Annotated in this window: 53 protein-coding genes (1 of these 53 cut by a window edge); 34 read left to right on the plus strand and 19 right to left on the minus strand. The window is 64.1% G+C overall.

What is annotated here, in order from left to right:
• Positions 1-140 precede the first annotated feature (140 nt).
• On the plus strand, positions 141-353 hold the full coding sequence (locus tag O4H53_RS10850; RefSeq protein ID WP_114276589.1) for a DUF1127 domain-containing protein: 213 nt from the start codon (positions 141-143) through the stop codon (positions 351-353).
• Between the two features lie 442 nt (positions 354-795).
• Here O4H53_RS10850 and O4H53_RS10855 read toward each other — a convergent pair whose 3' ends face one another.
• On the minus strand, positions 796-3,138 hold the full coding sequence (locus O4H53_RS10855) for an ATP-dependent helicase (RefSeq protein WP_269363715.1): 2,343 nt from the start codon (positions 3,136-3,138) through the stop codon (positions 796-798).
• A gap of 207 nt (positions 3,139-3,345) precedes the next feature.
• Here O4H53_RS10855 and O4H53_RS10860 point away from each other — a divergent pair, with 207 nt between their 5' ends.
• The 5 genes from O4H53_RS10860 to O4H53_RS10880 all read left to right on the plus strand — a co-directional run bounded on the left by O4H53_RS10860 (position 3,346) and on the right by O4H53_RS10880 (position 10,926).
• Positions 3,346-4,116 carry a hypothetical protein gene (locus tag O4H53_RS10860; RefSeq protein ID WP_269363716.1) on the plus strand — a complete coding sequence of 257 codons (771 nt, stop codon included), beginning with the start codon at positions 3,346-3,348 and terminating at the stop codon, positions 4,114-4,116.
• A 59-nt stretch (positions 4,117-4,175) separates the two neighbouring features.
• A complete protein-coding gene (locus O4H53_RS10865; RefSeq protein WP_269363717.1) occupies positions 4,176-5,315 on the plus strand; it encodes an alpha-hydroxy acid oxidase in 1,140 nt (379 codons plus the stop codon).
• Between the two features lie 127 nt (positions 5,316-5,442).
• Positions 5,443-8,883 (plus strand): pyruvate carboxylase, encoded by a 3,441-nt coding sequence (locus O4H53_RS10870; protein ID WP_269363718.1) that lies wholly within the window; start codon positions 5,443-5,445, stop codon positions 8,881-8,883.
• 198 nt (positions 8,884-9,081) lie between these two features.
• The gene (locus O4H53_RS10875; RefSeq protein ID WP_269363719.1) at positions 9,082-10,443 is read left to right on the plus strand and encodes a leishmanolysin-related zinc metalloendopeptidase; all 1,362 of its coding nucleotides are present in this window, start codon (positions 9,082-9,084) and stop codon (positions 10,441-10,443) included.
• A 90-nt stretch (positions 10,444-10,533) separates the two neighbouring features.
• The gene (locus tag O4H53_RS10880) at positions 10,534-10,926 is read left to right on the plus strand and encodes a VOC family protein (RefSeq protein ID WP_269363721.1); all 393 of its coding nucleotides are present in this window, start codon (positions 10,534-10,536) and stop codon (positions 10,924-10,926) included.
• A gap of 16 nt (positions 10,927-10,942) precedes the next feature.
• Here O4H53_RS10880 and O4H53_RS10885 read toward each other — a convergent pair whose 3' ends face one another.
• On the minus strand, positions 10,943-12,997 hold the full coding sequence (locus O4H53_RS10885) for a TonB-dependent receptor plug domain-containing protein (RefSeq protein ID WP_269363723.1): 2,055 nt from the start codon (positions 12,995-12,997) through the stop codon (positions 10,943-10,945).
• 196 nt (positions 12,998-13,193) lie between these two features.
• Here O4H53_RS10885 and O4H53_RS10890 point away from each other — a divergent pair, with 196 nt between their 5' ends.
• From O4H53_RS10890 to O4H53_RS10965, 16 genes are all read left to right on the plus strand, one after another.
• Positions 13,194-14,237, plus strand: a complete 1,044-nt coding sequence (locus O4H53_RS10890; RefSeq protein WP_269363725.1) for a hemin-degrading factor — start codon at positions 13,194-13,196, stop codon at positions 14,235-14,237.
• Positions 14,234-15,109: a heme/hemin ABC transporter substrate-binding protein gene (locus O4H53_RS10895; RefSeq protein ID WP_269363726.1), complete on the plus strand. Its 876-nt coding sequence runs from the start codon at positions 14,234-14,236 to the stop codon at positions 15,107-15,109. Before O4H53_RS10890 ends, O4H53_RS10895 begins: the two co-directional genes overlap by 4 nt.
• A gap of 3 nt (positions 15,110-15,112) precedes the next feature.
• Positions 15,113-16,180 carry a FecCD family ABC transporter permease gene (locus tag O4H53_RS10900; RefSeq protein ID WP_269363728.1) on the plus strand — a complete coding sequence of 356 codons (1,068 nt, stop codon included), beginning with the start codon at positions 15,113-15,115 and terminating at the stop codon, positions 16,178-16,180.
• Positions 16,177-16,959 carry a heme ABC transporter ATP-binding protein gene (locus tag O4H53_RS10905; protein WP_269363730.1) on the plus strand — a complete coding sequence of 261 codons (783 nt, stop codon included), beginning with the start codon at positions 16,177-16,179 and terminating at the stop codon, positions 16,957-16,959. The genes O4H53_RS10900 and O4H53_RS10905 overlap by 4 nt, the downstream gene beginning before the upstream one ends.
• A 120-nt stretch (positions 16,960-17,079) precedes the next feature.
• Positions 17,080-17,493: a glyoxalase superfamily protein gene (locus tag O4H53_RS10910; protein ID WP_269363732.1), complete on the plus strand. Its 414-nt coding sequence runs from the start codon at positions 17,080-17,082 to the stop codon at positions 17,491-17,493.
• 126 nt (positions 17,494-17,619) lie between these two features.
• Positions 17,620-17,781, plus strand: a complete 162-nt coding sequence (locus tag O4H53_RS10915; protein ID WP_269363733.1) for a hypothetical protein — start codon at positions 17,620-17,622, stop codon at positions 17,779-17,781.
• A gap of 5 nt (positions 17,782-17,786) precedes the next feature.
• On the plus strand, positions 17,787-17,951 hold the full coding sequence (gene hemP, locus O4H53_RS10920) for a hemin uptake protein HemP (protein WP_269363901.1): 165 nt from the start codon (positions 17,787-17,789) through the stop codon (positions 17,949-17,951).
• Entirely contained in the window at positions 17,948-18,430 is a 483-nt protein-coding gene (locus O4H53_RS10925; protein ID WP_269363734.1) for a hypothetical protein, read from the plus strand. Before hemP ends, O4H53_RS10925 begins: the two co-directional genes overlap by 4 nt.
• A 51-nt stretch (positions 18,431-18,481) precedes the next feature.
• Complete coding sequence (locus O4H53_RS10930; protein WP_269363736.1) at positions 18,482-18,742, plus strand: DUF1289 domain-containing protein; 261 nt, start codon at positions 18,482-18,484, stop codon at positions 18,740-18,742.
• 64 nt (positions 18,743-18,806) lie between these two features.
• On the plus strand, positions 18,807-19,229 hold the full coding sequence (locus O4H53_RS10935) for a hypothetical protein (protein ID WP_269363738.1): 423 nt from the start codon (positions 18,807-18,809) through the stop codon (positions 19,227-19,229).
• Between the two features lie 104 nt (positions 19,230-19,333).
• Positions 19,334-19,804 (plus strand): Dps family protein, encoded by a 471-nt coding sequence (locus tag O4H53_RS10940; RefSeq protein WP_269363740.1) that lies wholly within the window; start codon positions 19,334-19,336, stop codon positions 19,802-19,804.
• Between the two features lie 191 nt (positions 19,805-19,995).
• Positions 19,996-20,430, plus strand: coding sequence for a hypothetical protein (locus O4H53_RS10945; protein WP_269363741.1), 435 nt, complete (start codon positions 19,996-19,998; stop codon positions 20,428-20,430).
• Positions 20,427-21,077, plus strand: a complete 651-nt coding sequence (locus O4H53_RS10950; RefSeq protein ID WP_269363742.1) for a MotA/TolQ/ExbB proton channel family protein — start codon at positions 20,427-20,429, stop codon at positions 21,075-21,077. The genes O4H53_RS10945 and O4H53_RS10950 overlap by 4 nt, the downstream gene beginning before the upstream one ends.
• Positions 21,070-21,450: an ExbD/TolR family protein gene (locus O4H53_RS10955; RefSeq protein ID WP_269363743.1), complete on the plus strand. Its 381-nt coding sequence runs from the start codon at positions 21,070-21,072 to the stop codon at positions 21,448-21,450. Before O4H53_RS10950 ends, O4H53_RS10955 begins: the two co-directional genes overlap by 8 nt.
• Positions 21,447-21,833, plus strand: a complete 387-nt coding sequence (locus tag O4H53_RS10960; protein WP_269363744.1) for an ExbD/TolR family protein — start codon at positions 21,447-21,449, stop codon at positions 21,831-21,833. Before O4H53_RS10955 ends, O4H53_RS10960 begins: the two co-directional genes overlap by 4 nt.
• Positions 21,830-22,729, plus strand: coding sequence for an energy transducer TonB family protein (locus tag O4H53_RS10965; RefSeq protein ID WP_269363746.1), 900 nt, complete (start codon positions 21,830-21,832; stop codon positions 22,727-22,729). The genes O4H53_RS10960 and O4H53_RS10965 overlap by 4 nt, the downstream gene beginning before the upstream one ends.
• Before the next feature lie 852 nt (positions 22,730-23,581).
• Here O4H53_RS10965 and O4H53_RS10970 read toward each other — a convergent pair.
• A complete protein-coding gene (locus O4H53_RS10970) occupies positions 23,582-23,764 on the minus strand; it encodes a hypothetical protein (protein ID WP_269363748.1) in 183 nt (60 codons plus the stop codon).
• Positions 23,765-23,834: 70 nt separating this feature from the next.
• On the opposite strand from O4H53_RS10970, the gene O4H53_RS10975 reads away from it, so the two are divergent.
• From O4H53_RS10975 to O4H53_RS10985, 3 genes are all read left to right on the plus strand, one after another.
• Positions 23,835-24,743, plus strand: coding sequence for a LysR substrate-binding domain-containing protein (locus O4H53_RS10975; RefSeq protein ID WP_269363750.1), 909 nt, complete (start codon positions 23,835-23,837; stop codon positions 24,741-24,743).
• A 72-nt stretch (positions 24,744-24,815) separates the two neighbouring features.
• Complete coding sequence (locus O4H53_RS10980; RefSeq protein WP_269363752.1) at positions 24,816-25,298, plus strand: DUF2244 domain-containing protein; 483 nt, start codon at positions 24,816-24,818, stop codon at positions 25,296-25,298.
• Positions 25,299-25,360: 62 nt separating this feature from the next.
• Positions 25,361-26,479 carry an NADase-type glycan-binding domain-containing protein gene (locus O4H53_RS10985; protein WP_269363753.1) on the plus strand — a complete coding sequence of 373 codons (1,119 nt, stop codon included), beginning with the start codon at positions 25,361-25,363 and terminating at the stop codon, positions 26,477-26,479.
• Positions 26,480-26,544: 65 nt separating this feature from the next.
• Here O4H53_RS10985 and O4H53_RS10990 read toward each other — a convergent pair whose 3' ends face one another.
• Complete coding sequence (locus O4H53_RS10990; RefSeq protein WP_269363755.1) at positions 26,545-27,012, minus strand: GatB/YqeY domain-containing protein; 468 nt, start codon at positions 27,010-27,012, stop codon at positions 26,545-26,547.
• A 199-nt stretch (positions 27,013-27,211) separates the two neighbouring features.
• On the opposite strand from O4H53_RS10990, the gene carA reads away from it, so the two are divergent.
• Complete coding sequence (carA, locus tag O4H53_RS10995) at positions 27,212-28,387, plus strand: glutamine-hydrolyzing carbamoyl-phosphate synthase small subunit (protein WP_269363756.1); 1,176 nt, start codon at positions 27,212-27,214, stop codon at positions 28,385-28,387.
• 101 nt (positions 28,388-28,488) lie between these two features.
• Positions 28,489-30,393 (plus strand): glycosyltransferase family 2 protein, encoded by a 1,905-nt coding sequence (locus tag O4H53_RS11000; RefSeq protein WP_269363758.1) that lies wholly within the window; start codon positions 28,489-28,491, stop codon positions 30,391-30,393.
• On the opposite strand, the gene O4H53_RS11005 is transcribed toward O4H53_RS11000, so the two are convergent.
• Positions 30,356-31,009, minus strand: coding sequence for a GntR family transcriptional regulator (locus tag O4H53_RS11005; protein ID WP_269363759.1), 654 nt, complete (start codon positions 31,007-31,009; stop codon positions 30,356-30,358). The two genes, O4H53_RS11000 and O4H53_RS11005, sit on opposite strands and share 38 nt — an antisense overlap.
• Positions 31,010-31,099: 90 nt before the next feature.
• Here O4H53_RS11005 and O4H53_RS11010 point away from each other — a divergent pair, with 90 nt between their 5' ends.
• Together O4H53_RS11010 and O4H53_RS11015 are read left to right on the plus strand one after the other, a co-directional pair.
• On the plus strand, positions 31,100-31,747 hold the full coding sequence (locus O4H53_RS11010) for a pyrimidine 5'-nucleotidase (RefSeq protein WP_269363760.1): 648 nt from the start codon (positions 31,100-31,102) through the stop codon (positions 31,745-31,747).
• A 276-nt stretch (positions 31,748-32,023) separates the two neighbouring features.
• Complete coding sequence (locus O4H53_RS11015; RefSeq protein ID WP_269363762.1) at positions 32,024-33,220, plus strand: UbiH/UbiF family hydroxylase; 1,197 nt, start codon at positions 32,024-32,026, stop codon at positions 33,218-33,220.
• Positions 33,221-33,349: 129 nt separating this feature from the next.
• Here O4H53_RS11015 and O4H53_RS11020 read toward each other — a convergent pair whose 3' ends face one another.
• The 3 genes from O4H53_RS11020 to O4H53_RS11030 form a co-directional block, all read right to left on the minus strand.
• Positions 33,350-34,474 carry an aminotransferase class V-fold PLP-dependent enzyme gene (locus O4H53_RS11020; RefSeq protein ID WP_269363764.1) on the minus strand — a complete coding sequence of 375 codons (1,125 nt, stop codon included), beginning with the start codon at positions 34,472-34,474 and terminating at the stop codon, positions 33,350-33,352.
• 81 nt (positions 34,475-34,555) lie between these two features.
• On the minus strand, positions 34,556-35,011 hold the full coding sequence (locus O4H53_RS11025) for an Lrp/AsnC family transcriptional regulator (RefSeq protein WP_269363765.1): 456 nt from the start codon (positions 35,009-35,011) through the stop codon (positions 34,556-34,558).
• Entirely contained in the window at positions 35,008-35,463 is a 456-nt protein-coding gene (locus O4H53_RS11030) for an Lrp/AsnC family transcriptional regulator (RefSeq protein ID WP_269363767.1), read from the minus strand. The genes O4H53_RS11025 and O4H53_RS11030 overlap by 4 nt, the downstream gene beginning before the upstream one ends.
• Positions 35,464-35,597: 134 nt before the next feature.
• Here O4H53_RS11030 and ilvC point away from each other — a divergent pair, with 134 nt between their 5' ends.
• The 3 genes from ilvC (at position 35,598) to O4H53_RS11045 (ending at position 38,635) form a co-directional block, all read left to right on the plus strand.
• Positions 35,598-36,620 carry a ketol-acid reductoisomerase gene (gene ilvC, locus O4H53_RS11035; RefSeq protein ID WP_067287576.1) on the plus strand — a complete coding sequence of 341 codons (1,023 nt, stop codon included), beginning with the start codon at positions 35,598-35,600 and terminating at the stop codon, positions 36,618-36,620.
• Positions 36,621-36,813: 193 nt separating this feature from the next.
• Positions 36,814-37,731, plus strand: coding sequence for a DMT family transporter (locus tag O4H53_RS11040; protein WP_269363770.1), 918 nt, complete (start codon positions 36,814-36,816; stop codon positions 37,729-37,731).
• 355 nt (positions 37,732-38,086) lie between these two features.
• On the plus strand, positions 38,087-38,635 hold the full coding sequence (locus tag O4H53_RS11045) for a hypothetical protein (RefSeq protein WP_269363772.1): 549 nt from the start codon (positions 38,087-38,089) through the stop codon (positions 38,633-38,635).
• Positions 38,636-38,645: 10 nt separating this feature from the next.
• On the opposite strand, the gene glmM is transcribed toward O4H53_RS11045, so the two are convergent.
• From glmM to O4H53_RS11085, 8 genes are all read right to left on the minus strand, one after another.
• Entirely contained in the window at positions 38,646-40,004 is a 1,359-nt protein-coding gene (glmM, locus tag O4H53_RS11050) for a phosphoglucosamine mutase (RefSeq protein ID WP_269363774.1), read from the minus strand.
• Entirely contained in the window at positions 39,997-41,010 is a 1,014-nt protein-coding gene (gene folP / locus O4H53_RS11055) for a dihydropteroate synthase (RefSeq protein ID WP_269363776.1), read from the minus strand. Before folP ends, glmM begins: the two co-directional genes overlap by 8 nt.
• Positions 41,007-41,930, minus strand: coding sequence for a dihydroneopterin aldolase (locus tag O4H53_RS11060; protein WP_269363778.1), 924 nt, complete (start codon positions 41,928-41,930; stop codon positions 41,007-41,009). Before O4H53_RS11060 ends, folP begins: the two co-directional genes overlap by 4 nt.
• A 110-nt stretch (positions 41,931-42,040) precedes the next feature.
• Positions 42,041-42,682 (minus strand): cell wall hydrolase, encoded by a 642-nt coding sequence (locus O4H53_RS11065; protein WP_269363780.1) that lies wholly within the window; start codon positions 42,680-42,682, stop codon positions 42,041-42,043.
• A gap of 120 nt (positions 42,683-42,802) precedes the next feature.
• On the minus strand, positions 42,803-45,361 hold the full coding sequence (locus O4H53_RS11070; protein WP_269363782.1) for a putative PEP-binding protein: 2,559 nt from the start codon (positions 45,359-45,361) through the stop codon (positions 42,803-42,805).
• Positions 45,362-45,476: 115 nt separating this feature from the next.
• Positions 45,477-47,792, minus strand: coding sequence for a glycine--tRNA ligase subunit beta (gene glyS, locus O4H53_RS11075; RefSeq protein ID WP_269363784.1), 2,316 nt, complete (start codon positions 47,790-47,792; stop codon positions 45,477-45,479).
• 451 nt (positions 47,793-48,243) lie between these two features.
• A complete protein-coding gene (locus O4H53_RS11080; protein WP_269363786.1) occupies positions 48,244-48,768 on the minus strand; it encodes a DUF6446 family protein in 525 nt (174 codons plus the stop codon).
• Entirely contained in the window at positions 48,765-49,703 is a 939-nt protein-coding gene (locus O4H53_RS11085) for a glycine--tRNA ligase subunit alpha (RefSeq protein WP_269363788.1), read from the minus strand. The genes O4H53_RS11080 and O4H53_RS11085 overlap by 4 nt, the downstream gene beginning before the upstream one ends.
• A gap of 157 nt (positions 49,704-49,860) precedes the next feature.
• On the opposite strand from O4H53_RS11085, the gene O4H53_RS11090 reads away from it, so the two are divergent.
• The gene (locus tag O4H53_RS11090; RefSeq protein ID WP_269363790.1) at positions 49,861-51,654 is read left to right on the plus strand and encodes a serine protease; all 1,794 of its coding nucleotides are present in this window, start codon (positions 49,861-49,863) and stop codon (positions 51,652-51,654) included.
• 537 nt (positions 51,655-52,191) lie between these two features.
• Here O4H53_RS11090 and O4H53_RS11095 read toward each other — a convergent pair.
• The 3 genes from O4H53_RS11095 to O4H53_RS11105 form a co-directional block, all read right to left on the minus strand.
• Positions 52,192-53,790 (minus strand): 5-guanidino-2-oxopentanoate decarboxylase, encoded by a 1,599-nt coding sequence (locus O4H53_RS11095; protein WP_269363793.1) that lies wholly within the window; start codon positions 53,788-53,790, stop codon positions 52,192-52,194.
• The gene (locus tag O4H53_RS11100; RefSeq protein WP_269363795.1) at positions 53,790-55,238 is read right to left on the minus strand and encodes a TrkH family potassium uptake protein; all 1,449 of its coding nucleotides are present in this window, start codon (positions 55,236-55,238) and stop codon (positions 53,790-53,792) included. The genes O4H53_RS11095 and O4H53_RS11100 overlap by 1 nt, the downstream gene beginning before the upstream one ends.
• Before the next feature lie 233 nt (positions 55,239-55,471).
• Complete coding sequence (locus tag O4H53_RS11105) at positions 55,472-55,711, minus strand: hypothetical protein (RefSeq protein ID WP_269363796.1); 240 nt, start codon at positions 55,709-55,711, stop codon at positions 55,472-55,474.
• 394 nt (positions 55,712-56,105) lie between these two features.
• Here O4H53_RS11105 and O4H53_RS11110 point away from each other — a divergent pair, with 394 nt between their 5' ends.
• A protein-coding gene (locus tag O4H53_RS11110; RefSeq protein WP_269363798.1) for an alpha/beta hydrolase family protein crosses the window boundary here: on the plus strand, positions 56,106-56,733 show its 5' portion. It continues 344 nt past the right edge of the window; the window shows 628 of its 972 coding nt (coding positions 1-628); it begins with the start codon at positions 56,106-56,108; the stop codon falls past the right edge of the window.

Raw genomic sequence — 56,733 nt, forward strand, 5'->3', positions numbered from 1 at the left:
CAGAACAATGGCTTGCCGAAAATGCAGCCCATGCGCGCGCCGCATAACGGCAATGCAGCGATGGACGTTGTTCAGGATTTTTTGAGGCGTATATGCCTCTCATCCGAAACGACGATGATATGAAAACAAGAGGCGCCAAAATGGCATATTCGACACTGACAACCGCACCGACATCTTCCTTGCTCAGCCGCATCGGCTCCGCCTTTGATGCGCTGGCAACCCGCTACAAACAGCACCGCATGTACCGTGAAACATTCGACGGTCTCAGCGCATTGAGCAACCGCGACCTGGCCGACCTCGGCCTGAGCCGCAGCGACATCAAGCGCATTGCGATGGAAGCCGCCCGCGGCTGAGATACCTGAATCGGTCGTCCGCCTCCTCCCGGCTGGACGACTGGTACCCGGGGCCGCTGCACTTTCCTCCTCCCTGATGCAGCAGCGCCCCGACAAGACCCGAAGCCGATCCTCCCTTGACGCTTCGGGCCGACAAAGAGCAGCGGTGCCGTCCTCCCACGGCACCGCTGTTTCTTTATCCGCCCCCAAACATCTCTGGTCTGGCGCCGCCCTTGCTTGAACCTGGCAGGGCGCGCGACGGGCGGACACACCAGCCAAATCGCCGAGGGCCCCCGAAGGGGATACGGCTATTTTGCTTGTGGGGCCGCACGACGGGTGCCAGGACGGGATCAATCAAGGGTGGTGCCAGACCCTCTGGGATGGTGGGCCCGCAGCGAAAATCAAGCATGTCTTGCGCGCGCAGCGCGCTCCGCAGGATCACGCCTGCGTCTGGGCAGCCGTCTCAGAACGGCACGTCATCGCAGCCGGACAGGAATCGCGAGACCACCTTTTTCACCCCGGCCTTCTCGAAATCCACTTCCAGCTTGTCGCCTTCGATCCCGATGATCGCGCCATAGCCGAACTTCTGGTGAAACACCCGTTCCCCCATGACAAAACTGCTGACAGCCTGCATGTCGATGGTCACATTGCGCTGCTCGCGCGGCTGGCTGATGCCACGTTCGCCCGCCCGCGCCTGCAGCCGCCGCCAGCCGGGCGAATTATAGACATTCGCCTCCGCCGCCGCTTCATGCAGGGTGCTTTTCGGCATCGCCGCCCCGAAACTGCCGCCATAAAGGCCGGGCGGGGTCAGCACTTCCACGTGGTCCTCGGGCAATTCGTCGATGAACCGCGAGGGCATGGCGCTTTGCCATTGGCCGAACACCATGCGGTTCCCGGCGAATGAGATCGTGCATAATTCCTCGGCCCGGGTGATTCCGACATAGGCCAGACGGCGCTCTTCCTCCAGCCCCTTGATCCCGCTCTCATCCATGGAGCGCTGCGAGGGAAACAGCCCGTCCTCCCAGCCCGGCAGGAAGACGGCCGGAAATTCCAGCCCCTTGGCCGCATGCAGGGTCATGATGCTGACCTTCTCGCCGCCATCGTCGCTTTCATTGTCCATGATCAGGCTGACATGTTCCAGGAAACCCTGCAGGTTCTCGAATTGCTCCAGCGCCTTGACCAGTTCCTTGAGGTTGTCGAGCCGCCCCGGCGCCTCCGGCGTCTTGTCGTTCTGCCACATGCCGGTATAGCCGGATTCGTCCAGGATGATCTCTGCCAGTTCCACATGGCTGCTGCCGTCATCCGCCGCCCTGCGCCCCCAGCGGTCGATCCCCTCGATCAGCTGCCGCAGCTGCGCCGCGCCCTTGCCGCCGATGCCGTCATGCGCCAGCAGGATGCGTGCGCCTTCCACCAGGTTCACGCCATGTTCGCGGGCGGTGGTCTGGATCTTCTGCTGCGCCACATTGCCCAGCCCCCGCTTGGGCGTGTTCACGATCCGCTCGAAGGCCAGATCGTCATCGGGCGAGGTCACCACCCGGAAATAGGCCATCGCGTCCCGGATCTCCAACCGCTCGTAGAAACGCGGCCCGCCGATCACCCGGTAGGGCAGACCGATGGTCAGGAACCGGTCCTCGAAGGCACGCATCTGGTGGCTGGCGCGCACCAGGATCGCCATGGAATCGAGCCCCATCGCATCCATCCCACGGGTGCCGCGCTGCATCGCCTCGATTTCCTCGCCGATCCAGCGCGCCTCTTCCTCACCGTCCCAATGGCCGATCAGGCGCACCTTCTCGCCCTCCTCGGCCTCGGTCCACAGCGTCTTGCCCAGCCGCCCCTCGTTGCCCGCGATCACGCCGGAAGCGGCGGCAAGGATATGCGGGGTTGAGCGGTAGTTCTGCTCCAGCTTGACCACATGCGCGCCGGGAAAGTCGGTCTCGAAGCGCAGGATGTTGCCCACTTCGGCGCCGCGCCAGCCATAGATCGACTGGTCGTCGTCGCCCACGCAGCAGATGTTGCGGTGCCCCTGCGCCAGCAGCCGCAGCCAGAGGTACTGGGCCACGTTGGTATCCTGGTATTCATCCACCAGAATATACCTGAACCAGCGCTGATATTGCTCCAGCACATCCGGGTGCCTTTGAAAGATCGTGACCATATGCAGCAGCAGATCGCCGAAATCGCAGGCGTTCAGCTCTTTCAGCCGCCGCTGGTACTGATCGTAGATCTCGGTGCCGCGATTGTTATATAGCCCCGCATCGGCAGCAGGCACCTTTTCAGGCGTCAGCGCGCGGTTTTTCCAACTGTCGATGATTCCGGACAGCATCCGGGCGGGCCAGCGCTTGTCGTCGATGTTCTCTGCCGCAACCAATTGCTTGAGCAGGCGCAGCTGATCATCCGTGTCCAGAATGGTGAAGTTCGACTTCAGCCCCACCAGTTCGGCGTGACGGCGCAGAAGTTTCACGCAGATGGCGTGGAACGTGCCCAGCCAGGGCATCCCCTCGACCTGCTGACCCAGCATCTGGCCCACGCGATTCTTCATCTCGCGCGCCGCCTTGTTGGTGAAGGTCACCGCCAGCACTTCATTGGGCCGCGCACGGCCCGTCACCATCAGATGCACGATCCGCGTGGTCAGCGCCTTGGTCTTGCCGGTGCCCGCCCCCGCCAGCATCAGCACGGGGCCGTCCAGTTGTTCGACCGCGGCACGTTGCGCGGGGTTCAGACCATCCAGGTAGGGCTGCGGCCGCGCTGCCATTGCGCGGGCGGACAGCGACGCGCCTTCGAAGGCGTCCATTTCATCAAAGCTGCTCATGCCGCGAAACATAGCGAGTCGCGGGCCTGATGGAAAGCCAGGTTCTCATTATGTTCACGGCTCGTAAATCAACCCTAACAGAGCCTGAAAGTATCAGTCTAACCATATGCTTTAGAAGAATTTTAAACGGCTTTAACTGTTTACTGTTCTCTAACCAAATGGCGCTTAGTTTGTTTGGAGTTGGGCAACAAGAACAAGGAAGAAGCAATGTTCACCACAGCAGATGTCCGGGGCCTGCGGCGGCAGATCGACAGGTTCAATGTGCCCATGTTCATCGCCCAGCGCTACCGCGACACCGACACTTTTGAAATTCTTGCCCTGAACCGCCGGCACGAAATCGAAAGCGGCATGTCGATGAAGGGCGTGATGGGCAAACCCCTGAGCGATCTGTTGCCACCGAAACAGGCCGCCGCCGTCGCGGCGAAATATGAAAAATGCCTGACGGAAAAAACCCCCCAGCGCTACCGGGAGGTCCTGAACCTGCCAAGCGGGGCGATGATCTGGGATACGACCCTGCAATATGCGCATATCGCCGGACAGCCGGACCGGATCATCGGCAGCGCCATCGTGCTGGAGCGGATCGAACATGACGACCATGACGAGCTTGCCTTTCAGGACATGCGGTATCTTGCCGCCGCATCGGGCTGTGAGCTGGGCAAGGTATCCGCGCTGCTTGAAGCCGTGGAACAGGGACATTTCGATTCCGAACGTCTGGCAGGCTCGGCCGGGATGCTGGCCGGCCTGTGCCGCACGATTGATTCCAAGCTGAACGAAATCCGCACCGCCGCGGAAAAGCGTATCAATGACCGTGCCGCCCGCGCCCTGGCCCCTGCCCGGATCCACCTGATCGAAACGCCCAAGTCGCAGACCCACAACACGGATGAGGTTGACGCCGCGATCACGGCGCTGGTGGCGCTGATCGGTGCAATGCCGGATCACGACGCCCTGTCATCGCATCGGGCTTCCGCAAGCAACTGATGATCTGGCGCCGTCACCGGGCATCTGGACATTGCCATCTGACCCGGCACAAATGGCGCATGGACCTTCACAACAGATACCCCGCCATCGCCGACCTGCGCGCCCGCGCGCAACGGCGCATTCCGCCCTTTGTCTGGGAATACCTCGACAGTGGCACCGGCACCGAGGCCGCCAAGTCCCGTAACCGCACGGCGCTGGACCGGATCGGCATGATGCCATCGGTCCTGCATGGCGAGATCACGCCGGATCTGACCACGGAGTTTCTGGGCCAGACCTTCCCGGTCCCCTTCGGCATCGCACCGATTGGCATGTCGGGGCTGATCTGGCCCGGGGCCGAGGGCCACCTGGCCCGCGCCGCGGCCCGCCACGAGATCCCCTATGCGATCTCGACCGTCGCCACCCAGGGCCCCGAAGACATCGCCCCCGACCTGGGCAAACACGCCTGGTTCCAGCTTTACCCGCCCCGTGACCCCGAGATTCGCGCCGACATGCTGGCGCGCGCCCGCACCGCCGGTTTCGGCACGCTGGTCCTGACCGTGGATGTGCCCGCCTCCTCCCGGCGCGAACGTCAGGTACGCTCGGGGCTGACCAATCCGCCCCGGCTGACCCCACGGCTGCTGGCACAGGTGGCAACGCGGCCGACCTGGGCCTGGCAGACGGCGAAACGCGGCATGCCGCATATGCGCGGTCTGGACAAATACGTCACCGACGCCACCGCAAACCTGCCGCCGACCGCACATATGGGCTACCTGCTGCGCACCGCCCCCGACTGGGAGTATGTCGCCTGGCTGCGCGACGCTTGGGAGGGGCCCTTCATCGTCAAGGGCGTGCTGCGCCCCGACGACGCGGTGCGGCTGGCACAGATGGGCATCGACGCGGTCTGGGTCTCCAACCACGCGGGCCGCCAGTTCGACGGCGCCCCCGCCAGCATCGAGGCGCTGCCGGACATCCGCGCCGCCACCTCCCTGCCCCTGATCTTCGACAGCGGCATCGAAGGCGGGCTCGACATCCTGCGCGCGCTGGCGCTCGGGGCGGATTTCGTGATGCTGGGGCGGGCCTTCCATTTTGCCCTGGGCGCCCTTGGCCCGCGCGGCGCCGATCATCTGATCGACCTGCTGGCAAAGGACATGATCGCCAACATGGGCCAGCTGGGCCTGGCAGACCTCGCCACCCTGCCCGACCCGATCTTCCTGTCCTGAGGTCGCAATGCCGCTGCAAGACGCCGCAGCAAACCTTGCAAAATTGTTACAATCATGACCTTCTGGCTGTTGCGCCGCACCGCAGCATCCCTAGTATGCGCGAAACCTGTCCAGAGGAAGACAAGCCATGCCTGACTTTTCGAAGATCCTGATTGCCAACCGTGGTGAGATTGCCATTCGCATCATGCGTGCGGCCAACGAGATGGGGAAGAAGACCGTCGCCGTCTTTGCGGAGGAGGACAAGCTGGGGCTGCACCGGTTCAAGGCGGACGAGGCCTATCGCATTGGCGAGGGGCTGGGGCCGGTTGCGGCCTATCTGAGCATTGACGAGATCATTCGCGTGGCCAAGGCCTCGGGTGCGGATGCGATCCATCCGGGTTACGGGCTGCTGTCGGAGAACCCCGATCTGGTGGATGCCTGCGTGCAGAACGGCATCACCTTCATCGGCCCGCGCGCCGAGACCATGCGCGCGCTTGGCGACAAGGCCAGCGCGCGGCGGGTTGCCATCGAGGCCGGGGTGCCGGTGATCCCGGCCTCCGAAGTGCTGGGCGACGACATGGATGCGATCCGCGCCGAGGCGCGCGAGATCGGCTATCCCTTCATGCTCAAGGCCTCCTGGGGGGGCGGCGGACGCGGCATGCGCCCGATCTACAAGGAAGAAGAGCTGGAGGAGAAGATCCTGGAAGGCCGCCGCGAGGCGGAAGCGGCCTTTGGCAATGGCGAGGGCTATCTGGAAAAGATGATCCTAAAGGCGCGCCACGTCGAGGTGCAGATCCTGGGCGACAAACAGGGCGAGATCTATCACCTCTATGAGCGCGACTGCTCGGTCCAGCGCCGCAACCAGAAGGTTGTCGAACGCGCCCCCGCCCCCTATCTGACCGAGGCACAGCGCGCTGAGATCTGCGAGCTGGGCCGCAAGATCTGCGCCCATGTGGGCTATGAATGCGCGGGCACCGTCGAGTTCCTGATGGATATGGCGGATGAGAAGTTCTACTTCATCGAGGTGAACCCGCGGGTGCAGGTGGAACATACCGTCACCGAGGAAGTCACCGGCATCGACATCGTGCGCGCCCAGATCCTGATCGCCGAGGGCAAGAGCATCGCCGAGGCCACCGGCAAGGCCAGCCAGGATGACGTGCATCTGACCGGCCATGCGCTGCAGACCCGGATCACCACCGAGGATCCGCAGAACAACTTCATCCCCGACTATGGCCGCCTGACCGCCTATCGCTCTGCCACCGGCATGGGCATTCGCCTGGATGGCGGCACCGCCTATGCGGGCGGGGTGATCACCCGCTATTACGACAGCCTGCTGACCAAGATCACCGCCAAGGCGCCGACGCCGGAGATGGCCATCGCCCGCATGGACCGCGCCCTGCGCGAGTTCCGCATCCGCGGCGTCAGCACCAACATCGCCTTTGTCGAGAACCTGCTGAAGCACCCGACCTTCCTGAACAACACCTACCACACGAAGTTCATCGACGAGACGCCGGAGCTGTTCCAGTTCTCCTCGCGCCGCGACCGGGGCACCAAGGTGCTGACCTATATCGCGGATATCACCGTGAACGGCCATCCGGAGACCAAGGGCCATGCCCGCCCCGGCGCGCATCTGCGTGACCCCAGGCCGCCCGCCAGCCGGGCCGAGCCGATGATGGGCACCCGCAACCTGCTGGAGCAGAAGGGCCCCCAGGCGGTCGCCGACTGGATGAGCCAGCAGCGCCAGTTGCTGATCACCGACACCACCATGCGCGACGGGCACCAGTCGCTGCTGGCCACGCGGATGCGCAGCCATGACATGATCAAGGTCGCCCCCGCCTATGCCGCCAACCTGCCGCAGCTGTTCAGTGTCGAATGCTGGGGCGGTGCCACCTTTGACGTGGCCTACCGGTTCCTGCAGGAATGCCCCTGGCAGCGGTTGCGCGACCTGCGCGAAGGCATGCCCAACCTGATGACCCAGATGCTGCTGCGCGCCTCCAACGGGGTGGGCTACACCAATTATCCCGACAATGTGGTGCAGCATTTTGTCCGGACCGCCGCCAGCTCGGGCGTGGATGTCTTCCGCGTCTTCGACAGTCTCAACTGGGTGGAGAACATGCGCGTCGCCATGGATGCGGTGATCGAGGCGAACAAGGTCTGCGAGGGCACGATCTGCTATACCGGTGACATCTTTGACCCGGACCGGGCCAAATATGACCTGAAGTATTACGTCAGGATGGGTCAGGATCTGAAGGCCGCGGGCGCCCATGTGCTGGGGCTGAAGGACATGGCCGGGCTGCTGAAACCCGCCCAGGCGCGGGTGCTGATCAAGGCCCTGAAATCCGAGGTCGGCCTGCCGATCCACTTCCACACCCATGACACCGCGGGCATCGCCTGCGCCACCATCCTCGCCGCGTCCGAAGCCGGGGTCGATGCCGTGGATTGCGCCATGGATGCGCTGTCGGGCAATACCTCCCAGGCCACGCTGGGCTCGGTTGTCTCGGCGCTGCAACATACCGACCGCGACACCGGGCTGGACATGACCGCGATCCGCGAGATCTCGGACTACTGGGAAGAGGTGCGCGCCCATTACGGTGCCTTCGAGACCGGCGTGCAGGCGCCTTCCTCCGAGGTCTATCTGCATGAGATGCCCGGTGGCCAGTTCACCAACCTCAAGGCGCAGGCGGCCTCCATGGGGCTGGATGACCGCTGGCCGCAGGTCGCGCGCACCTACCGGGACGTGAACCAGATGTTCGGCGATATCGTCAAGGTCACGCCCTCGTCCAAGGTGGTGGGGGACATGGCGCTGATGATGGTCAGCCAGGGCCTGACCCGCGCGCAGGTCGAAGACCCCGAAACCGATGTGTCCTTTCCCGACAGCGTGATCGACATGATGCGCGGCAACCTGGGCCAGCCCCCCGGCGGCTTCCCCGAGGGGATCGTCAAGAAGGTGCTCAAGGGCGAGAAACCCAATCTCGCGCGCCCCGGCAAACACCTCGCGCCCGTGGACCTGGAGGCAACCCGCAAGGAGCTGTCCGAAAAGTTCGATGGCGCCGAGATCGACGACGAGGATCTCTGCGGCTACCTGATGTACCCACGCGTCTTTACCGATTACATGGAGCGCCATCAGCAATACGGCCCGGTGCGCACCCTGCCCACCGCGACCTTCTTTTACGGGATGGAACCTTCCGAGGAAATCTCGGCCGAGATCGACCCCGGAAAGACGCTGGAAATCCGCATGCAGGCCCTGAGCGAGACCTCCGAGGACGGCGAGGTGAAGGTCTTCTTCGAACTCAACGGCCAGCCTCGCGTGATCCGGGTGCCGAACCGCCTGATCACGGCCACCACCGCCCGGCGGCCCAAGGCAGAGGCAGGCAACGAAAGCCACATCGGCGCCCCGATGCCGGGCGTCGTCGCCTCGGTTGCGGCCACGGCGGGCCAGAAGATCAAGGCGGGCGATCTGTTGCTGACCATCGAGGCGATGAAGATGGAAACCGGCATCCACGCCGAACGCGACGCCGTGATCAAGGCCCTCCACATCCAGCCCGGCAGCCAGATCGACGCAAAGGACCTGCTGGTGGAGCTGGAATAGCCCGGGGCTGATCCCCCGGGCACCTGCCCCGGCTGCACGACAAGATTGACCCCCGGTCCGGTTGCTGGACCGGGGGTTTGCGTTTGGGCCGCGCCCACCCGGCCCGTTCTTCGGATCAACCTGTCAGATGAGATTTCCCGCCTAAGATGAATTTCTTTGGACTTTTGGCAGAGTTCTGTACAGTTTTTTCATATTTTCATGAGCAAGGTTGATCAGATGTATTTTCGCAATTCAATTGGGGCTGAGACGCCCGCATCCCGCCCCCCGGGCAGACGGGGCGAACCCGGCGCGGAACGGTTTGTCGCAGAGGACCGGTTTGTCGCAGAGGACCGGCATGATCGGTCCGACCTGCCGCATCGGGGCGACACCGGGCGATCCCCGGGGTCAGAGGACCACCGCCAGCACCCGGACGACCACGCGGCGGAGGCGACAGAATCCCAGCAGCAAGCGCGGGGCGATCATTTCGAATTCACCTTTGAACATGATGCGCCGGCAGCCTCTCACAGGGGCGCGCAAGACGTGGAAACCCCGGTTGAGGAAGGCGGGAACGTCACCGCCGATGAGAATGGCGATGGCAGGCCGGACCCCGACCCGGACCCCACGACGCCGATGGACCAAGACCCCGATCCGGCGCCCCCGCCCCTTGATCCGCCAGTTGAGCCGGAAGTGCCGCCCGTCACCTCGGGCCGGCCCGGCGGGGCCACCCCGGGCACGCCGCAGGTGACACCGCCCAGCCCGCCACCGGGCAGTGACAATGCCGAAAGCGGCCGTGATCCGGACGCCATGCCGGACCCCGGTTCGATCCCCCTGACCGGCTATACCAGCGGTGGCCCGGCAGGCACGGCGTATAATGTCACCATTGATTTTGTCGGCACCTGGTCCGCCGAATTGCAAAGCGCCTTTATCGAAGCGGCGGATTACCTGAGCACGATCATCCTGGGTGATCTGCCGGATGCGCTGGTGGACGGCATCGCCATTGATGACATCACCATCACCGCCACGCTGGACACGATCGACGGCGTCGGCGGCATCCTGGGCAGCGCAGGCCCCCGTGAACTGCGCGGCGATGGCAGCTACCTGCCCGCGACAGGTGCCATGACCTTTGACAGCGCGGATGCCCAGAACCAGCTTGGCCTTGGCAATTGGGAGGCCATCATCCTGCATGAGATGATGCACGCCATGGGCTTTGGTTCGCTCTGGTCGCTGATGGGGCTGACCAGCGGCTCGGTCGGCGGGGGCGACCTCCGCTTTACCGGCGCAAATGCCACGGATGTCTATCAGAGCGAATTTCCCGGCATCGCCGCCAATGATCCGGGCGCGCCCCTGGGGGTGCCTGTGGAAACCGATGGCGGCTCCGGCACGGCGGGCAGCCATTGGGATGAGGTCCTGTTCAATGCGGAACTGATGACCGGCTATGTGGACACAGGCAGTTTCGTGTCATTGATGACCATCGCCGCGCTGGAGGACATGGGATACGACACCGTGTTCGACAACCCCTACAGCGCAACCGACCAATCCGCGCCGATCCCGCCAGACCCGCTGCTGGACATCATGGGCTGACACGGACGATGCCCGCCGGAGGGGCAGACCATGCGCGGCCTGCCCTGATCCCGTGTTGCGCGGCCCCGTGAATGCGGGCATCCTGCCCCCATGCATCTCTCTGCCCTGACCCTGATCATCCCCGATTATGACGAAGCCATCGCCTTTTATTGCGATGTGATGGGCTTTGACCTGACCGAAGACATCGACCAGGGCCACAAACGCTGGGTCCGCGTCACGCCACCCGGCGGGGGCGCGGGCATGATCCTGGCCGAACCGGCCAATGAGGGGCAGCGCACCGCCATCGGCAACCAGGGCGCAGGGCGGGTCTGGCTGTTTCTGAACACCGACAACTTTGAGCGCGATTACAATGCCCTGCGCGCCAAAGCTGTCGTGTTCGAGGAGCTCCCGCGCCATGAACCCTACGGCACCGTTGCCGTCTTTCGCGACATCTTCGGCAACCGCTGGGATCTGATCGGCAGCGCGGCACCGGCTGCCGCCTGAAACCCGGCCTGCCCGGTCAGAACGATTTGGTGAGCGACACCTTGAAGGTCCGGCCCGGTGCCTTGCGGGAGGGCGACGACAGGTGTCCCACGTAATCCCTGTCAAAGACATTCTCCACGCCAAAGCGCACTTCGGTCCCGTCCAGCCAGCCCTGATCGGGCCGCCATGTCGCCCGCAGGTTATGCGCTGTGCTGTTGGGCAGATCGGCCCCCAACGCATCGCGCTGGTCCGCCGAATGGACAATTTCCCAGCTCAGATCGAAATCGTCGTTCCACCGTTTGCCCAGGGTCAGATGAACCCGGTCCGCCGCAAGGTTGCGCCAGACGGTCGACGTGCCATCGGGATTGTATTCTGTCCCTTGCCCCAGATGGCCTGAGAAATCGGCATAGAAGCCACTGGCCATCCCATAGGAGGCCTCCAGTTCAAAGCCTCTCGGTTCCACCGATTCCAGCTCTGTCGTGGTGTCCCCGGCAACCAGATAGCTGGTGATGTCACGCAATTTCGTCGCATAGAGATTACCCCGGATGGTAAAGCTGTCCTCCGGCGCAAAGACATCGGTGCCGGTATAGGCCGCCCCGAACTCCAGCGTATGCGATTTCTCTGCCGTGGCGATGCGCCGCTGGGCCGTGGGGCTGGTGCCCAGATCGTCGATGATCGGCAGCCCTTCGGTATAGGCGGCGCTGCCAAAGACGGAGAGGCCATTGCCGAAATCATAGGCCAGCGCCAGCCCGCCCATCAGCGCATCCTTTTGATAGCTATCCGGTTCAGGTGCCAGCGGCAGCGCCGAGGTGATCCGGGAATTTTCATAGCGCAACGCAGGTGTGATGGTGAACCGTCCCACCGTCATCTCGTCCACCACGAAAAGCGCATGGCGGTCATCGCGGCCACCGGGTGCCCCGGCAGCGGTGTTGTCGGCCCGCTCCCGGCGCTGCACCTCAAGCCCGGCCAGCATGTCATGCGACAGCATTCCGGTCTGGAACAGGGCGCGGTTCGTCAGGGTCAGCTTTGTGGTCTCATAGCGCTGATCGGCGTTGACCGTATCCAGAAGGAAGGGAAAGGTCGGCGTCCCCTCCAGCGGCGAAGACCCCGGCACGTAATCATATTCAATGATCTGATCGGCATAGGAAAGATTGGCCCGCAGGTCGATCAGCGCGCTGGCGGGATTATACCGGTATTCCAGAACGCTCTGGGCGGTATCCGTCAGCCGGTCCACATTGCCGAAACTGCCGCCGGTGGTGTCGAACTGGTCATAGGGGACATCCTTGTCATCGGCCACGGTGCGCGACTGGCTGAAAGTCAGGGATTGCGCATCGTCCTGCCCGAAGGTGAATTTCGCCTTGGCCAGATAGGATGGCGTCTGAAACGCGCTGTTCCCGATCACGGCGCCATCCCCGGATTGCAGATCGTTCTGATCCCGGAAGGAATAGTTCAGCAGGAATTCGGCGCGTGTCGTCGGCATCCAGGCCAGATTGGTCGAACTGACCTTTCCGTCGCCGTTGGAACTGTATTCAAAGGTCTGGGAGCCGCCAAAGCCCGGCACGCCGCCGGTGAAATCGGAGGCGTCCTTTGTCTCCAGCTTGACCACCCCGCCGACAATGCCAGACCCATAGGCAAAGCTGCCGATGGTGCCACGCAGCACTTCGACCTGACGATAGAGCAGCGGATCGGTGAACAATTGCGTGCCGATGCGGTAAAGCTCTTCCGACCCGACGGTGGCACCATCCACCAGCACGGCAATCTTCTGGTCCGACCCATAGGTCGTATTGGCCCCGAACCCCCGGATGTTGATGCCCGAACCCTGCGGCGTGGTGCCGTTCACAAGGGTCACACCGGGTATGGAATCGATCACCTGAGCCACGGTGCTGGCCTGCCGGTCGGCAATCTCCTCCTCCCCCACGACGGTCCGCGCCAGCGCCGTGCCAAAGCTCAGGTCGCGCTTGCCGCCGGTCAGGATCAGGGTGCCAAGGAAACCGGGGGTGCCCTCGTCCTGGGTCAGGTCCTGGGCCAGGGCCGGTGCTGCCAGCGACAGGCAGACAAGCGCGGTCGTGCCGCGAAGTAGGGGGGTAAGCATATGCGCCATCCTTCAGGGATAAATAGCCGAAGCTTGCGGAGGCTGGCGCGGCAGGTTTTTGTGAATTGACGATTATCGCAATCGTATGGGTTGCACCCTTAATCGTACCAGACTAAAACAGTCAAGTATTTTACGAAAGCCACGTACCGGACCTGTCGGGCGCAGCCATCGGACCATCCCACATCCGAGGACGCCCATGACCCACCCAACCCCTGCCGACATCCGTGCCTTTCAGGCCGAAAACCCCAGGCTGCGCGCGCGCGATGCCGCTGACCAGCTGAACATTTCCGAGGCAGAGCTGGTCGCCGCCAGCATCGGACGCGGCGTGACCCGGATAGAGGCGCATCCCGACAGGGTGATTCCCGCCGCCGAAAAGCTGGGCGAGGTCATGGCCCTGACGCGGGTTGCGGCCTGCGTTCACGAAAAGATCGGCGCATATGGCAATTACCATCCCGGCCCCCATGCTGCGATGACACTGACAGAGAACATCGACCTGCGCATCTTCCCGTCCCATTGGGTCCATGCCTTTGCGGTCGAACAAGAGGCCGAGCAGGGCCCGCGTCGCGCGTTGCAGATATTTGATGCGGCGGGCGACGCGGTACACAAGATCCACCTCAGAGAGACCTCGAACCAGGACGCATGGGCCGGGATCGTGGCCGATCTGGCCATGGCGGATCAGGCAGAGGGCCAGACGGTCGCGCCACGCAAACCCGTCGAGGCGGCAAAATCAGCGCCGGAAAAGCTGGACATCCTGCGCGCCGAATGGGCGCGGCTGACCGACACCCATCAGTTCCTGCGCCTGTGCTCCAAGCTCAAGATGAACCGGCTGGGCGCCTACCGCATTGCCGGGGCCCCTTTCGTGCGCCAGCTTGCCCCGAAAGCCGTTGACGACATGCTGCACGCCGTGCGCGATGCCGGGATCGAGGTGATGATCTTTGTCGGGAACCGGGGCTGCATCCAGATCCACAGCGGCCCGATCCACAAGCTGCACCCGATGGGCCCCTGGCAGAACGTCATGGATCCGGGTTTCAACCTGCATCTGCGGCTCGACAAGGTGGCCGAGGTCTGGGCGGTGGAAAAACCCACGCAGCGCGGCCCGGCAGTGTCGGTAGAGGCTTTTGACGCCGAGGGCGGGCTGATCTTTCAGGTCTTTGGTGTCGGCAAGGAAGGGCGCGATTCCCGCGCCCATTGGGGCCGCATCGTCACCGGCCTGCCGGCATTGGAAGAGGTCCCGGCATGAGGATCACCTTTCATCGCGGCCTGCTTGCCGCTGCCCTTGCCCTGCCCCTGACGCTGGGCCTTCACCCCGCCGCCCGCGCGGATCAATCCGGCGCCGATGTCCTGGCCATCGGCGGTTCGGTGACGGAGATTGTCGTGGCCCTGGGCCAGCAGCACCGGCTGAAGGCGCGCGATACCACCTCCACCTATCCGCCCGATGTGACCGGCCTGCCGGATGTGGGCTATATGCGCGCCCTCTCGTCCGAGGGTGTGCTCTCGGTCGGACCTGCGCTGATCCTGTCGGAAGAGGGTGCAGGCCCGCCAGAGGCGCTGGAGGTCATCCGTGCCGCCGATGTCGATTTCGTCGAAGTGCCAGACGCACTTACGGCGGAGGGAATTCTGAACAAGATCAGGGTGATCGGCGACGCTCTTGAAGTGCCTGACCGGGCTGCCGATCTCTCTGCACAGGTAGAGGCCGCGCTTGCCGATGCCCTGGCGGATGCCGCCCGACCCCAAGGCGATAAGAAGCGGGTGCTCTTTGTGCTGTCCACCCAGGGCGGCAAGATCAACGCCTCCGGCACCGGCACGGAGGCCGATGCGCTGATCCGCATGGCAGGCGGGGTGAACGCGGTTTCGGACTATGCAGGCTACAAGCAGATCACCGAGGAGGCGGTAGGTCTGGCCGCGCCGGATGTGATCCTGATGATGGATCGTGGCGGCGACCATGGCGCGGCGGATGATGAATTGTTCGCCCTGCCCGCCATCAGCCTGACGCCTGCGGCCCAAACCCGGTCTGTGGTGCGCATGGACGGGCTGCTGATGCTGGGGTTCGGGCCGCGCACGGCCAGCGCGATCCGGGACCTGAACGCGGCGCTTTACGGACAGGAAAGCTGACCGATGGCCTCGATGACAGAGATCATCCCGGCCCCGAGGGATCGTCTGGCCCGCGCCCGTGCGCTGCACTGGATGCTCGCAGGCGCGCTTGCGCTGGCCTGCATCGCCAGTCTTGAGGTCGGCGCAACCGATGTGACCCTCTCCGCAATGCTGGGCAAGATCCTGCAGGGGCAGGCCCTGTCGCATATGGAACAGGTGGTCCTGTTTGACATCCGCCTGCCGCGTCTGGCCATGGGGGTGCTGGTGGGCGCGGCGCTGGCGGTTTCGGGGGCGGCCATGCAGGGGCTGTTCCGCAACCCGCTGGCCGATCCCGGCATCGTCGGCGTTGGCGCGGGGGCCGGTCTGGGCGCGATCCTGGCCATCGTGCTGGGCGCCTTGCTGCCCGTCTGGCTGATTGATCTGACCGGCAATCAACTGACCCCCTTTGCGGCCTTTCTGGGCGGCTGGGGCGCAACCATCCTGCTTTACAAGGTGTCGACCCGGCACGGGCGCACCTCTGTCGCGACGATGCTGCTGGCGGGCATTGCGCTCGGCGCGCTGGCGGGGGCGCTGTCCGGCATCCTTGTCTATGTGGCCGATGACCGGCAATTGCGCGACCTGACCTTCTGGGGTCTGGGCTCTCTGGCCGGGGCCAGCTGGGCCAAGGTTCTGGGCGCGGGGCCGATGATCCTGCTGGCGCTCGGCGCGGCCATGATGCTGGGCCGGGGGCTGAACGGGCTGGCCCTGGGCGAGGCCACGGCGGCCCATATCGGCATCGACGTGCAGCGCATGAAATCCATCGCCATCCTCGCGGTGGCCGGGGCCACCGGGGCGGCCGTCGCGGTCTCCGGCGGAATCGGGTTCATCGGCATCGTGGTGCCGCATCTGCTGCGCCTGGGCTTTGGCCCCGATCACCGGACATTGCTGCCCAATGCCGCGCTGATGGGGGCAACCCTGCTGATCCTCGCCGATGTGATCGCCCGCGTCGTCATCGCCCCTGCGGAACTGCCGATCGGGATCGTCACCGCCGTACTCGGCGCGCCGGTGTTCCTGTGGATCCTGCTGAAACGCAAGGGGCTGGTGGAGCTGTGAGCCTGATCGCCGAAAACATCCGCGTCTTCTATGGCTCCCGGGCCGCCCTGCGGGGCGTCAGCCTGACCGCCCGGGCCGGAGAGGTCACAGCCATCGTCGGCCCGAACGGATCGGGCAAATCCACCCTGCTGGGGGCAATCACCGCCACCCTGCCCTTTGACGGAAAGGTCAGCATCAACGGGCGCGACATCGCCGGGATGAAACCCTGGGAACTGGCGGCGCAACGCGCGGTCCTGCCACAGGCATCGCGGCTTGCCTTCCCTTTCAGCGTGATCGAGGTCGTGCGCCTGGGCCTGCAAAGCGGCACCGCCGGGGACCGGCCCGAAGTGCCGATGCAGGCGCTTGCCCGTGTCGGGCTGGCCGATTACGCCGACCGCACCTTTCAGGCGCTTTCAGGGGGCGAGGCGCAGCGCGTCATGCTGGCCCGTGTGCTGGCGCAGGTCTGGGCGGCGGTCGAGGACGGTCAGCCGCGCTGGCTCTTGCTGGATGAACCGGTTTCAAGCCTGGATATCGCCCATCAACTGCAGGTGATGGAGATCGCCCGGCGTTTTGCCCGTGACGGCGGCGGCGTGATCGCGGTGATGCATGACCTGAACCTCACCGCGCTTTATGCCGACCGGGTGGCGATCCTGGCCGAGGGGCAGCGCATCGCCTTTGGCACCCCTGCCGAGGTGCTGACGGATGACACCCTGTCACGGGCCTATGGCTGCAGGCTGCGTGTCTCCGCCCCGCCCGCCGCCGGTATTCCCTATATCCTGCCCCATGCCGCCTCTGCCTGAGGGGATCGGCGATGCGGCGACCACCCTGACCTCGCATGATGGACCGGGCAGACCCCAAAACCGAAAGGACACGATGATGATCGTCACCCCGACCCACCCCGCCGCCACAAAGGTGCCTTCATGATCCCCCAGGTGACACGCAGCGCGCCGGTGTTTCGCAGTTTCGACGAAGCCAAGGCGCGCGCATTCTATCTCGACTGGCTCGGTTTCACCTGGGTGGGGGAGCATCGGTTTGACGCGGATGCGCCGCTTTACGCCTTTCTGCGGCTGGGTGAGTTCCACCTGCATCTGAGCGAACACCACGGCGATGCTACCCCGGGCTCCAGCGTGATGGTCCATGTGGACAACCTGCGCGCCTGGCATGCATCCCTGCCCCCCTATGCCAACATGCGTCCGGGGCTGGATCCGCTGCCCTGGGGCCTGCAGATGCGGGTCTGGGACCCCTTCGGAAACCGGCTGAATTTTCTTGACCAGAAAGACGGCAAGTCATTGCCCGATAAAGCTGCCGGTATCGCCAAGTCAATTCTTGACTGAATTTGTCAGATTACGATAACAAGGCATTAATACCCGACTCGAACAGTTGGTTTTTACACGAGCCCGCCCAAACCCGTCCCAGCCACCGCCCAGGCAGGCCGGATGTTCACGAAAAAGGAGACAGACGTGACCAAACCCGAGCATGATGCCACCCCCTCCCCGGTGGCGGCCCCGGCCAGCCCCGGCTGGCGCGATATCGTGATGTCAGGCGCTGACAAAACACAGATCGGCAACCTTGTGCAGGAGCAGCTGGCCGGCCTTCCGCATGCTGTCGGAGAAAGTCGATGATCCTGATGCCCGATCTTTCCGCCCCCCGCGCACAGGACAATCCCGAGGATACCGCCGTCTATGACGCGCGCGATCTGATCGTGAACGGCCAGAAAGCCAATATCGTACTGGACGGCCAGACCTATACCCTGCGCATCACCCGCGCGGGCAAGCTGATTTTGACAAAATGACCGAAGCGGTGGATAGCCCGGGCAGCGCTGTCGTCGGCCGGCTGACCAATGTCCCGCCCTGGGAGGCGGAGCTGATTCTGTCGATGCGCCTGTGGATGGACAGCCTTGAGGGGCAGGAAAAGGTCGGCACCGGCTTTGCCCGCTGTTTCGGCACCGCAGGCGGCCGTGCAGAGATCCGACAGTTCGAAAGACTGCTGACCGCGCTCTGCGCCTATGCGCGCCGTCCGCTGGTGCGGCACGGCCTTGGCTGCGACTGCATCGGCTCGGACGAGGCGGTGCTGCAAACCCTCGTGCGCGAGGCGGCACGCGGCGACCTGGCCGAAGCGGCGATGGTGGCCAGCCTGCTTGTGCCTGCCTCCCAGGCGGAACATGTGGCGCTGATGGCGGCTCAGGTCGGCCTGGCCATGCAATGCATCGCCCGCCAGTCACCACCGCCCCGCGGCACTGCCGAAACCGTCCGGAGCCGCACGCTTCACTGACCCGGACACCCAAGCCAGATCGGGCCAAAGCCCCCCTCAAGCGAGTAGACCATGACCAAAGTTCCCAGCCCCTGCATCGACGTCTGCAAATTCAAACGCGAAGGCCATTGCATCGGCTGTTCCATGACAAAGGCACAGAAGTCCGTCTTCAAGGGCCTGAAAAAGAACGCCGCCCGCGAGGCCTTCATCGAACTTCTGGTTGCGCAGCAATCGGTGATGGGGCGCTACAGCCACTGGGAAAAGGCCTATGAGACCCGCTGCCGCAAGAAAAAGATCAGCCTCTCCGTCTTGTCCGGCGGCAAGGCGGCGTGAAGGCGGCAGCAGGCATCAGGCAGGCCGCAGAGACCAGAGCAGACCGGAAAAGGACAAGGCAGAGATGACAGTAGCACAGCGCAAGGTATCGTTTGACGACAGCGAGGGCCCGGCCAGCGACCAGCCCGGCCTTTCGCTGCTGGAACACCTGCGCCATGCCGCCCGCAGGGGGCGCTGCAAGACCTATGTCGATCTCTTCGGTGCCTGTGCCGCCCTGTCCGGCAACCGGCAGGTGGCCGCGCAGGCCGCGTCAGAGGTGCTGATGCGCTGTCTTCATCAGGCACTGGGGCAACGCCCCGTGATCTACCGGAGCGGCGAGCGGGCAACTTCCTTTGACGAGGACTGGCTGATGGCCCTCGCCCGCAGCCTGAAATCGAACGACACAGCCAGCGCGACCTTCCTGCTGCATTCCCGCGTGCCCAGACACGCGCGGCGGAACCTTGCCTTCCTTTTGCAGACTGTCGTCGATGCGCAGGAACAAGTTTAGAATAATTCTAATTCGACTTGCCAAACCTCTGCCCCACCTGTAATTTGACGGTGCAAGCCAGCCGGATGCCAGCCAGCACCCCATTCATGATGCAGGAGGCCGCAATGACCCAGACAGCACAGACCCTTTCCACCGATGCAGCGACCCAGATCGTCGAGGCGCTGAACCAATGCGTGGCCGAGACCGCCGTGACCACGATGCTCGCACAGAATTTCCACTGGAACGTGACAGGCATGGCATTCGGCCCCCTGCACGCCCTGTTCCAGACCATCTATGAGGATCATTTCACCGCGCAGGACGATCTGGCCGAACGGGTCAAGGCGCTTGAGGGCCATGCCGAAGGCACCCTTGCCGGTATGCTGAAGCGGTCCAAAGTGGCCGAAGTCACCGGTGTGCCCGCAGCCGCGGACATGGTCCGCCTGATGAAAGAGGCCCAGGAAACGCTTGCTGAAACCCTTGCCGGGGCCGGTGAACTGGCCGCCGAACAGGGCGACACGCTGACCGAAGATCTGTGCATCGCACGGGGCCAGGCGCATGAGAAATTCGCCTGGATTCTGCGCGCCCATCTGGCCTGAACCCCAGCCTGTACTCTGATCTGAACTCTGGCCTGAAAACGGCGGCAGACCGCCGACAGGTACAGAGGCCTCAAAAGCAGACTAATTCAATCAGGTATTGAATCCTCCCTTGCCGGATGGTAGCACCGCGCCATCCAGCAAGGGCAAATGCCCCAGCCAGACTATCCATGAGGTAATCGGAGGCTGGAGCCATGCAGGCAATCCAACATATCCTTGCAGCCACGGTGCTGACACTTGTCCAACCGGTCGCAGCCTGTCTCGCCCAGGAGGCCCAGGGCAAGCACGTCATGATCGAGCTGAACGCGCTTGAGCCGGTCGAAGATGCCTGCCGGGTCACATTCCTGGTCCAGAACGGCCATGACACCGACATCGACAGCGCCGTTTATGAGGCCGTGCTTTTCGACACCTCCGGCCAGGTAGACCGGCTGACCCTTTTCGACTTTGGCACCCTGCCCGCCAGCCGTCCGAGGGCCCGGCAATTTGTCGTGCCGGGGCTGGCCTGCGCCGCGCTTGGCCGTTTGCTGATCAACGGGGCCGAAACCTGCACCGGTACGGACCTGCCCGATGATGCCTGCAACAAGGATCTGGAGCTGCGCAGCCGGGTTGAGACGGAGGTGCTGGGATGATCGCGGCGGTGCGGGAAGCCATCCAGCGCGTCACCGACCTGGGGGGGCCGGTCGTGCTTCTGCTGGGGGTGATTTCGGTCCTTGTTCTGAGTGTTGTCCTGTACAAGCTCTGGCAATTCACGGTCGAAGGTGTCGGCCGCCACAAGGCGCTGCAGGCCGCCATCGCCGCCTGGGATGCGGGCGACCGCAGCGCGGCGCGGGGCCATGTCGCGCAATCGCGCAGCTACCTTGTGCCCGTGATGACCATGGCCTTCGACGGTCAGGTCGATCGCGCCCGGCTCGAAGCGGAGGCAGAGGCGCGCTTTGCCCGGCTCGAAGGCGGTTTCCGCCTGATGGATTCGGTGGCCCAGCTGGCCCCGCTGCTGGGGCTGTTCGGCACGGTTCTGGGCATGATCTCTGCCTTTCAGGCCCTGCAGGAAGCGGGCGCGCAGGTCGATCCTTCGATCCTGGCAGGTGGCATCTGGGTCGCGCTGCTGACAACGGCGGTGGGGCTTGCCGTGGCGATGCCCACATCGGTGGTGCTGAGCTGGTTCGAGGCACGGATGGATGCCGACCGGGTGCTGGCGCAAAAGGCGCTGCAAACGATCCTGGCCCCGCAGGGTCACGGCAATGCGGGCGAGGCTGTCGGGGTTCCGGCCCATGCGTAGAACCCGCCAGCGGCGCGCCTTGTCGATGACCTCCCTGATCGACGTGATCTTTCTGCTGCTGCTGTTCTTCATGCTGACCTCCACCTTTACCCGCTTTGCGGAGGTCGAATTCGCCTCTGCCGGGTCGGGCGCTGCCACGCCCGCGCAGAAACCGGTTTTTGTCTCGCTCTCGGCAGATGATCTGCGCCTGAACGGCACTGCCCTGGCGCTTCCGGAGCTTTCCGGGGCGCTGGCCCCGCACCGCGCAGATGGCGCGCCCCTTGGCGTTCTGGTTGCGGCCCGCGCGGATGTGACGGCGCAACGGCTGACCGATCTTCTGGGCGCCCTGCGCGGCATCCCCGGGCTGAGCGTGACCGTGCTGGAGCCGTCATGAGACGGCGCAGTGGCAAATCCCGGCGCGAACCGACCATCGCGCTGATCAACATCGTTTTTCTGATGCTGATCTTCTTTCTGGTGGCCGGCACCATTGCGGCACCACTTGATGCAAATCTGGCGCTTGTGCGCACGGAAGGGATCGAGGGGACCGCGCCCGCCGATGTGCTGATCGTGCACAGTGACGGGCGCATGACGCACCGGGGCGCACCGGTGGCAAGTGCTGCGGCATTCTACGCCGAGCTGCCGCAGGGCGCGCGCGACAGGGTGCGGGTCATGCCGGACCGCGACCTGTCGGCGGCAACCCTGATCACCCTGGGCCGTGACCTGCGCAACGCCGGGGCAAAACAGGTCGCCATCGTCACCGAAAGGGGGCTGCAATGACCCGTGTTTCCGCCATCGCCAAAGGGGCCGCCCTGTCGTGCGCGGTGCTGGCCCATGGTGCGCTTGCGCTTGTCCTGGTCACGCCGGAACCTGTGCAGATCGAAGGGGCGCAGGGCGCCGCCGAGGTGCGCCTGGGCAGTGGCTTTCAGGACATGGCGGCAGGCACGCTTGCGCCGGAACAGGCAGATGCAGCACTGACGCCTGAACCGGCCGAGAGCACCCCGGCCAAAACCCCCGCAAAGGCCGAAGCGCAGCGCAGCCCCGAAGCCATGGCACCGGAGGCTGCCACCCCCTCCGCCATGGCAAGCAGCGATTTGCTTGCCCCCCGGCAACCCGATGTCGCGGCCCCGGCGGTCAGGAGCCTCAGCAGCACCTCGGTGCCCGACAGGCTTGCCAGCACGCCGCCCGAAACCGCCAGCGTCACGCAATCTGCGCGCCCCAGGCTCCGCAGCGCCGCCTTTGTGGCCAAACACAAGGCCCCGCCCCCGCCAAAGACCGAAGCCCGCAGCGCTGTGAAAAAGTCTCAACCCAAGGGCAACGCCCGGCAGAACACCCGTGCCGGTGAGGCCTCCGGCAAAGCCACCGCCAAGGCACGCGCCAGCGGCAACGGCGGGCAGAAACAGGCGGCAGGCAATGCGGCAGCCAGCAATTACCCCGGCGTGGTGATGCGCAGGCTGTCCCGCGCGGGCAAGCCGCGGGTCAATGCAAGGGGAACCGCCGTGATCGCCTTTTCCATCGCGGCCAGCGGCGGCATCGCATCGGTCTCGCTCGCCCGCAGTTCGGGCTCCGCGACACTTGATCAGGCCGCTGTCCGGCTGGTGCGTGGCGCAGGCCCCTTCCCCAAACCGCCACAGGGGGCCATGCGACGCTTCTCGATCGAGATCAAGGGGCGGTAGCGGTTGAAAGTTCGGTCCTTGGGTTTTGCTGTACTGGTGATCACGCAAACCGACAGCCATGATCCGGGGCTTTCAACATAGCCAGACAGCCAGGATCGACACGCCCAGTCGGCATAGTCATGCTGAGAGCGGACCTTCATCGACAAGTTGACGAATGGCGTCTGAGTGGACTTTGCTGCCATCAAACATGAGCACCCAGGCCCGGAACAAGCCGAAGGCGCCGGGCCATCGCCTGCCCGCCCGTCGCACCGAAGGTGCGCCGTTGATCGTCGGCATGCCTTTGGCATGACGGGTAGGCGATTTGGTGAGGCTAGTTGTTCCCTCGTTAGGATTCATCACGGTTGAGAAATAAAGTGGCATGAACCAAGGTCAGCATCGCCCACCCCGGGCAGGCGCTGGCCCGGCTGACGCCTCATGTAACTCCGGGCTCTTTCCGGACCTTCGCTGCGACACGTGTGACGGTCAGATCTGCGGACTTTGCTGCCATGTCCGACATTCGAAACAGGTCGCGCCCGAACCGAGGGGTGGGCGAGTAGCGCCCGCCCCGTGGGGGCGGTTCGGGCGCTGCCAAAGCTTTGCTTTGGCAATGGGTCTTTACTTTGAGAGCACAGGTTGGTCTCTCTCCCGCCCTTCGCTGCAATCTGCACGAAGATCCGGTTTCGGAAGCGAGGACAGCAATCCTGTCGATTGGCTTGCGCAGCAATGTCGGTTCATGCTGAACACCGGTGATGGTTTTGCTGTTGATCAGCATGCTGCCGTCAATCACTGACGCCAATGCCCGGAACAAGCCGCGCGTCACGTTGCTTCGGCCACAAACCGCCGCCCACCGCAAACCACCGATACGAAACAGCCCTATTCCGGCGCGATACATGATGGCTGGAACTGCAGGTCCGCACGCTCCCGCTCGGTCATGCGGGCAATGTCGGGATGCGACAGAGGGTCCCTGCCCCAGAGGGCGCGCGCATGGGCCTCGGCGCGGGTCTTGCGCCTGTCCCGGCTGAACCAGCCAAACAGATTTCCAAGTGCATGTGTCATGGCCAGATGATCCGCCAGGCCCCGGCAAAATGGAATCGACTTCGCCAGCGCTTATGTTTAGAAAAACTAAATGCGAAACCTGAACAACATCCCGCTTGCATCGCTCAGGGTGGTGGAGGCCGTCGCCCGCCACGGCACCCTTGCCCGCGCGGCGCTGGAACTGGGGGTCACCTCCGGCGCCTTGAGCCAGCGCCTGACCAAGGCAGAGACCGCCCTGGGCCAGATCCTGTTCATCCGCACCTCCACAGGCCTCAAGCCGAACAGAACATGCGCCGAGATCGCGCCGCGCCTGACCCGCGTCATGGCGGAACTCTCCTCGATCCTGTCCGATATTGACGCCACCCAGGGCACGACGCTGACGGTCTCGGTCGCGCCGATCTTTGCAAGCCGTTGGCTTATATGGAGAATTAACAAATTCAATCAGGCAAACCCCGGCATCGGCCTGCGGGTTTTCCCCACGGTGCAGGTGATTGACCTGGACCGGTCGGACGTGGACATCGGGATACGCGTGGGCAGCGACCCGGCCCTGGGCACCGGGGCCGCCAAACTGCTGGATCAGCGCGTCTTTCCGGTCTGCTCCGCCGGGATCGCCGATCAGATCAACACGCCCCGAGACCTGCTGAAATTCCCGGTGATCCGCGAGAACGATGACCTTTACGGATGGCGGAACTGGCTGTCCGATCATCACCTTGAAATGCCGCGATTTCCGCCCGGCCCGACCTATGCGGACGCCTCACTGTGTTTAGATGCGGCGATGACGGGACAGGGCGTGTTCATGGCCTGGGAAACCCTGGCAAGCGACGCGCTGGAGCGGGGGCAGATCATCTCTCCGTTCCGCCACAGGTCCCTGACCGGCGCGACCTACTGGCTGGCGACCAGCCAGTATTCCGCCCGCAAACCCGGTGTCCGGAAGTTCGCGAAATGGCTGGAAGCGGAGCTGAAATGTTCCCAGACCTTCTGGAACAGCCCCGCTGGCTGACGCGCCGTGAACCGCGCGGCCCGGGCGCAGGTGCCGCATTGCCTCTGCCCGCGATGCCGCTATTTTCCCGCCATGCCCTATGAATGGACCACGAAACCAGACGAGACCCCGCAGCGCATGCGCCTCTGGCCGCATCAGTCGCTGCCTGCAAGGGGGTTTGTCGCTTTCGTTCTGGTCACCTTCGCCCTGATCCTGATCCCGACGCTGCCGCTGCTCGGCACCGTGCTTTTGTGGGGGCTGCTGCCCTTCGTGCTGGCGGCGGTGGCGGGCCTCTATTTCGCCCTGCAAAGCAACCATCACGCGCGCCGGATCGAAGAGATCCTGACGCTGGACGCCGATACCGCCCGGCTGACCCACCGCACCGCCAAGGGCGAGCTGAAGGAATGGGATTGCAATCGCTATTGGACCCGGGTGACGAAATACGAAATGGATGGCCCGGTGCCCCATTACGTCACCCTCTCCGGCCAGGGCCGCGAGGTCGAGATCGGCCGTTTCCTGAGCGAGGAGGAGCGCATCGCGCTTTATGACGACCTCAGCCGGTCGCTGCGCGGCTGAGCGCGACTTGTGCAATCAACGCCCCTTATAATAGGCTGATCCCAATTCTGTCGGAGATTGCCATGCGCCCGTTCCCGTCCGCCGCCCTTCTGGCCTTGTTGCTGTCCGCGCCGGCCGTCGCAGAGGAACAGGTCGCCTGTACCATACTCGGCTGTGAAAAGGTCGAAATCGAAGTGCCGGACCTCACCGCAGCCGACAGCTTCACGGTTCAGGAAGTCTGGAGCGTGGTCAACGACATTCTAAGTGTCTCCGGGCTTGCTCCCAATTTTCAGGTGGTCGAAACTCAGGAAGTGGGCAACGCGGCGGCGGTCATCATCGACGAACAACGCTATCTCGCCTTCAACCCGATCTGGATGCGCACCTATCGCGACAAACCCGAAAGCCAATGGCAGCTCTATGCGGTGATGGCGCATGAGGTCGGTCACCACCTTCAGGGCCATACCATCGCCGCTGGCGGATCGCGCCCGCCCACCGAACTGGAGGCTGATGAGTACGCAGGCTTCGTGCTGGCGGCCCTGGGGGCGTCACTGGATCAGGCGCAGGTCTTGTGGAAATCCTTGGACGCCGAGGGCTCGGCCACACATCCGCCCCGCCACCAGCGCTTGGAGGCCGTTCAGCGCGGCTGGGAGCGGCGCAACGGCACGTCCACGCCTGCCCGCCCGATGGTGCAGGCCCCGGCCGTTGAGGGCGAAACCTGCCAGAGGTTCGCGCTTGCAATCGGCCCCGCGCGGGTCTGCGCATCGACCACCCTTGTGAACCAACATCATTGCGCACGATATCAGACGTACAAACCGCGTGCCGACCGGTTCGAAATGGGCCACCTCTTCGACGGTGATATCGCAACCGCTTGGTCCGCAGAGCACAGGGATTCGGGCCGCAAGACAAGCATCAGTTTCAGTTTCGAACGCCCGACCACCCTGCGTGTGATCGACATCGTGACCGGAGATCCGAGTGTGGAGGGCCTGTACGGCCGAGACAACGGCACCGCACGCGTGCGCACACTTGGCATCCGCACGTCAGCCAGCAACCCCCGCAAGCTGGACCTCAAGGACAACGGAGCGGTGCAGAGCTTTGAGCTTGGCGAAATCAAGAATGTCGAGTGGGTCGAGCTGGTAATGGGCGATACCTACCGGAGCGATCACTGCAAGAATGCCGCATTAAGCGAGATCACCCTGCGCTGATCGTTCCGGTCCAGTCGTCTTGCCGCAACGCGTGCCCCTGCGCAGTCGTTTTCGCGACAGAGACTTCAGCCCTCCCCGCTCAACTTTTCCTTCACCATCGGGCCAACTTTGCCAAAATCCATCTGGCCGGTGTATTTGCCCTTGAGCACGCCGATCACCTTGCCCATGTCACGAATTGAACTGGCGTTCTGATCGGCAATGGCCGCTTCCACCGCTGCGGCGACCTCGGCCTCGGTCAGCTGGCGGGGCAGGAATTCCTCGATCACCTCGATTTCGGCGTTCTCACGCTCTGCAAGGTCGAGCCGGCCGCCCTCCTCATAGGCGCGGGCCGATTCCTGTCGTTGCTTGGCCATCTTGCCAAGGATCGCCAGCACCTCATCGTCGGCCACGCCGTCATCGTTGCCGGTGGCGCGCACCGCGATGTCCTTGTCCTTGATCGCGGCATTGATCAGCCGCAGGGTGGACAGCCGGTCGGCGGCCTTGTCTCTCATCGCCTGTTTCAGCGATTCCGAAATGCGCGTGCGCAGTGTCATGCGGTCCCCTATTTGGTCCAGACAATATCAAAGAGCCTACCATACCCATAGTGGGCGGGGCAGGCAATGGGGCGCGCGCAATGCCAACCTGTTGATCTTTAAGGAAATCTGTTTTCGCCCGCAGCCTTGACCCCGCCCCCGGCGGGCAGTAGGTTGCCAGCCGTTTACCCTGCCACACCCCGTTCTGGAGGCTGCCCCGATGCCCGCGCCCACCCACCCTCGCCCGACCGCCTGCCTTGCTCTTGCGGATGGGTCGCTTTTTTACGGCATGGGCTTTGGTGCCACCGGCCAGACCACGGCGGAACTGTGCTTCAATACCGCGATGACCGGCTATCAGGAAATCATGACCGACCCCTCCTATGCGGGCCAGATCGTGACCTTTACCTTCCCGCATGTGGGCAATGTCGGCACCAACCCCGAAGACGACGAAACCGGCGATCCGGTGGCAGAGGGCATGGTGGTCAAATGGATGCCCACCGACCCCAGCAACTGGCGCAATGTGCAGCCGCTGTCGGACTGGCTGGCGGCGCGGGGCCGCATTGCCATCGGCGGCGTGGACACCCGGCGCCTGACCCGTGCGATCCGGCATCTGGGCGCGCCGCATGTGGCGCTGGCCCATGACCCCGAGGGCAATTTCGACATCGAGGCGCTGGTGGCCGCCGCCCGGTCCTTTGCTGGGCTGGAAGGTATGGACCTGGCCAAGGACGTGACCTGTGCGCAATCCTATCGCTGGGATGAAATGCGCTGGGCCTGGCCCGATGGCTATCCGAAACAGGAAAGCCCGAGGCACAGGGTCGTCGCGGTGGATTACGGTGCCAAGCGCAACATCCTGCGCTGCCTGGCCTCTGCCGGCTGCGAAGTGACGGTCCTGCCCGCCACGGCCACCTTTGACGACATCATGGCGCATCAGCCGGACGGGGTGTTCCTGTCCAACGGACCGGGCGACCCGGCGGCAACCGGCGTCTATGCCGTGCCGATGATCCGCGACGTGCTGGACAAGACCGACCTGCCCGTCTTTGGCATCTGCCTTGGCCACCAGATGCTGGCGCTCGCCCTGGGTGGCAAGACCGTCAAGATGAGCCACGGCCACCATGGGGCCAACCACCCCGTCAAGGACTACGATACCGGCAAGGTGGAAATCACCTCGATGAACCACGGTTTCGCGGTCGATGGGCAATCCCTGCCAGATGGGGTGGTGGAAACCCATGTCTCCCTGTTTGACGGATCCAACTGCGGCATCCGGCTGGAGAACCGCCCGGTCTGGTCCGTGCAGCACCACCCCGAAGCCTCGCCCGGCCCGCAGGACAGCTACTACCTGTTCGAGCGTTTTGCCGCCGCCATGGCGGAACGCGCCCCGGAACCGGCGCAGGCCTGAGCTGCCCCGCGCCGTTAACCCCTTGTTAATCTTCTGTTAGTGCAGCCTTAACCGGTTCATTCATACCCTGTCCGAAGTAGAAACATTCGGGCCGGTAACGCATGAGTAACCTTCGCCTGCATTGGCCCGAAGCAACGGTTGCGCAACCCGCGTTGCCCCACAAGCCGCTTGGTCGGCATCTGATCGACGCAGGCGTGATCGGAACCCGCGATCTGCTGCATGCGCTGGATTTGCAACGGCGCCTTGATGCGCCACTGGGCGAAATCCTGATTTGCCAGGGACTTGCCACACAAGATGAGGTTCTGGACGCCCTCTGCGCCCAATGCCGCGCGCATCGGGTCGATCTGGCGATCGACCCCCCTGACCCGACACTGACCGAGGCCCTGCCGGCCGCGCTCTGCCTGCGTTTTCGCGTGGTGCCCTGGATGCGCGTGGGGGGCATTCTGCTGGTCGCGACCAGCAATCCGGCCGATTTTGACAGGCTTCGGGCCTGCATGATGCCCGAAGGCTTCGCGCTTTTGCCGGTAATCTCGGACGCGCGCCAGATCCGGCACAACATCGGCCTGCTTTATGGCCCTGAACTGGCGCTGCGCGCGGCGCAGCGCGTGCCCGAGGTCGAAAGCTGCCGCAGCTGGCACGGGGAAGGCAATGCACGTCGTTACCTGGCCCTGGCCATCTGCGCGGCCACCGGTGCCGCGCTGGTTCTGGCACCGCTCTGGACCCTGACGGTGGCGCTGCTTTGGGCCTTTGTGACGCTGATGCTCAGCACCGGGCTGAAGATTGCTGCCTTTGCCGCGCAGCTGTCTCATTTTTTGGCCGACCGGCCGCCAGACCGCCCTGCCGCCTGCACCCCCTTCAGGCTGCCGCGGGTGTCAATCCTGGTGCCCCTGCTGAAGGAGACCGAAATCGCGGGTGCCCTGATCGCCCGCCTGTCCCGGCTGACCTATCCCAAGTCGCTGCTGAACGTGATTCTGGTCCTGGAAGAGGAAGACCAGCTGACCCGACAGACCATCGCCCGCACAAAGCTGCCCGGTTGGATCACGGTGATCGAAGTGCCGACGGGAAACGGGCTGACCACCAAGCCCCGCGCGCTGAACTACGCGCTGGATTTCTGCGAGGGGAGTATCATCGGCGTCTGGGATGCCGAGGATGCGCCGGAGCCCGACCAGATCGAAAAGGTGGTGACCCGGTTTCAGTCCGCGCCGGAAAACGTGGCCTGCCTGCAGGGTATCCTGGATTATTACAACAGCAAGACGAACTGGATTTCCCGTTGCTTTACAATCGAATACGCGACGTGGTGGCGGATGATCCTGCCCGGGGTCGCGCGGCTTGGCATGGTGATCCCGCTGGGCGGCACAACCCTGTTCTTTCGCCGCGACATCCTGGAAAAGCTGAACGGCTGGGACGCCCATAACGTGACCGAAGACGCCGATCTCGGCGTGCGGCTGGCGCGCCATGGCTATGTTACCGAACTGCTGCCGACCGTCACCTATGAGGAGGCGAATTGCCGTGCCTGGCCCTGGGTGCGGCAACGCTCGCGCTGGCTCAAGGGGTTCCTGATCACCTGGATCGTCCATATGCGGCACCCCCGGCAATTGCTGCGCGAGCTGGGCTGGAAACGCTTCTGGGGCGTGCAGACCCTGCTGCTGGCCACCTTTTCGCAGTTTGCCTGCGCGCCGCTGCTCTGGTCCTTCTGGATCACGCTCTTCGGCGTGACACATCCCGTGTCACAGACCCTGGGTGCCCCGGCCATGTGGCTGCTGGCGGGTTTCTTTGCACTGGCCGAAATCGTGAATCTCTGCATCGCGATGGTGGCGGTGTCAGGCCCCCGCCACCGGCACCTGACGGGCTGGGTGCTCAGCACGCCGCTCTATTTTCCGATGGGGGCGCTGGCCGCCTACAAGGCATTGCATGAATTCGTGGTCAGCCCGTTTTTCTGGGACAAGACGGCGCATGGCGCCACGCCTGTCACCCATCCGTCTCCAGCCGCGCGGCCTCCTGCTTGAGCCTGGTGACAAAGGCGAGGGAGATATGCGAGCGCAACGCCTCTTCCGCCCCCGCCTCATCGCGCGCCTCGATGCGGGCGACAATCCGGTCGTGTTCGGCCTGGGCAATCTCTCCGCGCCCCTCGGCAGCAAGCGAGGTCGTCGCCATCAGCGCCATGGAGCGGTAGACGAGGTCCAGCTGCTGCACCAGATAGCGGTTGTGCGAGGCCAGATGGATCTGCTTGTGAAACCGCCGGTTCGACCGGGCAAGCGCCGTGGGGTCGCCCACCAGCGCATCATCGGCGCTGACCATCTCGCGCAGCACCCGGATTTCCTCCGGCGTGGCATGGCGCGCGGCCAGACGGGCGGCCAGCCCCTCCAGCTCTCCGCGCACCACGTAAAGCTCGGCGGTCTGGTTGTGATCCAGCGAGGCGACAATCAGGCTGCGCCCGTCGCGCGACAGCAAGGACTGGGTTTCAAGCCGTTGCAATGCCTCCCTGACCGGCGTGCGTGACACGCCGAACCGCTCCGCCAGTTCACTTTCGACCAGCCGGTCGCCGGGGCGGTAAATGCCAGTGTCGATGGCATCCAGGATCATGGAATAGGCATCGGTCGATCCGGGTTTTGGCGGCGGCATGGCGAATTTCCTCTTTGACGCGCCACCTTAGCGCCCTGCCGCAGCAGCGCAAGGCTTGCAGGGCCGCGATCCAGCGCCTAACACAAGCACATGACGCGCGATGCCTTTTCCCATGTGGACACCTGGGTCTTTGACCTCGACCACACGCTGTACCCGCCCTCTGCCGGGCTTTTCGCATTGATCGAGGTGCGGATGACCGCCTGGGTGATGCGCAGCCTGAATGTGGCACAACCCGAGGCCGACCGGCTGCGCCTGCACTACTGGCAGACCCATGGCACCACCCTGGCCGGCCTGATGCGCGAACATGACGTGGACCCGGCCCCCTATCTGGAAGATGTCCATGACATTTCCATGGACAGCCTGACCCCCGACCCGGAACTGGCCGCACAGATCCGCGCCCTGCCGGGGCGGCGCATTGTCTATACCAACGGCTGCGCCCCCTATGCCGAACGGGTGCTGGCCGCGCGCGGGTTAAGCGGGCTGTTCGATGCGGTCTATGGCGTTGAACACGCGGGCTTTCTGCCCAAACCCGACCGCGCCGCATTCGACCGGGTGTTCGCGCTGGACGGTCTGGCGCCGGACCGCGCCGCCATGTTCGAGGATGATGACCGCAACCTGATCGCGCCCCATGCAATGGGGATGAAAACCGTCCACGTCGCCCCGGCGCGACGCGATGCCGCGCATATTCACTACCATACCGACGATCTGACCGCTTTCCTTGGCCTGCTGAAAGGCTAGGGCCTGTGGACGTTCATCTTCGACCACCCGCGCGAGACGGATTTTGCCGCTGGCGCCGTGATGTGAGCGCAGCAATGTGATCATTGGAAGCGAACATCCGGGAGGGCAGAGGCAAAATCCGCCGCGCCCCGAAGGGGTTTCGCCAAAATTGCCCATTTCTGCGCAAAGAGAGCTTGAAATAGCTGGTTATTCCTGCGCTCTCTTGCCTGGAACTGAGCAATTTTGGACTGAAACGGGTGGTCGACGATGAACGTCCACAGGCCCTGGATATCCTTTATGGAATTTGACTGCGACATTCTGATTTCCGGCGGCGGGATCGCGGGCCTTACCGCGGCTGCGGCCTTTGGCACCGCCGGGTTCGACGTGATCTGCGTTGACCCGGCCCCGCCGGTGACAGCCCGTGACGCCAAAGGCGCCGACATGCGCAGCACGGCGATGCTGCAACCGGCCCGAAAGGTGCTGGAGGATGCAGGCGTCTGGGACGCGCTCGCCCCGCATGCTGCGCCCTTGCAGATCATGCGCATTGTCGATGCCGGCGGAGCGCAGGCAGAGCCGCGCGTGACCCGCGAATTTGACGCCGCCGACATCTCCGACGCGCCCTTCGGGTGGAATTTCCCCAACTGGCTGCTGCGCCGTGAACTGGTGGCGCGACTGGCGGCACTGCCATCCGTCGATTTCAGGCCCGGTACTGGCACCACATCCCTGTTCACCCGCATGGCCGAGGCCCGCGTGGGTCTGACCGACGGCAGCCGCGTGACCGCGCGGCTTGTCATCGCCGCCGACGGCCGCACAAGCCCGATGCGCGAGGCCGCCGGAATCGCCGTCACCACCCGGCGCTACGGGCAAAAGGCGCTGGCCTTTGCCGCGACACATCCGATCCCGCATGAGAATGTCTCGACCGAGATTCACCGCACTGGCGGCCCCTTCACGCTGGTGCCGCTGCCCGATCATGAGGGCCTGCCCTGCTCTGCCATTGTCTGGATGGATGACGGACCGGCACAGCTTGCCCGATCAGAGATGCCGGTCGCGGCATTTGAACGGGAAATGTCGGAGCGCTCCTGCCATCTCTTCGGCCCGCTCACCCTGGTCACGCCGCGCAACCTCTGGCCGATCATCAGCCAGCATGCCGCAAGCCTGACCGGCGAACGGCTGGCCCTGATCGCGGAGGCCGCACATGTGCTGCCGCCCATCGGGGCGCAGGGACTGAACATGTCGCTGAAAGACATCGCAACCCTGCTGGAACTGGCGCAGGCCCGCCCCGATGCCCTGGGCGACGCCGCGATGCTGGAGGCCTATCATCAGGCCCGTTTCAGCGACATTCAATTGCGGGTACGGGGCATCGACCTGCTGAACCGCGCCAGCCAGGCCAGCACACCGCTGGCCCGGGATGCCCGCGCCGCCGGGCTCAATGCGCTTTACGGGCTGGCCCCGGTGCGCAGGATGCTGATGCAGATGGGTTTGGGTGTCCGGTAGGAACCGCCTGAACCCGTCGTCGGCGGCCCTGTCAGGATCGAATACTGGAGCATAAAGAAGCACTTGTCCGCGCTTCCTTATGTCAGAATCCCTCCATTCCAACCGCCAGTATCACGGCCCCGGCGGCGGTCAGAGAACCTTGTCCACCACCGCCCGGAGCCGCGCAAGCGTGGTATCCACGTCATAGAGCTTGTCCAATCCGAACAGCCCCAGCCGGAAAGTGCTGAACCCTTCGGGCTCGCCCACCTGCAAGGGCACACCCGCTGCGATCTGCATGCCCTGGGCGGCAAAGGCGCGGCCGGACTGGATTTCGGGATCGTCGGTATAGCTCACAACCACACCCGGTGCGCCAAACCCTTCGGCGGCAACCGACACAACACCCTTGTCGCGCAGCATCCCGCGCACGCCCTCGCCCAGACGCCACTGCGCCTCCTTCAAACGCGCAAAGCCGTAGTCCCGCGTTTCCAGAATCGTATCCCGGAAGGCGCGCAGCGCATCGGTCGGCATGGTCGCGTGATAGGCATGACCGCCATCCTCATAGGCCTTCATGATCGCGCGCCATTTTGCCAGGTCGATGGCGAAACTGTCAGACCGGGTCTCTGCCAGCCGCGCCTCGGCATCCCGGGACATCATCACCAGCCCGGCAGAGGGCGAGGCCGACCAGCCTTTTTGCGGGGCGGAGATCAGCACATCCACCCCCAGCGCCCGCATGTCGATCCAGGCACAGCCCGATGCGATGCAGTCCAGCACCATCAGCGCACCGACCTCATGCGCGGCCCTGGCCATGGCGGCAATGTAATCATCCGGCAGGATCACACCCGCTGCAGTTTCCACATGCGGCGCAAAGACCACCTGCGGCCTGTTCTCCGCAATCGCGGCAACCACATCCTCGATCGGGGCGGGTGCAAAGGGGCTGGCCGGGGCATTGCCCTGCGCGCGCGCCTTCATCACCGTGACATTCCCGGTCAGATCGCCGCTTTCGATGATCTGGCTCCAGCGGTAGGAAAACCAGCCGTTGCGCACCACCAGCACCTCTGCCCCGCGGGCGAACTGGCGTGCCACCGCCTCCATCGCATAGGTGCCGCCACCGGGCACCAGAGCCACCGCATCGGCCTGATAGACCTCGCGCAGCATCGCCGAAATGTCGCGCATCACCTGCTGGAAGGCCGCCGACATGTGGTTCAGCGAACGGTCGGTAAAGACCACCGAAAATTCATCAAGCCCCGCAGGGTCCACGGAATCGAGCAATGCCATCGTCAGGTTCCTTCTGTAAGATCATGCACCGGTCTTAGGCGGCGATGACGCGCTTGGCAATTCCCGCCAGGCAAGGCGTCGTCAAAGCGGCCCCGGCAGGCGCTCCTCGCTCAGCAGCACATTCGCCTCGACCTCGCCCGCACCGGGCAATGTCATGATGCGCCGCCGCAGGACCCGCTCGAAATCCGGCAGGTCGCGCGCAACCACCCGCAGGCGATAGTCATACATGCCCAGCACATGTTCCACCGTCTGCACCTCGGGAATCGCCACGACAGCACGTTCGAAATCCTCCAGCGAGACCCGCCCCTTGGTCGCCAGCTTGATGCCCAGAAAGACGGTTACGCCAAACCCCAGCGCCTCGGCGTTCAGCCGCAGCTGCCGCGCGCGGATGATCCCCGCCTCCTCCAGCCGCCGGATGCGCCGCCAGGTGGCGGGCTGGGACAGGCCGAAACGCTTGCCCAGGGCGCTGGCCGATTGCCGCGCGTCCCGCGCCAGCGCCCGGATCAGCTTGCGGTCGATGGCGTCCAATTCGGTCATAGCGGCAACGCGGCCTCCATCTTGATCCGCGCCACATGCATCAGCGCTTCGATATCCGCGATATGCGGCAGGGTCAGGATGCGGCTGCGGTAGATATCCTGATAATGCGCCATGTCGCGCGCGATGATCGACAGCCGCACATCGACCCGGCCAAGAAAGGTCTGCACCTCGATCACCTCCGGCACCTGCCGCGCCCTGGCCAGAAAACTGTCAAAGGCATTGCCCTGGGTCTTGTCCAGCGTCACCCGCAGCGACACCTCCACCGCATAGCCCAATGCGGCCCAGTTGATCACCGCCCCCACCCCGCGCAGCACGCCCGCCTCCTCCAGCCGCGCGATGCGCCGCGCGGTCTTGCCCGCGGTCATGCCGCAGCGCTCGCCCAGGTCCGCCGGGCTCAGCGTCGGCTCTGCCTGCCAGTAGCGCAACAATCGGCGGTCGACATCATCAAGCATGATTTTTCCGTTCTTTGCCAATTTGACGAATAACATTTTTCATTGTTCCCCAAATACACATAAAACATCAATGGCCACCAGCGCCAACATCCCTATGGTGCACCTCAGAATTCACCAACCAAAGGACAAGCGATATGCGCGTTTATTATGACCGTGACTGCGACGTGAACCTGATCAAGGACAAGAAGGTCGCCATCCTCGGCTATGGCTCGCAGGGCCATGCCCACGCCCTGAACCTGCGCGATTCAGGTGCCAAGAACCTCGTCGTCGCCCTGCGCGAAGGCTCCGCTTCCGCCGCCAAGGCAACCGGCGAAGGCCTCAAGGTCATGGGCATCGCCGAAGCCGCCGCATGGGCCGACCTGATCATGTTCACCATGCCCGACGAACTTCAGGCCGAAACCTACAAGAAATATGTCCATGACAACATCCGCGAAGGTGCCGCGATTGCCTTTGCCCATGGTCTGAACGTGCATTTCGGCCTGATCGAGCCGAAAGAAGGCATCGACGTGATCATGATGGCGCCCAAGGGCCCCGGTCACACTGTACGCGGCGAATACACCAAGGGCGGCGGCGTGCCCTGTCTGGTGGCCGTGGACAAGGACGCTTCCGGCAAGGCGCTGGAAATCGGCCTGTCCTATTGCTCCGCCATCGGCGGTGGCCGGTCGGGCATCATCGAAACCAACTTCCGCGAAGAATGCGAAACCGACCTCTTCGGCGAACAGGCGGTGCTCTGTGGCGGTCTGGTCGAACTGATCCGCATGGGTTTCGAGACCCTGGTCGAAGCCGGCTACGCGCCGGAAATGGCCTATTTCGAATGCCTGCACGAAGTGAAGCTGATCGTGGACCTGATCTATGAAGGCGGCATCGCCAACATGAACTACTCGATCTCCAACACGGCCGAATACGGCGAATATGTCTCCGGCCCGCGCATCCTGCCCTATGACGAGACCAAGGCGCGGATGAAAGCAGTGCTGAACGACATCCAGTCCGGTGCCTTCGTGCGCGACTTCATGCAGGAAAACGCCGTGGGTCAGCCCTTCTTCAAAGGCAGACGCCGCATGAACGACGAACACCAGATCGAACAGGTCGGCGCAAAACTGCGCGAGATGATGCCCTGGATCTCTGCCGGCAAGATGGTCGACAAATCCAAGAACTGATCGGTATGACCACCTGCGAAGCCCGGTTCTGACCGGGCTTCGCACCTCTCCCCCGGCGGGTCATGACAGCTGCGCGAAATGCCCCGGCTTTATCCCGCCGCCCCTGACCGGCATCATTCGACCGGGATCGAAGCATTCACCTTTGACATCGCCCTGATCCGGGCCCATCAGTGCATGAGCAAAAGGACAGCCCATGCATGATGCCCCAAGGATCACCACAACCAGCTGGTTGATGATCGCCCTGCTGGCCCTCATCTGGGGCGGCACCTTTCTTGTCACCGAAATTGCGCTGCGCGGCATCACGCCCTTCTGGCTGGCTGCGGCGCGCATCGTCTTTGCGACACTTGTGATGGTCGTGGTCTGGGGGGTGCGGGGGTTCAGGCTTTTCGCCAGCCCGCCCGCCGGTGGCGATCTTGTGGCCCTTGTCCTCATCGGGGCGCTCAGCGGGGCCGTGCCGTTTTCCCTGCTGGCCTGGGGCCAACAGCATGTCACCTCCGGCTTTGCAGGTGTCTCGATGGCCGCCATCGCGCTGATCGTCTTGCCGCTGGCGCATTTCTTTGTGCCCGGCGAACGGCTCAACACCCGCAAGGTGATCGGTTTTCTTCTTGGCTTTGCCGGGGTCTGCCTGCTGATCGGCAGCCGGGCTTTCGAGAGCAGCGGCACGGCGCTGGAACTGCCCGGCCGCCTTGCCTGCATCGCGGCGGCGGCCTGCTATGCCGTCAGCTCGATCCTGATGCGCCGCCTGCCTGCCGTGGATACCATCGGGCTGGCCGCGATTCTGCTGGTGATCGGTGCCACCCTGATCCTGCCCGCCGCCTGGGCCGTCGAAGGGCCGCCGCCACTGCCCGACCGCAATACATTGTTCGTGCTGGCCTTTCTCGGCCTTGTGCCGACGGCGGCCGCCAACCTGCTGCGGGTGACGGTGGTGCGCAGCGCCGGTCCCGTCTTCATGAGCCTGGTGAATTATCAGGTGCCGGTCTGGTCCGTGGTTCTGGGCGCGCTGCTGCTGTCAGAGCCCTTGCCCCCCGCCCTGATCGGTGCCATGGCGCTGATCCTGGCCGGCGTCGCCCTCAGCCAGTTTGGCGCGCTGCGGCGGCTGTTTGGCCGGTAAAGCGTCTAACGCTGCCTGAAATCAGGAATTTCAACAGGTTACGTGATACCTCAAGCTTCGGGTATTTCGTCAGACGCGATAGGCGAAACCCCGGATTTGGTGATTTTCCGTTTTCGCGCTATCCTGACCCTATTGATCGCACTTCGCATTACACCTGAACCACCTGACGCTGCCCGAGATCCTGGACTTCTACGCCTTGGGACATTTCGCCCGGATTTGAGCCGGTTCTGAACGCCTCGGACATGCGAAACCAACAGGTTAGACCGCATCGCGTGACCTCTCATGAACGCGACGCGACCTGAGCGACGACAGCGCCGCGAGGTATAAGCGAAAGGCATTCAGGAAGGGGGAAACCATGACTAGATTTGACAGAAGAGACGTCGTTTCAACGCTGACGGCCCTTGCCGTCGCGGGCTTTTTCACCACGCCGGACGCGGCAGAAGCCGGTGGCGAGGGGCGCTCGCCCTCCACTGCGACGCTGATCCTGCTGATTGTGACGCAGGTGCATTTGCTCGTGCTGTTCCTGGCCGTGCTGGTGATGACGCAGAACATCAGGAATGCCAAACTTGTGGCAGACAGCCGCGCAGCGGGCGGTGTGCCTGCCCGGCAACGTACCAAACGCGCGGCCAAGGTCGGCTCGGTGCGCCAGCATGGCGATGCGCTCTTTGCCGAGATGAGCAAGAACGGCGCGGCGGCCCTGGCCAAGGCACGTTCGGTAAGGCTCAGCATCCCGATCGCAGGCCAGAATGCCGCGGTGGAAACCACCCTGCGCAAAGCCAACAAAAGCAATACCGCCGCTTTGCAGGCCCAGAGGAAAGCGGCCCGCAACGCCAAGGTCGTGGGCACGCTTTATATGGATTCAATCGGCCTGATCATGGACATGAAGCGCGCAAGACTGGGGTGATTCGCCGCGATCAACCGTCAGCAGGCAGTGAAACCGCATCGCCCACGGCATCGACCACGCTGTCAACGGCCCGTTCCATCAGCGCCGCATCCTCATGTTCGGCCATGACGCGCACCAGCGGCTCGGTCCCCGATTTGCGGATCAGCAACCGCCCGCCGGTGGCAAGATCTGCCTCCGCCTGCGCGATGGCCGCCTGCACCGCAGCATCCTCCAGCGGGGTCTGACCCGCGCCGAAGCGCACATTCTTCAGCAATTGCGGCACCGGGTCGAACTGATGCAGCAATTGCGACGCCGCCTTGCCCGACTGGCACATCTCGGCCAGGAATTGCAGCCCCGCCATCAGGCCGTCGCCGGTGGTGGCATGGTCTGTCATCACGATATGGCCCGATTGTTCCCCGCCGAGGTTGAAGCCGCCCTTGCGCATCCGTTCCACCACATAGCGGTCACCGACATTGGTACGTTCCAGCCGCAGGCCGCGCCCTTCCAGGAATTGCTCCAGGCCAAGGTTGCTCATCACCGTGGCGACCAGCGCGCCGCCTGCCAGCTTGCCCTCGTCGGCCCAGCGTGCTGCCATCAGCGCCATGAACTGGTCACCATCGCCGACCATGCCGTTCTCGTCGATCAGGACAACCCGGTCCGCATCCCCGTCAAGGCAGATCCCGACATCGGCACCATGCGCCACGACCGCCTCTGCCGCCGCCTCCGGATGGGTCGATCCGCAGCCCTCGTTGATGTTGTGCCCATTGGGGGAAACCCCCATCGGCACCACCGTCGCCCCCAGTTCCCACAGGGCCATCGGCGCCACATGGTGCGCGGCACCATTGGCGCAATCGATCACCACCTTCAGACCATCAAGCCGCATCTGCCGGGGAAAGGAGGATTTGACCCGCTCGATATAGCGAAAGCGGCTGTCGTCGATCCGCTTGGCGCGGCCGATCTCGGGCGCCTGCACCATCTCGACCCCGTCGGCCACCAGCGCCTCGATCTCGGCCTCCGCCTGATCTGACAGCTTGTAGCCGTCGGGACCAAAGAACTTGATCCCGTTGTCATGCGCGTGATTGTGGCTGGCCGAAATCATCACCCCCAGATCGGCGCGCATCGACCGGGTCAGCAAGCCCACTGCCGGCGTCGGCACCGGGCCCAGCAGCAGCACATTCATCCCCGAACTGGTCAGGCCGGCGGTCAGCGCGTTTTCGAACATATAGCCGGACAGCCGGGTGTCCTTGCCGATGACCACCCGGTGCACCCCCTTGCTCTCGCGGCGAAAGTACCGACCCACCGCCGCACCGATGCGCAGCGCCATTTCGGCGGTCATCGGATAGATGTTTGCCGTGCCGCGCACGCCGTCGGTGCCAAATAGCTTAGTCATCTCGTCGTCCTGATATTGCCGCACGCCACAGCGTGATTGCCTGCAAGGTATCTGCCACGTCATGAACCCGCAATATCTGCGCCCCCTGCGTCACCCCCGCCAGAGCCACGCCAATCGACCCGCCTGCGCGGGAACCCGCCAAAGGCGCGTTCCCAAGTGTCCCGATGAAACCTTTGCGTGAGGCGCCCAGCAGAATCGGCACGCCCAGACCGTGAAACAGGCTGAGCCCCGACAGCAGCGTCAGGTTGTGCTCCAGCGTCTTGCCAAAGCCGATGCCGGGGTCCGCGATGATCCTGTCACAGGCGATGCCCGCGCCCTCCAGCACCGCGATCTGCGCTGCGAGGAAATCATAGACATCCAGCAGCACATTTTCATACTGCGGGTTCTTTTGCATCGTGGCCGGGTCCCCCAGCGCATGCATCACGCAGACAGGCACGCCCGCCCCTGCCGCCACGCCGGCCAGTGCCGGATCATAGGTAAAGCCCGAAACATCATTGATCAGCCCCGCACCGGCCTCCAGCGCGGCCTCTGCGACACTGGCCTTGCGCGTATCGACAGAGATCAGCACGCCGGTCTCGCGCAGCCCGGCGATGATCGGGACAACGCGGCGCGCCTCCTCTTCGGGGTCCACCGTCACCGCGCCGGGCCGGGTCGATTCCCCGCCCACATCGAACAGGTCCACCCCCGCATCCCGCATCCGCAGACCCGCCGCGATGGCATCATCCGCCGCCGCATGCAGCCCACCGTCGGAAAAACTGTCCGGCGTCGCGTTCAGGATGCCCATGACACGGGGCTGGCCCATGTGGAGCCCGCCAACCGGGGCACGCGGCGCAGACAGCGCCGCCAGCGGCTCTGCCGGGATCTCCTGCGCCGGGATGACGCGGGATGGTTCTGTCCGCGACAGGGCTTCGGCATGGGTGAACCATGCCCAGCCCCCGGCAAGCGCCACAGCCCCTTCCGGCCGGGCCGGGCCGACCTGCGCCAGCGGTCGGTAATAGACCCTCACAGCTTTGCCTGGTCCAGCGAGACACCGCGCAGGGGGACGGATGCGCCCTCGGGCAGATCGGCCCCCACCACCAGCATTTCCTCCGCATCGAAGGTCGCGGCGAACCATGCGGCCAGCGCCACGGCGTCATGCGGTTGCGCCGAGGGGGTATCGACGGAATCAAGTACGATCTTGGATGGCGCCCAGACGCAGGTCTGGCCGTTGCGCATCGCCCAGTCCAGTTCGGTCCGGGTGGCGACCACCACGCAGCGGTCGTCGCGGGCCGCAAGCACCCAGGCATTCTGCTCGATCGCCAGCAGGTCGATCCGCCGCTGCGCCATGCGGTGCGTGAGCTGCGGTGCCGCCACATCCGGGGCCCCCACACACAGGATCAGGGGCCGCCCCAGTTCTTCCAGCTGGTCCAGCCAGCCCGGCAGATGGGGCGAGGCGATGGCGGCATTGCTGAGATAGACCAGTTCGGGATGCGGCGCGTCACCGGGGGCGACTTCTGCCGCCGGGGCATCGCCGCGCGCGCGCACGATCTCGACGCCAAGGGCACCGGGGCCGCGGTCCAGCTTCTCGATCCGGATAAAGGCACGCACCGCCTGCGGCTCCAGCAGAATGCGGTCCGCCACCCGTTCGGCAAGGGTTTCCAGCAAGGCCAGCCGTTCCACCGCCAGTTCGGCGGCAATCGCCTCTGTCACGCGGTCATAGCTCAGGATGCGGTCCACATCATCATCGACCGGCCCGGTCAGCGGCTGCACCTCGACCACCACGTTGAAGCAGATGCGCTGCCTGACGCCGCGCTCGGCCTGAAAGGCGCCGATCTCGACCTCGACAATGTGATTGCGCAGGGAAATGCGGTCCAGCGGGTCCGCCCCGGCCAGGGCATCGGCCCGCTCGGAGGGATGGGCAAAGGCAAGGCGGGCTTCTTTGGACATGGCAGGGCTTTCGGATCATGCGGCTCGGACAGGGGTGACTGAGGTATTTCTACCGCGTCACCGCGTCCTTAGCAGCCTGCAATCCGTCAGGCCAGCACCCGAAAACGGCGTCAGTTGGACGCCGACCGCCAAGTATGACGATAAAACAAGTGCACGCCAATCTGCGCGGTTCTGGTATAGACCTTGCTCCAGCGCGGACGCACGGCAGTGGTGTGGTAATGCGTGGCACCGTTTGTCAGCGCAGGCACCTTGCCGTCGATGGTGTATTTGGCAACCTTGGCCACCCGGGCAAAGGCCTTGGGCTCCGCGATGACTTCCTTGTTGCCGTCACAGGTATAGGTGAACTGGCATTGGTACTTCTTGCCGGTGCCCTGGTGGATCACCCCGCAGAAAGACCCCGGGAAACGTCCGCTCTTGACGCGGTTCTTGATCACTTCGGCAACCGCGAACTGGCCCTTGACCGTCTCGCCGCGCGCTTCGAAATAGAGCGCCTCGGCCAGACAGCGCCATTCAGACGACCCGTTCGCCCTGGGCTGTGCATCCAGCCAGGCCTTGGAGAATTTCACATCCCCCTGCGCACCCTCCGGCGCGCTGACGAAAGACTTCAACCGTTTCGCCCCGGCAGATTTCAGACCATTGGTTTCGAGCCGTGCAAGTTCTTCTGCCTTCTCCGCATTGGCATGTGCCGCGACCGGCACCATCAGCATGAGCGAGAGCAGCAGAAAGCTGGCAGTGGAAAGAAACAGACGCATCCTGCGCCCCCATTATGTTATTTCGGTTGGGGCGGGCCTAGCCAAGAATGGGCCGCGCGTAAACCCATCGGCCCGTGCGACATATTGGACGTCAAGTACTAGATGGCGGAATACCGCCTGCTACCCGATCTTGTGGCCGATCGCCAATTGCGCGGCCGCCAGCCGTGCAACCGGTACGCGAAACGGCGAGCAGGAAACATAGTCAAATCCCACCGCACGGCAAAAAGCGATTGATTCGGGGTTGCCGCCATGTTCCCCGCAGATCGACAAGGTGATGCCCGGACGGGCCTTGCGGCCACGTTCCGCGCCCAGTTGCAGCAGCTCCCCTACCCCGTCCGTATCAAGCACGTGAAACGGGTCTTCCGGGAAAACGCCCTGCTGGACATAATTCGACATGAACCGCCCCGCATCGTCGCGCGACAGCCCATAGGTCATCTGCGTCAGGTCATTGGTGCCGAAGCTGAGAAAGGAACAATGGGGCGCGATTTCACCTGCCCGCAGGGCGGCGCGGGGCGTTTCGACCATCACGCCGAGGCGATAGGTGAACTGCACCCCGGTTTCATTGCGCACGGCGGCAGCAATGGCATCGACGGAGGTCTTGATCAGCTCCACCTCGCGGCGGGCACTGACCAGCGGGATCATCACCTCGGGCACCACCGGCTCGCCATCGCGGCTGGCGGCAATGGTCGCCTCAAAGATCGCGCGGGCCTGCATCTCGTAGATTTCCGGCACCGTCACGCCCAGGCGCACACCGCGCATCCCCAGCATCGGGTTGTATTCGCTCAGCCCCTCGACCCGCCGGATCACGTCGGACAGGGGCAGGTTCAGCGCCTCCGCCAGCTCGCGCTGGCCGGCCTTGTCACCGGGCAGGAATTCATGCAGCGGCGGGTCGAACAGCCGGATGCAGACCGGCTGGCCCTGCATGATGCGGAACAACTGGGTAAAGTCGTCGCGCTGCATCGGCAGCAGCCGCTCCAGCACCGCGCGCCGATCCTCCCCGGTTTCGGCAAAGATCATCTCGCGCATCACCGTCAGGCGGCCGGGATCAAAGAACATATGTTCCGTCCGGCACAGCCCGATGCCATGGGCGTTGAAATTGCGCGCGGTCTGGGCATCGGCGGGGGTGTCGGCATTGGCACGGATCTTGATGTCCGCCACCTCCTCGGCCCAGGTCATCAGCCGGTTGAAAGTATCGTCAAGCGCCGCTTCGCGCATCTGGGCGGCCCCGGCCAGCACCTGACCGTTGGAGCCGTCCACGGTGATCTCGTCCCCGGTGGAGAATGTCCGCCCGTCCGATGCGGTGATCTGGCCCTTGCGCAGGTTGAACCGCATGTTGGAGGCCCCCACCACGCAGGGCAGGCCGATGCCGCGCCCGATCACGGCGGCATGGCTGGTGATGCCGCCCCGCTCTGTCAGCACGGCGGCGGCGGCATGCATGCCGCGAATGTCCTCGGGCGAGGTTTCGCGCCGGATCAGGATACAGGCTTCGCCCCGCGCGGCACTTGCCTGCGCCTCTGTCGCGGTAAAGACGATCTTGCCGGTGGCGGCACCGGGGCTGGCGGCGATGCCGCGCCCGATCACGTCGCGCTTGGTGCGCGGGTCCACCTGCCGGTGCAGCAATTCGGTCAGCGTGCGGGGCTGCACCCGCATCAGGGCTTCCTCCCGCGTGATGATCTTGTCATCCGCCAGGGCCACGGAGATGCGCACCGCCGCCCGCGAGGACCGCGCCACGCGCACGCCGTCCAGAATATGCAGGCGCCCGTCCTCGATGACGAATTCCACCTGCATTTCCTCGCGCAGCTTCCTGCGCATCAGGGCGGCATGTTCGGTCAGCTCGGCAAAGGCCTCCGGCGCCAGTTCCTCCAGCGACTCGCCGCGCGGGTCCTTGGTCAGGTACAGCGCTGCCGCATCGCCTTCCAGCGCGTCGCGCCCCTGCGACTGGCTCAGGTAGCGCCCGGTGATCTGCGGCGCGCCGGTGTCGCTGTTGACCAGTTGCAGCACGCCAGAGCCGCATTGCCCCGAGCCGACGCCAAAGGCCATTTCCTGCACCACCAGCCCCAGCCCGGCATCGGCCGGCGCGCCCTTGGCCTGACGCAGCAGGCGGGCCGATGTGCCGTTCCAGGCCCGCGCCATCGACCGCAGCACCGCCGAGAGCTGGGTGGTGCGGTCCTGTGGAAAGGCCTCTTCCGTTTCCTGTTCATAGGCCTGCAGCGACTGCGCCAGCGCGGCGCGGCCATCGCCGTTCACATCGTCGAACATGTCCGGGTCCAGCCGCGCCACATTGACCGCGTAGGATTGCACGAAACGGGTATAAAGCCCGGCGGCGGCCTCTTCGCCCAGGGATTTGGACAATTCCTTGAGCCGCGCGTCATTGATCCCGATGTTCAGCACCGCCCCCGGCCCGCCCCAGTCCGGGTCTTCGCTGGAGGGGCGCACGCAGAGCATGGCATCTTCGGGGAATTCCGCCACCACCGCATCGACATTGGGCAATTGCGCGTCGCCCAGCCGGTGTACCGCGTCAAAGGACAGGGCAACGGTGCGCGGCACCGGCAGGTCCAGACGCACCAGCCGTTGCAGGCATTTGGCGCGGCCACCGTGGCTTTCGTTGGCGATGGGCGCGGTGGCCGTGACGAGGGTGGTATCGGGATTATTCTGCACTGCAGCACCTTTGGGTTTCATCGCAGCATAGGGCCTTGCGGCTTAGTGGCAAGAGTGACGATGGGCTGGCGCTGTCTCGCGGGGAACCGCTGGCGGGGGATCGCCCTCCCCGGGTCGCCCCGGGGAGGATGGGCGCTTAGCCCTCGATCTTCGTCAGATCCGCGACGGAGGTACAGATGCTGCGGATCCGGCTGAGCAGGTTCAGGCGGTTGCGGCGCACCATGCCATTGTCGGAATTGACCTGCACCGCTTTGAAAAACGCATCAATCGGGTCACGCAGGGCAGCCATGGCGGACATGGCGGCGGCAAAGTCCTGCGCCTCCATCGCCGGTTTGATCTGCGCCTCTGCCTGATCGAGGGCCGCAAACAATGCACGCTCCGCGTCGTCTTCGGCGTATTTGATGTCCGCGCCAAAGGAATATTCGACGCCATCGGCCTCTTCCGCCTGGGTCAGGATGTTGTTCGCGCGTTTGAAGCCCTGGATCAGGTTCTCGCCGTCATCGGTTTTCAGCGTCTCGGAGAGGGCTTTGGCACGATTGACGAGAAGGGTCAGGTCGTCATTGCCGTCCATCGCGATGCAGGCGTCGATCACGTCGTGACGGATGCCCTGATCCTTGAGGTAGACTTTGAGACGGTCGTGGAGGAAGGCGAGGAGGTCCGGAACTACCCAGCTACATGTTTGTAGCTTATTAGGCCCGATCCTTCCAATTTCCGTGCTTTCCAACTCCTCGAAAAGATCCATTCCTTCTTTAAAGGGCAAAGGTTGCTTCTCATAGTAGGTTGCGAAATCGTTTCGGCTATCGCGACTCTCCGCCCAAGCAATTGAAGTTTCAGAGGAGACAATTACACGGTGTGTTCCGTAGGGATCATTCCATTTCGCCCAGTAAACCCAACCTGCACCTGCTCCAATTTTCTGGTGCAGGCGCGCAACTGCCGCTCGGACTATGGATTCGACAGGAACGCTCAGCCCATTCTCCACGAGCACCCGAATAACCCCCAACGCCGCCCTGCGCAGCGCAAAGGGGTCCTTGCTCCCGGTGGGCTTCTCATCAATCGCCCAGAACCCGGTCAGCTTGTCGATCTTCTCGGCCAACGCCACGGCCACCGACACGGGCGCGGTCGGCACATCGTCGGACGGCCCCAGCGGCGCGTAATGCTCTTTGGCCGCTGCCGCCACCGCGTCGGATTTGCCCGCCGCGCGCGCATAATAGCTGCCCATCAACCCCTGCAATTCGGGGAATTCATAGACCATCTCGGAGGACAGGTCCGCCTTGGCCAGACGCGCGGCCTCATAGGCCTCGTCGGGGTCCGCGCCGACCATCGGGGCCAGTTCACGGGCCAGTGTCGCCATGCGATCGATCAGCTCGGCCTGGGTGCCCAGCTTGTTGTGGAAAGTGACGTTTTCCAACGCCTTGACCCAGGTCTCCATCCCCTTTTCGGATGTCGCCACGCGCAGGTCGTTTTCCCAAAAGAACTTGGCATCCGACAGCCGCGCCGACAGCACCTTTTCATTGCCCGCCAGAATGGTCGCGCCCTCGTCCGCCGTGGTGCGGTTGGCAACGGTGATGAACTTTTCGATCCGGCCGGTCTTGGGGTTCTTCACGGAAAAGAACTTCTGATGCTCGCGCATGGAGGTTTGCAGCACCTCCGGCGGCAGGTCGAGGAAATCATCCGCAATCGGCCCCATCAGGACCACCGGCCATTCCACCAGCCCCGCAACCTCGGCCAGCAGGCCCGCATCCTCGACCACCTCCATCCCGGCGGCAAAGGCGGCATTGGTGGCGTCGTGCCAGATCGCATCGGCGCGTTCCTGCGGATTCAGCACGACAAAGGCGCGCTTCAGCTTTGCCTCGTAATCCTCGAACCCTGCGACCGTGATCGCGTCAGGCGCCAGAAAGCGGTGGCCGCGCGTGCTGTTGCCCGCCGTGATGCCATCAACCTCAAGCGGAACGACGGTCGCGCCGCCCTCATCGCTCATCAGGCAGATGATGGAATGCAGCGGGCGCACCCATTTCAGCGTGCCATTGCCCCAGCGCATGGATTTCGGCCAGGGGAAATTGCGGATCGCCTGTTCCAGCACTTCCGCCACGATGTCAGCAGCCGGGCGGCCCGGTTTTTCGATCCGGGCGAAAAGGATGTTGCCCTTGGGCGTTTCCCGTTCTTCCAGCTGGTCGCGGGTGACACCGGCACCGCGCAGGAAACCTTCGATGGCCTTTTCAGGCGCGTCGGCCTTGGGGCCCTTGCGTTCCTCCACCGTGCGGGGGCTGGCATCCAGCATCCCCTCAAGCGCCAGCGTCAGGCGGCGCGGCGTGGAAAAGGCGGCGGCATGGGCATAGGTCAGACCGGCCTCGACCAGACCATCCGTGACCAGCTTTTGCAGGTCGGCGGCGGCACGTTTTTGCATCCGGGCGGGGATTTCTTCGGAGAAGAGTTCGATCAGCAGGTCTGGCACAGGTCACACTTCGGTTGGGAACGTGGCCGAGGGATAACGGGCGCATCCCCCGCCGTCCAGACCCCGCCGCGACCCCGGGGCGGCTTTTGCCGGTGTTTCCGCCTTGGGGCCGCTGATCCGGGGCGAATCTCGTGGTTCCCGTCGCCGCGCCTGTTGTTCTCAAGACAGTGGCGATCTGCCTCAAAGATCTCCCGAAACGCTGCTGACTCAAATGCTTCCGCCACCTCACCGCAGGTTGCGCGAAAACCTTCAGCCCATTCAAACCCTTCGTCGATCCGGCATGCGCAATCGCTTGGCTCGGATGGATACAGACACCACCCAAATGAAGACATGTCAAAAATGACATGTCTTCATTTGCGGCTGCGGTTGATCTGCCTCCGCGCCCCAGGCCAGCCTTCCAGATGTTCGCAGGACCGGGGCATGTTCAGCGTTCAGACGAGCCGAGCCGCACCTATTGCGTCACAGACGACGGCGCGGGCGGGCATTCCTCGCCCACCACGGTGCCATCATAGGCCTTTTCACCGCAATCGTTCAGCTCGTGCCAGACATAGCCCTGCCCGTCTTCGGTGATCGCGACGATGCGGTCCACGCCGTAATGGACGTTCTTCTGCCCCATGAAGGCCAGCGCGCGGCCCTCCTCCAGCGCTGCTCCGATGGTGGCGGCGTCAAAGCAGGAAAACCAGCCCGGCGCATTGCGCGGCGTGGCGCTGTCCAGCAGGACATAGCTTTCGGTCAGGAAAGGCAGGCTCAGCGGTGTGGTGAAACAGGCGCGGAACCGGATCGGCGAACTGTCGGCGTCGATGGCGGTGATCCCCTCGGCCGGGATGGCTTCGGGCTGCTGCGATGTCAAAGACACCAGCGAAACGCTGTCCTGCCGCACTTCGTCATAGAACCCGTAGACCTGCAGGTAATAAAGCACCCCGCCCGCGACCAATGCAGATACCAAGATGACAATCCCTATGATCTTGCCGCTCACGCCGCGTCCTCTGTCCAGCCGCCTGAGCGGGTCTGCACAAAGGCATCGGCGCACATCTTGGCCAGCGCACGCACCCGCCCGATATAGGCCTGCCGTTCCGTCACGCTGATCACGCCGCGCGCGTCCAGCAGGTTGAACATGTGGCTGGCCTTGATGCATTGGTCATAGGCCGGATGCGCCATGACAATGCGCTTGCCGGTCTTGGGGTCCTGGGCGGGCTGGTCGAGGATATGCCTGCAATGGGCTTCCGCCTCTTCGAACTGGCGCAGCAGCACCTCGGTATTGGCGGTGTCGAAGTTCCAGCGCGCATATTCCTCTTCCGTCTGCTTGAACACATCCGCATAGGTCAGCGGGATCGGCGCGTCGGGGTCGTTGAAGGGCATGTCCATCACGTGATCCACGCCCAGCACATACATCGCCAGCCGCTCAAGCCCATAGGTCAGCTCGCCCGAAACGGGGTGGCAGTCGTGCCCGCCGACCTGCTGGAAATAGGTGAACTGGCTGACCTCCATGCCGTCGCACCAGACCTCCCAGCCCAGACCCCAGGCGCCCAGCGTGGGGCTTTCCCAGTCATCCTCAACAAAGCGGATGTCATGCAGCTCCATGTTGATCCCGATCGCCTCAAGCGAGCCGAGATACAGCTCCTGCAGATTGGGCGGGCTGGGTTTGATCAGCACCTGATACTGATAGTAATGCTGCAACCGGTTCGGGTTCTCGCCATAGCGTCCGTCGGTGGGGCGGCGCGACGGCTGAACATAGGCCGCCGTCCAGGGCTGGGTGCCCAGGCTGCGCAGAGTTGTGGCAGGATGGAAAGTACCGGCCCCCACCTCCATGTCATAGGGCTGCAGGATGGCGCAGCCGTGGCGCGCCCAATAGCCCTGCAAGGCAAGAATGATTGCCTGGAAAGAACGCGGCGCATCGGGGTTTACGGACATTTGGAGGACCTCTTTCTATGCGCGCCATTCCTACGGCTGTCACCCTGGGGCGTCAATTGCGGCATTGTGATAAAATAGGAGACCATCAGCCATAGCATTCGTGGCGGTTTCCTGCTTATCTGCGCCGGATTTTGATTCAGTGAAAGTACACGCCCCGATGATCCGTCTTGTTCTGGCTGTTTGCGCCGCGACCCTGTCCTTTGCCCCCCCCGCGACCCGTCCCGTGCAGGCCCAGGCCGCAGACGAGGTTGTCTGGGTCCAGATCGAGGCGCAGCCCAGCCTGGCGGCGGCGACCGACCGGGCGCGCGCCTATACCACCCTGCTTGAGGATGTGAACGGGTTTTCACTTGGTGGCGGCTGGTACGGCATCGCAGTTGGCCCCTACCGCCGCTCGGACGCGGAACAGGTCCTGCGCACCTATGTCCGCGACGGGCTGGTGCCGCGCGACAGCTTCATCCAGCTGAGCAGCCGGTTCAACCAGCAGTTCTGGCCGGTGGGAGCCAATGTGCTGAACAGCGGGGTGATCGACACGCCGTCCACGGTGGTGACGACAACACCGGATGCGACACCGGAGGCAACACCGGAACCGCTGGCCGAGGCCCCCACCCCCGCGCCGGAGCCCGAACCCGCCGATGAGACACCGCAAGAGGCCCGCCTGTCCGAGCGTCTGCTTGACGCGCAGGAACGCCGCGATCTGCAGATCGCGCTGCAATGGGCGGGTTTCTACAATGCCAGCATCGACGGCGCCTTTGGCCGCGGCACGCGCAACTCAATGGCCCAATGGCAGGCCGCCAACGGCTATGAAGAGACCGGCGTGCTGACCACCCTGCAGCGCGCTGACCTGCTGAAGCAATATAACGCGGTGCTGGACGGGCTCGGCCTGCGGATGGTCCGGGACGACAAGGCCGGGATCGAGATCATGATGCCCACCGCAGAGGTGGCGCTGGACAAATACGAACCCCCTTTCGTGCAGTACAACAGCACCGGCGACATCGGCGCGCGGGTGCTGCTGATCAGCCAGGCCGGGGATCAGAACACATTGTTCGGCCTCTATGACATCATGCAGACCCTGGAAATCGTGCCGCTGAACGGCCCGCGCGACCGCAAGAACAGCTCTTTCGAGCTGATCGGCGAAAACGGCAGCATCATCAGCCAGACCCAGGTGTCGCTGGAAGATGGCCATATCAAGGGGTTCACGCTGATCTGGCCCGCAGGCGACGAGGAACGCCGCCGCCGGGTCATTGCGGAAATGTCGAAAAGCCTGATCCGTCTGCCCGGCGTGCTCGACCCCGCGGCGGGCAGCAACGAGGAACAGGCCATCGACCTGGTCGCGGGGCTGCAGGTGCGTCAGCCCAAGATCGCGCGCTCCGGCTTCTTTGTCGATGCCAATGGCAGTGTCGCGACCACCTCCGAGGCGGTGCAAGGCTGTGGCCGGCTGACCATCGACGGCGATACCGAAGCCGATGTGATCGCCAATGACAGTGCCAGCGGGGTCGCCATCCTGAAACCGCGCGAGGCGCTGGCCCCCATCGCGATTGCCGAATTCGGCATCGGTACCCCCCGCCTGCAATCGGAAATCTCTGTCGCGGGCTATTCCTATGAGGGCGTGCTGTCGGCGGCGACGCTGACCTTTGGCACGCTGTCGGACGTGCGCGGGCTGCAGGGCGAGGAGATGCTGCGGCGTCTGGCGCTTGGTGCACAGGCCGGTGACGTCGGCGGCCCGGTTTTCGATGCCAGCGGCAATGTCATGGGCATGTTGCTGCCGCGCGCCACCGGCGCGCAGGAATTGCCGGAGAACGTGAATTTTGCGGTGGATTCAGCGGTGATCGCGGAACTGGCCACAACGGCCGGCCTGACCCTGAAAGCGGGAGAGCGCACAGGCGCCATCGCACCACGTGACCTGCGCCTGAACGCGCAGGGGATGACGGTATTGGTCAGCTGCTGGGAATAACGCCTGGGGAGAGTCGGCTCGGAGTTTTCAAAAACTCCGGACCGATTTTTTCAAAAAAATCGTCTCAGTCTGCGATCCCGGACATAACGAAAACTGGCATCGGGCCATCCGCGCGGAATGCGCCCACGCCACCGCCCCGCACCGACAAACCCCGGCCATTTTCATGACACCCCAACCGGAGTTTTCAAAAACTCCGGACCGATTTTTTCAAAAAAATCGTCTCAAGCGGCGAAGCCGGACATAACGCAGACCGGCATCGGACCATCAGCGCGGAACGCCGCCCACGCCACCGCCCCGCACCGACAAGCCCCGGCCATTTTCATGACATCCCAACCGGAGTTTTCAAAAACTCCGGACCGATTTTTTCAAAAAAATCGTCTCAATTTGCGATGTCGGGAGTGACGAAAACCGGCATCGGGCCATCCGCCCGGAACGCCGCCCACGTCACCGCCCCGCACCGACAAGCCCAGGCCATTTTCATGGCACCCTAACCGGAGTTTTCAAAAACTCCGGACCGATTTTTTCAAAAAAATCGTCTCAATCTGCGATGTCCGGCGTGACGTAGATCAGCGTCGGGCCATCCGCCCGGAACGCCGCCGCCACGGCCGTCTGCAGTTCCGACAGGCCCGCCGGCCGCACCGTCCCCGCGCCAAAGGCCTCGGCCAGTTTCATGAAATCTGGGTTGCGCGCGACCACCGCGTTGGGCGCAATCTGCGCCCCCACCATGCTGGCCTCGATCGCGCCCAGTTTTCCGTTGTCCCACAGGATGATCGGCAGGCTGAGCCCCAGTTCCACCGCCACGCCCAGCTCGGCCATGGTATAATGGAACCCATAGTCCCCCATGATCGCCAGTGTCGGCAGGCCGGGCCGTCCGATGGCCCCGCCGATCGCCGCAGGCAGGGCATAGCCCAGCGTCCCGAAGCCATATGGATGGTGCCAGTGGCCCGGGCGGTCCATGTTCCAGACCTCCTTCGCGGCATAGGCAAACTGCGTCATGTCGGAATAGATCATGGCATCCTGCGGCAGACAGGCCTGCAAGGCCTCGGCCACCCGCAGGACACCGGGATATTCCGCATCCACCTCGGCACGCCATTTGTGCCGCGCCCGGGTGACCTCCTCCGGGGTCCAGCCGCTGCTCCGGGGGGCTTCCTCTTCCAGGGCCCGCTCCAGGGCAGCGAGGAAACCGGCAGCGTCAGACGGCACGTGCCAGGCCGCGCGCGCCGGGTCGGTGAGGCTTTCGGTATCCAGATCGACCCGCAACATCGGTGCGTCATGGCCAAGTTGCGCGCGCCACAGATCCACCTCGGCCAGTTCCGTGCCGACGGCGATCACGGCATCCGCCTGCGCGATCACCCCGGCGGACTCGGGCCGCGACAGGTAGCTGCCGAAATGCAGCGGTGCATCGGGGTCGATCACCCCCCGTCCGGCATAGGTGGTAAAGCTGGCCGCGCCCAGTTTGCGCACCAGCTTGCGGGCGGAATCGGCCCCTGCCCGCGCGCCCCCGCCGAAAATGAACATCGGCTTGCGCGCCCCGGCCAGCAGCTGCTGCGCTTTTTCGATGTCCATCGGCCGTCCCCCCGCAACAGGGGTGGGCGGCATCGGCGCGGGTGCTGCGGCTGCCGTCGCCTCCAGCTGTGCAATCGGCACCTGGATGTGCTTGGGACGCGGGCGTTTTGCGCTGAACTCGGCCCATGCCCGGTCAACCAGCGCATAGGCCGCCCCGGCGGTGCGCGCCTCCTCCGACCAGTCGCAGACGGTTTCCGCCGCGCCGCGCTGGTCCTTCATCTGGTGCAACTGCCCACGCCGCGCCGCCACCTCGTCCAGACAGGATGAGATCACCAGCATCGGCACCGAGTCGCTATAGGCCTGCCCCATCGGGGTCATGATGTTGCACAGGCCCGGCCCGGTGATCACATAGGCCACCCCCGGTTTCCCGGTGGCCCGGGCATAGCCGTCAGCCATGAAACCCGCCCCCTGTTCGTGGCGCGCCAGCACATGGGTGATGCCCGCCTCTTCGATGCCGCGGTACATTTCCTGATTGTGCACCCCGGGAATGCCAAAGATCACATCGACCCCGCGATCCTTGAGCATATGTGAAATCTGCGCACCCAATGGCCGCGTCGTCGTATCAGCCATCAGGCCCTCCAGAAACTTACCGTAAACAGAACGTAAACCACCATCAGCTCCAACCGGCCCAGCAGCATGGCAAAGATCAATATCCATTTGGCGGTATCGTTGAGACTGCTGAAATTGCCCGCAGGCCCGATGATATCACCCAGACCGGGGCCGATGTTGGCCAGTGCCGCCCCTGCCCCGGACACCGAAGTGACGAAATCCAGCCCCGTCATGCTCAGCGCCACGGAAACGAGGCCCAGTGTCACCACGAAAAACATGAAGAAGGACATCACCGACGAAAGCACATCCGGCCCCACCGGCCGCCCGTCATACCGCGGGGTGAAAATGGCATGTGGCGACCGGATCCGGCCCAGCTGCGCACGGATCGAGGCAAACAGAAGCTGATAGCGGAAAATCTTGATGGAACAGGCAGTGGAGCCGGCGCAGCCGCCGATCAGCCCGATGAAAAAGAACAGGGCGACCGCGAAGGGCCCCCAGGTCATGTAATCGACCGAGGCATAGCCGGTGCCCGAGATGATCGAGGTGATGTTGAACAGCGCCTCGCGAAAGCTCTGTTCCAGATGGTGCGGAAAGACATGTTGCAGCGTCAGGACCATCACCAGGACAAGCACCGCGATGGTCAGGACAAAGCCACGCACCTGCGGATCGCGGTGCAGCGCCAGCGGGTTGCCGTTGATCAGCTGGACGTAGCGCACAAAGGGCATCGCGGCGAGGACCATGAACAGGCTGGCCACATATTCCGGCGCCCCGGTGAACCGTCCGAAAGAGGCGTCGTAATTGGCAAAGCCCCCGGTGGAGATGGTGGTCAGCGCATGTACGGTCGCATCGAAGGTGTTCATGCCCAGGGCCAGATAGCTCAGCACGCAGGCCACGGTCAGCCACAGATAGATCACCGAGATCTGGGTGGCGATCTGCCCCGCGCGGGGCAGGATCTTGCCAAAGGTGTCAAAGGCTTCGGATTTGAAGATCTGCATGCCCCCGACCTTGAGTTCGGGCAGGAAGACCATGGCCACGACGATGATGCCGATCCCGCCCAGCCACTGCAGGATGCCGCGCCACAGCAAAAGCCCCTTGGGCAGCACGTCCAGCCCGGTCAGCACCGTGGCCCCTGTCGTGGTCAGACCCGACATCGCCTCAAAGACCGCATTGGTGAAACTGGACTGGGTTTCGCCCAGCATGAAGGGCAAGGCGCCGAAGATCGGCAGCATCACCCAGACGCCGGTGGTCAGAAGAAAGGTCTGCTGGATGGTCAGCCCCTGCCGGACCCCGTTTGCACAGGCCAGGGCCATCATGCCGCCTGCCGCCGTGGTGATCAGACCGGCTTCTACAAAGACGATGACATGGCCGCGCCCTTCGGCCAGATCCACCAGAAGCGGCACGATCATGGCAAGGCCCAGTACCCCCACAAGGAGGCCGACAACATAACCGACAGGGCGCAAATCCATCATGCGGCAGCGTTGGCGTCTGGCACTGGCGGTGTCAAGCAATCAACCCCCCGGACATGAAAACGGCCCGGCGTGCGGCTTTTTGGGCGGCACGGCTCCGGGCCGTTGATCTATAGCGTCCGTCGAAAGTCCTGAAGCATCATGCATCACGGAACGCGTTGAAATCTCCGATTTCAGGCAGCGTTACGTGTTTCAGGTTTTTCGCATGACGCTTTGGCAACTGAATGTCGTTCGTCTCAGAAGCCGTAGAGGTCCTTGAAGACGTGGTGCACGATGTCGTCGCGCTTGATGTTCATCTCGGCCAGTTCGGCGTCTGATTTGGCCTGCAGCGCAGTTACCTCATCAAGCCGGCGCTGGCCGGTCGAGCTTGCGATCATGGATTTCCCGATGATGCTGAAGAACGCACCGACATGTGCCAACACCGCCCGTGCGGAGGTGCCGAAGCCATTTGTTGTCATGGTGGTCTGGTAGGTCATTTTGTAGTGCCTTTAATCCTTGTTGTCTCTTCCCTGACCCCCAGATAGGCCTGCCGGCTGTCGGGGAGTACCGCCAAAAATGCATAGCGGGACGCCCCGCCTTGCAGGGCTTGGATGCTGTATGGGGCGCCTCTGGTGCGGGCTGCGCGCAAACCGGACACCGGATTTTCCGGCGCTGCTGATCTAATGCCCGCCTGTCACACAGGGCAGTGTCCGACTTTGCACAGGCATGATTACATTGATTGGTGAGCGGGGTCAGCAATGTGACCAAAGCCGGTTCTGCCCGGATCGCCCCCCCGGTCAAGATGCAGAAAATCCGCTTGTAGAAAGCTGTCATTGCCAGAAAAGCCTGATAGAGCGGCCCTGTATTTTATCCCGCATCCGGAGCAGACGCATGAAATTCCGCCTCACCCTGGCACTGATGTTGCTTGCCGCCCCTTGCCTTGCCGAAACAACTGCCGGTGTTGCCCTTCTCCATGAAACCTCCGCACAGGCGCGGCCCCTGTCGCTGACCATCTGGTATCCAACTGAGGCGCAGCCATCGGCCGATATCGGCGGCAATCCCGTGTTCCAAGGGGTTCCAGCCGCCCCGGACGCTGCCTTTCCAGCCGGGCCGCATCCTTTGGTCGTGATGTCCCACGGTGGTCTGCGATCCGCCAGAGACTCCGGCGCCTGGCTCAGCTCATCCATCGCGCGTGCAGGTTTTGTCGTGGTCGAGGTGAATGCGCCACGTCCGGAGACCGCGGCGATTGCCCTTAACGAAATATGGCAAAGACCGCAGGATATGCGCCGCGCCATTGATCTGCTGCTGGCGGACGGCACCTGGCGCGCGCGTGTTGACGAGAGCAGGATTACGGCGGCGGGATTTGCACTTGGCGCAACCGCCGCCCTGTCCATCGCAGGCGCGGAACTGGATGTTCCGGGCTACCTGCGGTCCTGCATGGCGGAGGACGCAACAGAAGGGCCGGATTGCAGGTGGTACGCTGGCGGGGGCGCGGCTCTGTCGGACACCAATGCGGAAG

Origin of the sequence: Sulfitobacter sp. G21635-S1, from assembly GCF_027213915.1 — a bacterium.
Lineage (GTDB): Bacteria > Pseudomonadota > Alphaproteobacteria > Rhodobacterales > Rhodobacteraceae > Sulfitobacter.

What these genes read in the sequence shown, in the direction of transcription:
- O4H53_RS10860 (WP_269363716.1), top strand. Translation starts at nt 3,346, where the DNA reads ATGTTCACCACAGCAGATGTCCGGGGCCTGCGGCGGCAGATCGACAGG.
- O4H53_RS10985 (WP_269363753.1), top strand. Translation starts at nt 25,361, where the DNA reads ATGCGCCCGTTCCCGTCCGCCGCCCTTCTGGCCTTGTTGCTGTCCGCG.
- O4H53_RS10850 (WP_114276589.1), top strand. Translation starts at nt 141, where the DNA reads ATGGCATATTCGACACTGACAACCGCACCGACATCTTCCTTGCTCAGC.
- O4H53_RS10910 (WP_269363732.1), top strand. Translation starts at nt 17,080, where the DNA reads ATGATCCCCCAGGTGACACGCAGCGCGCCGGTGTTTCGCAGTTTCGAC.
- O4H53_RS10855 (WP_269363715.1), bottom strand. Translation starts at nt 3,138, where the DNA reads ATGAGCAGCTTTGATGAAATGGACGCCTTCGAAGGCGCGTCGCTGTCC.
- O4H53_RS10890 (WP_269363725.1), top strand. Translation starts at nt 13,194, where the DNA reads ATGACCCACCCAACCCCTGCCGACATCCGTGCCTTTCAGGCCGAAAAC.
- O4H53_RS11015 (WP_269363762.1), top strand. Translation starts at nt 32,024, where the DNA reads ATGGAATTTGACTGCGACATTCTGATTTCCGGCGGCGGGATCGCGGGC.
- hemP (WP_269363901.1), top strand. Translation starts at nt 17,787, where the DNA reads ATGCCCGATCTTTCCGCCCCCCGCGCACAGGACAATCCCGAGGATACC.
- O4H53_RS11030 (WP_269363767.1), bottom strand. Translation starts at nt 35,463, where the DNA reads ATGCTTGATGATGTCGACCGCCGATTGTTGCGCTACTGGCAGGCAGAG.
- O4H53_RS10925 (WP_269363734.1), top strand. Translation starts at nt 17,948, where the DNA reads ATGACCGAAGCGGTGGATAGCCCGGGCAGCGCTGTCGTCGGCCGGCTG.
- O4H53_RS11095 (WP_269363793.1), bottom strand. Translation starts at nt 53,790, where the DNA reads ATGGCTGATACGACGACGCGGCCATTGGGTGCGCAGATTTCACATATG.
- O4H53_RS10885 (WP_269363723.1), bottom strand. Translation starts at nt 12,997, where the DNA reads ATGCTTACCCCCCTACTTCGCGGCACGACCGCGCTTGTCTGCCTGTCG.
- O4H53_RS11065 (WP_269363780.1), bottom strand. Translation starts at nt 42,682, where the DNA reads ATGCGTCTGTTTCTTTCCACTGCCAGCTTTCTGCTGCTCTCGCTCATG.
- carA (WP_269363756.1), top strand. Translation starts at nt 27,212, where the DNA reads ATGCCCGCGCCCACCCACCCTCGCCCGACCGCCTGCCTTGCTCTTGCG.
- O4H53_RS11025 (WP_269363765.1), bottom strand. Translation starts at nt 35,011, where the DNA reads ATGACCGAATTGGACGCCATCGACCGCAAGCTGATCCGGGCGCTGGCG.
- O4H53_RS10935 (WP_269363738.1), top strand. Translation starts at nt 18,807, where the DNA reads ATGACAGTAGCACAGCGCAAGGTATCGTTTGACGACAGCGAGGGCCCG.
- O4H53_RS11045 (WP_269363772.1), top strand. Translation starts at nt 38,087, where the DNA reads ATGACTAGATTTGACAGAAGAGACGTCGTTTCAACGCTGACGGCCCTT.
- O4H53_RS11010 (WP_269363760.1), top strand. Translation starts at nt 31,100, where the DNA reads ATGACGCGCGATGCCTTTTCCCATGTGGACACCTGGGTCTTTGACCTC.
- O4H53_RS10945 (WP_269363741.1), top strand. Translation starts at nt 19,996, where the DNA reads ATGCAGGCAATCCAACATATCCTTGCAGCCACGGTGCTGACACTTGTC.
- O4H53_RS10880 (WP_269363721.1), top strand. Translation starts at nt 10,534, where the DNA reads ATGCATCTCTCTGCCCTGACCCTGATCATCCCCGATTATGACGAAGCC.
- O4H53_RS10895 (WP_269363726.1), top strand. Translation starts at nt 14,234, where the DNA reads ATGAGGATCACCTTTCATCGCGGCCTGCTTGCCGCTGCCCTTGCCCTG.
- ilvC (WP_067287576.1), top strand. Translation starts at nt 35,598, where the DNA reads ATGCGCGTTTATTATGACCGTGACTGCGACGTGAACCTGATCAAGGAC.
- O4H53_RS10960 (WP_269363744.1), top strand. Translation starts at nt 21,447, where the DNA reads ATGAGACGGCGCAGTGGCAAATCCCGGCGCGAACCGACCATCGCGCTG.
- O4H53_RS10990 (WP_269363755.1), bottom strand. Translation starts at nt 27,012, where the DNA reads ATGACACTGCGCACGCGCATTTCGGAATCGCTGAAACAGGCGATGAGA.
- O4H53_RS10980 (WP_269363752.1), top strand. Translation starts at nt 24,816, where the DNA reads ATGCCCTATGAATGGACCACGAAACCAGACGAGACCCCGCAGCGCATG.
- O4H53_RS10970 (WP_269363748.1), bottom strand. Translation starts at nt 23,764, where the DNA reads ATGACACATGCACTTGGAAATCTGTTTGGCTGGTTCAGCCGGGACAGG.
- O4H53_RS11090 (WP_269363790.1), top strand. Translation starts at nt 49,861, where the DNA reads ATGATCCGTCTTGTTCTGGCTGTTTGCGCCGCGACCCTGTCCTTTGCC.
- O4H53_RS11040 (WP_269363770.1), top strand. Translation starts at nt 36,814, where the DNA reads ATGCATGATGCCCCAAGGATCACCACAACCAGCTGGTTGATGATCGCC.
- O4H53_RS10865 (WP_269363717.1), top strand. Translation starts at nt 4,176, where the DNA reads ATGGACCTTCACAACAGATACCCCGCCATCGCCGACCTGCGCGCCCGC.
- O4H53_RS10940 (WP_269363740.1), top strand. Translation starts at nt 19,334, where the DNA reads ATGACCCAGACAGCACAGACCCTTTCCACCGATGCAGCGACCCAGATC.
- O4H53_RS10930 (WP_269363736.1), top strand. Translation starts at nt 18,482, where the DNA reads ATGACCAAAGTTCCCAGCCCCTGCATCGACGTCTGCAAATTCAAACGC.
- O4H53_RS10870 (WP_269363718.1), top strand. Translation starts at nt 5,443, where the DNA reads ATGCCTGACTTTTCGAAGATCCTGATTGCCAACCGTGGTGAGATTGCC.
- O4H53_RS10975 (WP_269363750.1), top strand. Translation starts at nt 23,835, where the DNA reads ATGCGAAACCTGAACAACATCCCGCTTGCATCGCTCAGGGTGGTGGAG.
- O4H53_RS11060 (WP_269363778.1), bottom strand. Translation starts at nt 41,930, where the DNA reads ATGTCCAAAGAAGCCCGCCTTGCCTTTGCCCATCCCTCCGAGCGGGCC.
- O4H53_RS10875 (WP_269363719.1), top strand. Translation starts at nt 9,082, where the DNA reads ATGAGCAAGGTTGATCAGATGTATTTTCGCAATTCAATTGGGGCTGAG.
- O4H53_RS11100 (WP_269363795.1), bottom strand. Translation starts at nt 55,238, where the DNA reads ATGATGGATTTGCGCCCTGTCGGTTATGTTGTCGGCCTCCTTGTGGGG.
- O4H53_RS11020 (WP_269363764.1), bottom strand. Translation starts at nt 34,474, where the DNA reads ATGGCATTGCTCGATTCCGTGGACCCTGCGGGGCTTGATGAATTTTCG.
- O4H53_RS11085 (WP_269363788.1), bottom strand. Translation starts at nt 49,703, where the DNA reads ATGTCCGTAAACCCCGATGCGCCGCGTTCTTTCCAGGCAATCATTCTT.
- O4H53_RS11005 (WP_269363759.1), bottom strand. Translation starts at nt 31,009, where the DNA reads ATGCCGCCGCCAAAACCCGGATCGACCGATGCCTATTCCATGATCCTG.
- O4H53_RS11070 (WP_269363782.1), bottom strand. Translation starts at nt 45,361, where the DNA reads ATGAAACCCAAAGGTGCTGCAGTGCAGAATAATCCCGATACCACCCTC.
- O4H53_RS11105 (WP_269363796.1), bottom strand. Translation starts at nt 55,711, where the DNA reads ATGACCTACCAGACCACCATGACAACAAATGGCTTCGGCACCTCCGCA.
- O4H53_RS10900 (WP_269363728.1), top strand. Translation starts at nt 15,113, where the DNA reads ATGGCCTCGATGACAGAGATCATCCCGGCCCCGAGGGATCGTCTGGCC.
- O4H53_RS10950 (WP_269363742.1), top strand. Translation starts at nt 20,427, where the DNA reads ATGATCGCGGCGGTGCGGGAAGCCATCCAGCGCGTCACCGACCTGGGG.
- glmM (WP_269363774.1), bottom strand. Translation starts at nt 40,004, where the DNA reads ATGACTAAGCTATTTGGCACCGACGGCGTGCGCGGCACGGCAAACATC.
- O4H53_RS11000 (WP_269363758.1), top strand. Translation starts at nt 28,489, where the DNA reads ATGAGTAACCTTCGCCTGCATTGGCCCGAAGCAACGGTTGCGCAACCC.
- O4H53_RS10955 (WP_269363743.1), top strand. Translation starts at nt 21,070, where the DNA reads ATGCGTAGAACCCGCCAGCGGCGCGCCTTGTCGATGACCTCCCTGATC.
- O4H53_RS10965 (WP_269363746.1), top strand. Translation starts at nt 21,830, where the DNA reads ATGACCCGTGTTTCCGCCATCGCCAAAGGGGCCGCCCTGTCGTGCGCG.